The organism is Vibrio sp. MA40-2, from assembly GCF_047302445.1.
Lineage (GTDB): Bacteria > Pseudomonadota > Gammaproteobacteria > Enterobacterales > Vibrionaceae > Vibrio.
The window spans coordinates 461,371-519,041 of record NZ_CP178627.1 but is presented as its reverse complement, the minus strand read 5'-3'; the positions used below and the strand labels follow the sequence as shown (position 1 = coordinate 519,041).

Below are 57,671 nucleotides of genomic sequence, written 5' to 3'. Positions count from 1 at the left end.
ACAAGGACACACGCAAATAAATTGTTGTGTAGCCAAAAATGTGTATACCGAAGAGGCGTTTGATACCTCAGTAAATGCGGATTTCAAAGGTAACTTTGATCTGGAAAAACTAGAACAGGCGATCTTAGAGGTGGGAGCGCAGAATGTTCCTTATATTGTGAGTACAATTACTTGTAACTCCTCAGGTGGTCAACCGGTGTCGATTGCAAATTTAAAGGCGGTTTATGCCATTGCACAAAAATACGATATTCCAGTGATCATGGATTCAGCTCGCTATGCAGAAAACGCGTTTTTCATCCAACAGCGTGAAGAAGGTTATCAGGATTGGACCATTGAACAGATCACAAAAGAGGCGTACAAATACGCTGATGGTCTTGCAATGTCAGCCAAAAAAGATGCCATGGTTCAAATGGGTGGGTTATTGTGTTTTAAAGATCAATCTATGATGGATGTTTTCACCGAATGTCGTACTTTATGCGTTATTCAAGAAGGCTTTCCAACCTATGGTGGACTTGAAGGCGGTGCGATGGAACGTCTAGCGGTTGGTTTATATGATGGCATGCGCCAAGACTGGCTTGCCTATAGGATTGGTCAAGTCCAATATTTGGTCGATGGATTGGAATCAATCGGCATCGTTTGTCAGCAAGCTGGCGGCCATGCGGCCTTTGTTGATGCGGGCAAACTGCTGCCTCATATTCCACCAGAACAATTCCCAGCTCATGCATTAGCATGCGAATTGTATAAAGTGGCAGGCATTCGCGCAGTGGAAATAGGTTCGTTGTTGTTAGGGCGTGACCCGTCTACAGGCAAGCAACATCCGTGTCCTGCAGAACTATTACGCTTAACTATTCCACGAGCCACTTATACTCAAACACACATGGATTTTATTATCGAAGCGTTTGAAAAAGTAAAACAGAGTGCACCGAAGGTGAAAGGGCTAGAGTTCACCTATGAGCCACCAGTGTTGCGTCATTTCACGGCTCAATTGAAAGAAGTGTAGTAGTTGTGGTTATTGATTAAAGATTATTGCTTAAAGATAAACTTGATCAATAACTGCTATTGGCACTGTGTAGTGGTAATAATATTGGTTAACAATCATACAAAAATAGCGAGTGATAAACCGGTTTATTAATTAAGCCTTTTTCGCTCGTTTTTTTTGTATCTTTTTGTAATTAATATGGTTATTTTAATCAATCTTGAATATCAATTAGCGAAAAGGATATCGCAATGAATTGGGCTTTGTTAAGCGTTTTTATCCCCACATTTTTCTTTGTTTCAATTACTCCCGGCATGTGCATGACTTTAGCTTTGGGCTTAGGAATGAGCATAGGGTATAAGCGTACCTTATGGATGATGGCTGGAGAAGTGGTAGGGGTGGCATTGGTTGCTATTGCTGCTGTGTTAGGTATTGCTGCGGTGATGTTAAATTATCCATGGTTGTTTGTGGCGTTTAAAGCAATCGGTGCGGCTTATTTATTTTATCTTGGTATTCAAATGTGGCTGTCAAAAGGCAAGCTAGCCTTGAGTAGCGAAACTACGGATATTCCCGTAGGCAAGAATTGGGATTTAGTTGCACAAGGTTTTGTTACCGCGATTGCTAACCCAAAAGGGTGGGCGTTCATGGTTTCTCTATTACCTCCTTTTATTGATAATAGTAAGCCGTTAACTCTGCAACTGGCCTTGCTGGTATCCATTATTATGGTTTCAGAATTTGTCTGTATGACACTTTATGCCACTGGTGGTAAAGGGCTGAAACGCGTGCTAGGCCATTCGAAAAATGTTCGATTTATGAATAGAGTCTCTGGTACATTAATGATGGGCGTTGGTGTTTGGTTGTTTATGACATAACTGGTTACAGGTCTACTAGCGAAGACTAACTTGCTTAATCGATGTTAATATAACCCATTAGTGCCTCTATTTAGTGAGCTTAGTCTGGTTGATTGAATAAACCGCATGCAAAAAATAGTGATTTTTTAGCTGCGGTTAAGTTAGCCATCATGTGAGTATTAGTTAGGTTATAAATAACCTAACTAAATCATTTCTAGTCTGCTATTACTTTAAGCTTGGCGGCTACTAAGCAAGAATGCTTTTGTTGATTTTTACGACCAGTTTGTTGATTTTTTTCGGGCTATCGATACACACCATCGGTCTGTGTGCTTGCTTAGGATAGAAAACCACAAAGTCACCGGCTTTTAAATCTACGAATTTTTCATCGATAACATTATCCACAAAGGCAACGTCATTGGTTGCTAACTGATCGTCAGTAGTCGTTTCAAAACCTTTGAAGCTGTAACCAAATCTCTCTTCACCTTGCAATAGTATTTGAATGTCGATGAAGTCGTGGTGGATCTCAGAACGTCTCATGTCTAATGTTTCTGTTGTTACTTCTAAAGGAAGAACAAAAACATCATCTTGAAGGAAGAATTTTTCCGTTGGTAAGTCGTTATTTTTCACTTTTTCAGCAACGATATTGAGGATGTTTTGCAGTTCAGGATGAAGCTGTGACGATATATTAAGGTTATCTAAATTACCAATATGCATGTTTTTCTCTCATTGATTATAAGCAAAGATACTAATTTGTTGCTTGAGCATATCAGGAATTTCCACCAGTACAAAAGAACTTGAGCCGTGTTTTCCTTTGAATTGGCTAATAATTTATCTTGATCAAAAAACTGTCTAGACAGTTTCGGTAAAAAGTAATACAATGTATATACAAAATATATATGGGAGATATAATAATGAAACCAATAATGATTAATAACCAATCTCTAGGTGTTATCGGGCGTATTTGCTTGTTTTCATTAACCGTTGTTATTTCGGTTTTAGCACTAGTATAGAATCGCACAACTGATCAGATACAACCCCATTGGCGCTTGTCGTTGATGGGGTTTTCTGTATCTATTTAATAGTGAACAATAAAAACATTAATAGTGAACAATAAAAATACATACCACACCTGACATCGCTATTTAATATTATCTACAACACGCTCATACCTAAGTAAATCAAGCTTTATTTGATATGCCACAATAATTTTTTCTTGTAGCACAGTAAAATACCGCTTCTAAAATTGCAAAGTAGGTAAATCGTGGATAAAAGTCAATTTGAGTTGTTAGCACCAGGTGGAGATTTAGAGTCAATAAAAGCAGCGATTGTTGCGGGTGCTGATGCAATTTATTGCGGATTAGATAGATTTAATGCCCGTAATCGAGCTGAGAATTTAAGTTTAGATAACCTTAATCAAGTGATAGAGGTTGCTCATAAGCATGACTGTAAGATTTTTCTGACTTTGAATATCATTATCCTAGAAAATGAAATCCCCGCCATTACTCGATTACTGAAAGAACTTGTCGATACCAAAGTGGATGGTGTTATCGTGCAAGACATCGGTTTGGCTTACATTCTTAAGCACTATTTTCCCCAATTAGATGTGCATGCTTCCACACAGTTAAACACTCATAATGAAGGGCAAATCCTCTTCATGCATCAATTGGGTGTCAGCCGAGTGAATTTATCTCGAGAGTTAAACATAAAAGAGATCAAGCGCTTAACACAGTTTGGCTTAAAGCATAATGTGTTAATGGAAGTGTTTGTGCATGGTTCATACTGCATTGGCTTTTCTGGCCTTTGCTATATGAGTTCGGCTCGCAATGGCGCTTCTGGCAACCGTGGTCGTTGTAGTCAGCCTTGTCGAGACCAATACCAAACCACCGAAGTAGGTAGCGATTACCCGCTGAATATGAAAGATAATTCCGCTTTCGGTGATTTACAGCAACTCGCCGACGCCGGTGTGTATTCGTTAAAAGTAGAAGGACGGATCAAGAAAGCGCACTACGTTTATACCGTGGTCGATAATTGGCGCAAACAAATTGATGCGTATTGTGATGGCAAAGATCTTCTTACCGATACCTCGGAACTTTATACGGTTTTTAATCGAGATTTTTCAGATGGTTATTTGCAGTCAGATATCAGCCGAAATATGTATATTAATCATCCTAGAGATAACGCTTCTAGGCACTTTGTAAAAATTTACGGAGTGACAGCGGAACAAGATATAAAGAAAGTACAGCAAGATCTATTTGATAAAAAAACGGCCATAATGCAAAAGGTAGAAGAAAAAACCAAAAACCTATTGCCCAATTCAGAACCAGTAAAAGCTCTGAGCTTGAAGGCTGGTGGCGTTAATACTATTCCTAAATTAACACCGCATACTGTAATTGAAGATAACCAGAGATTGTCGGTATTAATTGCCAACGAGGCTGATATTGCCCAAGTACAAGCCAATAATGTGGATGTCTATTTTGAATTACCTAATGCGTTGTCTAGTTCATTAACAACGTTGATTGAATTATTCCAACAAAATAGCAACTTGATCCCATGGTTTCCATCTGTGTTGATTGATAAAGATTATGATGCGGCACAAGAGTTTTTACATCAAGTGGCACCGGCACTTGTGGTGACTAATAATATGGGGGTCGGACACATAGCGGCAGAAAAAGGCATTGCATGGATCGCCGGGCCACAAACGAATATTACTAACTCCTATGCGCTAAAATGTTTGAAAGAAGAATTTAATTGTAGTGGGGCGTTTATCTCTAATGAGATTACAAGAATTCAAATGAGGCGTTTAGTGCGTCCTGATAACTTTCAAATTTTGCACAGTATTTATCATCCCAATGGCTTGCTAACCAGTCGTCAGTGTTTGTTCCAACAAACCAGTGGCTGTAAGAAAATGAAAATAAATAGAGGATGTTTACCTCGATGCGAAAAGTACACGTCGATTATTAATCTTAATCAGTCTGCGTACGTAATTGATAAACAAAAAGGTAATTTCAATACTATTTATGGCAACCAACATGTTTTTAACCCTAATGTTGTAAATGAATTGCCGGAGTTATTTACGGGTTTTATGATTGATCTAAGAGACATTAAGACTCATACAAGCGTTAAAGTCGACAAACCAGAACTCGTTACTATGTTTAACCAGTTTATCCACCGTCAAGAAAACAGTGTGCAGCCACTACAGCAAAATATTGTGGGGACGGTTAATAACCAATATGTAAAAGGGTTATAGCGTTTCCATTACCGATTACTGACTAAATAAGATAGTCAGTAATCGAATCGTTGCAATTAGATGGTCCATTTTACACCGTGGTTAAAGACCAAGGAAAAAGCTAGGATCTGGTGAATTTGCCAGGTAGACAGCTTGGTCTTTTGCGCTTGTTGCACCCGGAAAATCACCTTGCCATTCAAACATATCTTTTATTAGTTGAATATGTAGGTGTGGTGACCATCCACCATTAACGCTAGCGTCACCAACATAAGCGAACGGTTGTCCTTTAGTGATAACCTGACCAACTTTAAGATTGTCGAGTGAGTCTTTGGACAGATGGCCGTACAAACAGAAACAGGTTTGGTTGTTAATTTCATGTTGTAGAATAATGGTTGGCCCGTAATCAAATGGTAAGTCGTTAAAATTGAAACTATGCACTATGCCTTCTATCGGGGCATGAATCGCCGTTCCTTCTTTTACCCATAAGTCTAATCCTAAGTGAATACAACGAATCTCTTGTTCAGGTAATTGTGAAAAATGAGCGGCGTTTCTATAGGTTGCGCGTTTTTCAGCATATCCCCCAATGGCAACATGGTGTTGCTCGGTGAAGTGAGATTGTACGAATTGACTTAAATAATCCGGATCAGCGGTACGGTCATAATCTAAGTCAGGGTTCGTTTCTGCAAGGTCGATGTTAATCCACTGATTCTTGGGATAATAATTTCCAAAAATATGAGAAAAATCAGACATGTCAACTCCATGTTATGCTCTGGCATCCTGCCATATTATTCAGTTTTCTTACTATAAATTAAGTTTAGCGAAACTTATATTAACAGCGATTGTACTTGGCTAATCGTATTGTTGGCGTTTTGATAATCAATTTTAAGTTCAGTAACTGTATCGTTTTTTTCTAAAAATAGAGAAGGGAAACCGCTGTTGCCTAAAGAACGCGTAAAGCTAATTTCGTTAAGCAAATTTTGATTAGTTTGTTCTGATACAAGATCCGCCGAAAATTTGTCAGAATCTAAACCAATTTGTTGCGCAAGTTGTATAAGAATTTCATTATCACTTGGATTTTTGGCATTCAAATAGTAAGCATGCTGAATTGCCTTGAGCATTGGGCGTTCTGCATCTTGTAAACGTGCTGCTAAAACCGCTCGGCATGACGGGTAAGTCGAGCGACGAGGGGTGTTTTTTTGCCAAAAATCGTAATTAAATTCTGTACCTAGGTAATTTTCAATTTTTTTCCAATAAGACGCGATTTGTTGCTGCATTTCTATCGGCATCGGCACATCAGAGTCAGGTGCTAAACCACCGACTAGATACACTATCTCGACTTCTGACGTTAAGGCTTGTTCGATTTGATTCCAAGTAGGTTTATAACCCCAACACCAAGAACACATAGGATCGTAGACATAATAAAGTTTTGTTTTTGAAGACATTAGAAATTCCTTTTCTTGAACGATAGGTCAAAGTAGCAAACTTTATTAATAAAGTAACCTGCAAGTTGATTTGTTTTGTTATTTTTTGCTCATTTCTATGGTTGCGGAAACGGCAGAATAAGTAGAGACCAAATAAGGAACGCAAAAAGTCAGCAAAATTTTGATTAATCGTTCGTTATCTATATTGCCATTCATTAAAGCATCGCCATGATTAATTATCATTAAGCTAGCGCCAACGACAAGTGCGACTTTGAATGATCTCATCGCTACTTTTTTTGACAGTGCAATTTCTAGCATCTGTTTGCTTTTTGACATCTGAGTGGAAGCCTTTTAAATTTAAGGTTAAGCATTAGTTGTATAAATGATAACGGAAAATCACGATTGTTTCTTTACTGTGTTAATAATTATTTGCTCTATCAATAACTCTTTGTTGTACTAACTATTCTTTGTTGACCGATAAAAAACAGCCTGACTTTATGTCAGGCTGTTCAATTAGTTTTTTATTTGAGTTGGTTGGCTAATGACAGACTAGAACTGTTTTATCTGGCTCAATAGTTGTACATCTTTAGATGATTTACGATAAAAAACAGCTGGTTGCCCTATAGGTGCATCAACCTCTATCCAACCACCTGTGTAGATTTTATCTGTCCATACGTGCACCCATTCGTCTTGAGGAAGATAGACTTTTTTAATCGTTTCACCTTGATTATAAACCGGAGCAACCAACAAATCTCGACCAAATAAGTATTGGTATTTTATTTCATAAGCTTGCGTGTCCTGTTCATAGTGCATAAATAGCGGTCTTTGAATGGGCATGCCTTGTTGCGCATTTTCTTTAGATGCCGCTTTTATATACGGTTTTAGATGTTTAAATATTTTTGTCATACGGGCTAAGTGAGCTAAGGTTTCACCGTCGGAATCAAATTGATGATTATCATCTGGTCGATTCCCTTCATGGCTACGCATTATTGGTGTAAATGCGGCCATTTCAGCCCATCGTTGAAATAATTCTTTAGAACGTTTGCAGCCATGCAAGGTTGTGTAGCCACCAATGTCGCTGTGATGAATACCGTTGCCCATTAAACCTGAAGAAAGAGCAGCAGGAATAACCGAAGCCAGACCATCATCTAAACACCAATCGACTAACTGATCGCCACCCCATAAAGTATGGCACTTACCTTGAATACCGGTTCCGCCTGCACGCATGAAGAATAATATGTCATCTGTTTTTCCTGATTCTTCAATTGCATCGTGTTGCACTTTAGCCCAGCGATAAGGCCATTTGTTATGTTCGATTTCCGCACTTACACCGTTGCTTAGTGCACAATCGGTTGGTAAGTATTCGCCAAAGTCGCCCATCCAACCATCGAGGCCAAAATCTATTAAGTTAGTTTTTATAACGTTTTTATACCACTCACACGCGGCTTGGTTGGTAAAGTCTACAACGCCACAATAGAACTCGCCAAAATCAACCGTATAATTTGAACCGTCTTGTTTGGTGGCTAAGTAACCTTTTGCTAACGCTTCATTGTAAAGAGGGAAGTCTTCTAGCACATAAGGGTTGATGTAACCTAAAAAACGAACGCCTTGCTGTTTAAGTTGATGAATTTTACTGTCTAAGTCAGGATAGAGTTGTTCATTCCATTGCCAGTTCCATTGCAAGCGCTTACCAAACGAAGTCATTTTTATACCTTGCCAATCTTGACACCAAACTCCTGATACTTCCACACCCGCCGCTTTAGCTGCTTCTATTTTTGCAACGGTAATATCGGTGCCGCCTTGGATGCCTAAAATAACCCCGTTGAGTACCCAATCTGGTATTTCAGGTTGTCGACCAAATACGTCGGTAATATTCTGCATAAGAGCAGGATAAGACTCTTCTGCATCAAAAAGGAGGTACTCTGGGATCTCCCAACACTGTAATTCGTGAAATTCTTCATGCGAGAAATCGAAATCAGCATACGCTGTTGTTTCTAAGTGGCAAAAAGATTTTTGATCGGACACAAACGTTGGTTGAGGATAGTTGGTGTTGTAATAGTCACCACCGGCTTTATCTTTGGTGTCGGCAAGCCAAGTAACGTAGCTGTTTTTATTACGACCTACACCCGGTTCTGACGACCAGAGAGGGAAATTCTTGCCTCGTAGATTGAAGTAAGTTAGTTGTTCACCGCAGCCATAGACCTTTTCTTCTTTAGTGGCGGCAACGCGTAACCAAAAGCGGTTGTACTTAGTATCTATAATTTCAAACTCCGCTTTAAGCCGAGACTCTGGGGTTTCAGAGAGCAACATTTTAATGACTGGTTGGTTGTCAAAATAGAAGGTTACAACCGACTTATCGGCCATTTCCTCTACGGTATATTGGCGAAGAGGCAATCGCTCGCATACGTAATCAGTAATATCAAAGTTACCCCGATACATATCAAAGTTGGCCTGGCCAGTGCCTAAAAATAAACAAGGATTCTCAGCAGAATGGGTTAATAAAGTTCGATTCTTATGCGTAACAACGAGCGCATTTGGGTTGTAGGATACGTTCATTTTGTGGCTCCAAAAGAGTAATAGGGGAAACAATTTAATTTCTGGTCTAATTGGACATTATTTGTATTTTTAGATGTCGGTTGTAAATAATTAGATGTTGGCGGTAAACAAAAGTAACTAAAAATCGGCCAAGTAGTCAGTGGTCTTTACCGATTCACCCCTCGCAGATATCGAGGGGTGATGAACACCATAACGCGGTTATTTGAACTGAACGCTGTATTCAGCTGCGATTTTTTCATTACATGTTTTAATTTCACTTTGGAAGCGCTCTAACCAGACTTGGCCTTCAGCGCCGGCAGTGTTTTTGAAGTAATCGCGTACTGGTGCGGCGGCTTGTTGGAACGCAAGTTTTTCGCTGTCTGTTGGGCTATAAACCGTACCACCGGCTTTTTTGAACTCTTCATAAGCCGTATATTCACGGTGTTTTGGATAAGAACGTAAATATTGGTTTTGTGCATCGATACCATCGATGATGACCTTTTTCAAATCATCAGGGAAAGACTTGAACTTCATGTCATTGAACACCCACGCGCCGCCCATATACGCATGACCATCAAGAATGATGTAGTCTAGGCTTTCTTGGAAACGGTTTTGTACAATATCTACGATACCGTTTTTAGTGCCATCTACCACGCCAGTTGATAGCGCTGTATACACTTCAGGCCAAGCGATAGGCGTTGGCGCCGCGCCTAGCTCTTTAACCAATTCTTGCTGGATTTTTGCTGGAACGGTACGTAGTTTTAAACCTTTGAGATCGTCAGGCGATTTGACCTGTTTTTTGGTAGTAGCAATATTACGCCAACCACCCGAGTTAGATACCATCATTAACCTTGAATTAGGTGCTTTTTTGAGAATGTTGCCACGTATATCGCTCAAAAACTCTTCGTCATCGTAAACGCACTCTGCGACACGGTCGTTAGGTAACATGTAAGGCAAATCAAATGCACCGATTGGCTGCCAATAGTTTGCTAACTCAGCAATAGTGGTTTGGAAGTAATCAAACATACCGGCTTGGATACCCGCAAGACATTCTTTTGCGTTGCTGCATAACTGGCCTGATGGATAAATATCGACAGAGATAGCACCGTTTGAACGTGATTCTACATAGTTTTTGAAAACCAGAAGTGATTGGTGATTGTAGCTGTCTAGGTTCGATACATGAGGTACCGTCAATTTATAATCAGCGGCTGCCACGGCACCTGAGGTTAACATTGCGGTAGTAATGAGTCCAAGTAGTGTCTTTTTCATTTTTTTATCCTTTAAATATCATTATATTATTTTAAAGTTGTAGGTTTATTTCACGTTTAAATTTGCAGTTTATAGCTGCGAGTTACATAACTCCTAGTAGCTGTGGTAAGCCGATAACTAATTGTGGGAAGAATGAAATTAAGAAGATGATTAAAAATTCAATCGCTAAGAATGGAATAATCGCCTTCGAAATATGTTGCAATGGTACGCCTGACACGCCGGATGCAACGAACAGCACTAAACCCATAGGCGGCGTAGCCAAGCCGATAGAAAGGTTACATACCATGACAACACCGAAGTGAACTGGGTCAATTCCTGCTGCAATCATGATTGGAGCAATGATTGGAGCAAAGATTAATATTGCCGGACCTGCATCCAGGAACATACCGACAATAAATAGGAATATGTTGATGATAAAGAACAGTAAATAAGGGTTATCTGTTATGCCGTTAAAGAAATCGGCAACGCTGTTCGATATGCCAGAAAAACTAATAGCAGAAGCAAATCCACTGGCTGCGGCGACGATAATTAATATAGCTGATGCATTAACAGCGACTTTGGCAAACAAAGCGTAAGTTGCTTTTACTGTGCTTACTTTAAGAATATAAACAGACAGTATAATGGCATACAGTACCGCAACTGCTGCGGCTTCTGTTGGGGTAAAGATACCACCATAAATACCACCGAGTATGATCACTGGAGTCATCAGTGGCAATATAGCCATCTTCATGCTTTTGCGGCGCTCTTCTTTTGATGCACGTTCGAACGGTTGTATTTCTGGGTAGTGACGAATTTGGAAGCGATTAACTAACATTAAGCCCAAACAAAAAATCAGTCCTGGAACAATACCGGAAATGAACATAGCCGCGACCGAGGTATTCATTACAAAGGCGTAAATTAGCATGATGCCTGATGGTGGAATGATCGTACCAAGTACCGTAGCCGCAGCAGTTAATGCGGCCGCATAAGCTGGTTCGTATTTATACTTTTTCATTTCAGGGATCAGCATATTGCCGATCGCAGAAGTGGCTGCGACAGAAGAGCCTGTTAATGCACCAAACATGGTTGCCGCAATAATCACAACGTGGCCTAACCCTCCACGCATGTGTTGAACGCGAGTTTGAGCAAAGGAGATAATTCGCGGTGTAATACCACCACTGGACATACACTCACCGGCTAACATAAAAAATGGTAAAGCAAGTAACAGAAAGTTATCTAATCCGGAGTAAAGTCTTTGATAAAGCATGTTGATAAACAACACTTGATCATCTTGTATAAAGGTAATAATTGGTGAAAGTCCTAACGCAAATAGAACCGGCACACCAATAAGTAAAAATGTCATGAAATAAAATAGAAAAATAGGCGAGATCATAATATAGCGTCCTATTCTGTTACTTTGGCTAACGGTTCAAGGTCAGCAAAGTGAATGAGGTTGTGGAAAGAGGCGGCTAATTTTTCTAAAGCGGTTAAGCAGGAGAGCGCCAACATAACAGGAGGAATGATATAAATGGTGTACATAGGAATAGGCAAACTATCTGCCATAACACCGCCTGTTTTATAAAAGGCGTAACCATAATAAATCCAGATTGCGAACAGAATGAGTGCAGCAATGTGTGCAACAATCATAAATACATGGTAAACGCGCTTGTCTTTCAATTTGTCTGTAATAAATGTCATTGCAATATTTTGATCGCGCAAATATACAATAGGGAGACAAAGGTAGGTCATGTAGATCATCAAAAAGCGAGATGATTCATCGGTCCAGCTCAAAGGAATGTTAAATATATAACGACAACCAACTTGCAATAGTACGATTGCTGTCATTATTAATAATAAAATACCTGAAAATTGAGCAGTAAATGTTGCTATGGGCGCGTTGATTTTATTCAATGCGTTTTCAATACCCTTAAACATATAATCACCATTCGAAACTATCGTTAGCACATTGGTTTTGTTGTTAACTCAATGTTTTCGCATTAACTTAAATGTGTCTGCTGATATTCTTTATAGTCAGTTCACGCTGTCATAGTTAGTTCACGCGGTAAGCACTTCCTGTACTGTTTATGACCAATCCAATTTTCTTTTTTGTTCATTTTATCGAGCAAAATAATAGCATTTGAAGCTTATTAAGCCGTGATGCCTTTCTCAAACGAACAATTTTTGTCATTATTTGTCTATTGCGTGTCACATTTTAACCGTTTTGGGGGCGGCAGGCCCCCGGTAAGAATGGCTACTATGCTTTGCCATTTGAGCCGAATAATCTGATTTTGTGTTTAACCACTTTCATCATTGATGAAATACCAGAATTATTGACATCCGCTAAGATGAAGTCGTCAGGGTTAGAAGCCCAATGAGCCTGGACTCCACGAATAAAACCTTGGCGTAATTCAGTATCGACATTAATTTTAGCGACACCGCGTTTAACCGCTTCGAGTACTTGGTCATCAGGTACGCCGGAGCCGCCATGCAACACAATCGGTTTTTTTACAGCTTGTTTTATTTCGGATAGTCGTTCGAATTTAAGTTCTGGTGTTGTTTTATAGACACCATGAGCGGTACCGATAGAAACGGCTAAATAATCCACTCCTGTTCTATCTGAAAAGTCGAGTGCTTCCGCAACCGTTGTAATCATGGCATCTTTTTCGTCAACGGTGATGTCGTCTTCTGTTCCACCTATCTTGCCTATTTCACCTTCTGAGCCAAGACCAAGCGCATTAGCGACTTCTACTACGGCTTTGGTTATGCGTATATTGTCTTCAAACGGAAGTGCCGAGCCATCAAACATTAGGGACTGGAAATCTCGAGTTGCTGCTTCCATACACTGTTCGAATTTACGGCTGTGATCGAGATGAATACAGATTGGTACAGTAATATTGTGATGCTGAATAAGCGAGTCTACTGCGTCTCGTAGTGGTTTCATCCCCATCTCATTTATAGCTTTTTGGCCTATCTGAATCATGATAGGAGACTGCTCTTCCTGTGCAGCAAGAAGGACTGCTTTGATTGTTTCTAAGTTGTGTGCAGTGAAAGCACCAATTGCGTAGCCATTATCCCACGCCTGTTGAATCATTGTTTTTCCAGATAAGTAAGGCATTACCAGTTGTCCTTTTTATTTGTTCGTTAATGTAGAAATTATCAGCTATTCGAGTTCATTTATGTTAAGTAAAACTCATTTTATGACATAAATGTACATTAGTGGACAAAAATGAGCGTTTGGGCACATTCTTAAATAAATAAGAAAAGAGAGAATAGTTGAAGGAAGAAATGAAGGTAAAATTTAACGAATAGCATAAAAAAACACGAAAAAAGATGGCACTTAGTGGCCATCTTGTTAATTTATATGTTCGACTTATTTATATAGACGTTATGGATTTATATCAATAAGTCGGCCGATATCAGCGATTAACATAACTTCATATTTGGTCATTATTTTACATTTTTGTCTAATAACCCTTCCGCTAACGCTGGTGCTAATCCTGGTGCTAATGGCAATCTAGGAATTAATAGGCAATGCATGAGATGATAAATATCTTGTTTTCCGTCCCATACTTTTGCCGATACTTGGTTATTAGGATCAAGTTCTTGCCACCAAGAACAGCCTTCGTAATCCATTAGGTACGTGCGACAATAATTCCACCAAGTTTGATAATACTGTTGATATTTTTCATCTTTGGTAACAGTATACAGTGCGTAAGCGGTACCAATAGCTTCTACAGGTGTCCATCTAATACGTTCTCTAACCACTGGCTTTCCATCCCAATCGACGGAATAAACAAAGCCTGGCGCGCCATCCACAGACCAAGCGTCTCGAACGGTTGCATCAAATAGTCCTTTGGCATCTTCCAACAGCCATTCAGGTGCTTCTGCACCGATTTCAAGTAACGTTGCTCTTAGGTGACAAATCAAACGTCCCCACTCAATCCAGTGCCCCGGAGTACCTCCATAGGCTCTAAAGTGGCTAGCAGGCGTTTCTTTATTATAATCAGGTAGTGGATTCCAGTTTGAATCGAAATGTTCATTGACTCGATAGTTAAGACTTTTGGCTGTTTTGTGAATCATAAATTCAGTAATATGCAGCGCTCGATCTAGCCATTTTTGGTCTTTTGTTACGTCGTATACAATCAAAAACGCTTCAACAGCGTGCATGCTTGCATTACCACCGCGATAGTCTTCGGTTTCAGAGAACTTTTCATCCCACGATTCCAAACACATCTGTTCTTCTTCACTCCAAAAATATTGTTCAACTACTTTTATCGCTTCATCCAATAATGCTTGAGCTCTAGGGTGACCGGTTGTCACAGCGCTGGCTGCGCCTAGCAACACAAAACAGTGTTGGTAGCCTTGTTTTGAAGGATCAGAAACACCGTCGCCTTGGTTATCTATTGTTGCATACCAACCGCCGTATTTTTTGTCTTTTAGTGGACCTTCTAACGCTGCAATACCATGTTCCACTAGATCATATGCGCCGGGACGTCCCATTAAGGCAGCAAGAGAGTAACAATGTAGCATTCTGGCTGTGATCCACAAACGAGTTCCCATTTCTTCGCGTATATTGCCGTTGTTGCCTATCCAGCCGAATCCATTAGGCACAATGGCATTTCTGCCAAATTCAAAAATGCGGTCTGTTTCTGTTTCCAACCAAGAATTATGCGATCGGGTGTTAATCCATTTCATACAATATTTCCTCTCTTTAAAACAAATAATTCGATAGAGTTCATAGCAACTAAATTTGTTGATTATTAATCGATAAGTTACTAATCGGTAAGTTGTTAATATATATGACTTTATTTTTATGTCGTAACATGCTTGTAGCCATTACAAATGAATGTTTTTGAGTACCAATACACAGCCAATAACAAAAAGTAAGCTATGGACGATATGGTGGTAATTAATTTTGTATTTTTGCAGTAGGTGATAGCCCACCATTCCACCCGTCATACCAACTAAAAATGCTGGCATAGCCCAAGAGACATAGTGTTTTACTTCTGCGGTAATCAGTCCCTCGTATTGAAAACTGACGATAGCGCCGATCATTTGCAGCATGAAAAAGAATGCTAAGGTAGATTTGGCTTGGTCGGCGGTCCATGGTTGCATTGAAGTGTAAGCAATGACAGGTGGTCCCGCTTCTCCAACACTTGCTCCTAATACACCAGACGCAAATCCAGCGCCAAGCGTTACAGGAACCGAGGTTTTATTAAATAAGGGCTTGGATGAGCGCATTGAGTGCAGACTAGAGATGATCAACACTACACCCATGCTAACTAAAATGTAGGAAGAGGGCAGGCTAGCAAGTAATTTTGCGCCGATAAAAGAGGCAGGTACAGAGCCTGCAACTAAAATTAATCCTGCACGGTATTGAACATGATGCCGCATTTTCCAAACGATAGGCCATGTCACTATCCAACCGAAAATTCCAGCAATTGGTACGGCCATTTTAGCGTCGATGGTCATAGACAGCAGAGGCACCGATACTAAAGCAAGCCCAAAGCCAGTTAGCCCTTGGGTAAAACCACCAAGTAAAATGATGCATGAGATGATGATAATTGTACTGTCCATTAGATTCCTTAAAAAATCGGCCAAAGAGGTTTAAACATTGAACACGGTTTGTCGTTAGGGACGCATTTTTTCCCGATTGAATATCAGTTTATTAGTGCTAGGCTATTTGACACTAAAACGATGAATGGTCTTCTGTTCATAAACGTCTCCAGGATCTAGACGCGTGCTAGGAAAGTGAGCATGGTTCGGGCTATCTGGGAAGTGCTGTGTTTCTAGACATAAACCAGCAAATGCTTGGTATCGGTATCCATTGCGGGCAATCCAAGGCTTATTAGATAATTTGCAACCGTTGTAGAACTGAACGCCAGGTTGAGTGGTCAATACTGTCATTAACCGACCGCTATCTGGTTCGTAAAGATCAGCCGCGATAGAGTAGCCGTTGTGCTTATTTCTTTGGTGTAAGACGTAGTTGTGATCAATACAGCCATGTGGCATTAGGGACATATTTTCCTCAATACTGGTCGTGGAAGTGAAATCTAGTCCAGTATTTTGCACGGATAATAACTCGCCTGTCGGGATCGATTTTTCATCCACAGGGGTGTAGAAATCGGCATATATTTTCAATTTATGTTTATCGACGCTACCTGAATCGTGACCCGCTAGATTATAATAACTATGATTAACTAGGTTTATAACGGTGGGTTGATCTGTCACCGCCCGGAAGTTGTAGTGAACTTGATTGTGTCGGTCTAATCCAATGGTATGCACAACATTAAGTGTGCCTCCGTAACCAGACTCTCCATGAGGCGATACGCGACTGAAATGAATGAGTATTTGTTGCTCATTTTGTTCAATAGCATAATCCCAAACATATTTATCAAACCCTTTAGTTCCACCGTGCAAATGTTGCTGGGTGGAGGGTTCGTTGGTCTCTAATTGGAATTCTTTTCCATCTAGAGAATATCGACCATCTCGAATTCTGTTGGCATATCGGCCAGCAATAGCGCCAAAAAATGGATGGCCTTGTAGGTAATTGTCTAACGTTTTGTAGCCCAGAACGATATCTGCTATCTGGTTATTTCTATCCGGAGCTTGGATAGAGGTAACAATACAACCAAAGTTTGTTACTGATATTTTCATGCCATTGCTGTTGGAAAGAGTAAAAAGCTTAACGGGTGTATCTTGGCCTGGTACTTTTCCCCATTGGGTTTCGGTAAATTGCATGGCACTGCCTTTTATATCAATGATTAACTAGATAGTTGGTTTAACTATCGTTCTTATATGGGCTAATTCGTTCTTTAAGTTGTCAGCTACTACTTAGGTTCTCTGGTACTATTTTATTTTTGGTTTAAGCCCTGATGTGACGCGTAATTGCTCTAAGATTGCCGACCAATCTTGTTGGCCGCGCCCAGCTGCTCGAGCGATGTTGTACAGTTCACGTGAGGCCGCGCCGCATGGAACAGGCACATTTACTTGGTTAGCAAGATCGAGCGCAATACCAATGTCTTTATGAGCAAGATCGACCATGAAAGCGGGTGACAAATCACCAGAAAGCACTTTGCCTGGCCAAGTGGTGGTAAAGTGGCCTTTTCCAGCAGGTGTACCGCTCATCACCGACATTGCTGTGTCGAAATCAAGCCCAATCGCCTCTGCTAAAGTAATGGCTTCCGCAGATAAAGCGTTCAAAGCAATGCTCATATAATTATTAATAATTTTCACTCGAATGCCTTTGCCTGCACCGCCAGCATCTACGGTTTCATTACCCATGCAATCAAAAAGAGGTTGAGCTTTAGCAATTTGTTGTTTGCTTCCGCCTGCCAGAATCAGCAGTTCACCTTTAATCGCGTGATCGGATGTGCGTCCTACAGGCGCTTCCATCATTTCGAAACCCAGCTCTTCCATATCACTAATCAGCTTGTCGGTTTCAAAAGGATGAATGGTCGACATATCAATCAATAGCGCATCTTTGCTCATACTGGATGTAATACTATTTTCACCGAACACAACATTTCGAACCAATGCCCCGTTTGGCAACATGGTGACGATAAATTCGCTATTAAGAGCAGCATCTGCTGGAGAAGTTGCCGCTGTCGCCCCAACGCTTACTGCTGCTTGTACCGCTTGTTCGTTTATATCGAAGACCTTTAAACTGTGACCACCTTTAATTAGATTAGCCACCATTGGGCTACCCATTTGACCTAGACCGATAAAGCCGATAGTTGACATGTTTGTTTCCTCAAACTGTGTAATACGATTTTGGCTAAATATAACCTTTTTTACGAAAACTACCGTAATGAATGTCACATTTTGTTGTTTTATGTTCGTTTGTTGTTGTTTTGTGATTGTAATCCCATAAGACGTTGGCAAAATCTTATAATGTTGCTCAATACAAACCATAGTTGTGACGTTATATAATGTTTAATTTAAAAGAGAACGAAATAATGCCGATAGCGTGTCTTGGAATTACTGTGCTCGACAGGATTCAACGAGTAAACGAACTGCCTACAAAAGGTGGAAAATTTGTTGCTAATGAATACTTTGAAGTTGGAGGAGGGCCAGCGGCTACCGCTGCAGTAGCCGTTGCAAAACTAGGTAAAGAAGTGGACTTTATTGGTCGTGTCGGTGGCGATTCTGTTGCGGATACAATGTTAAAAGAATTAACCAGTTATGGGGTGAATATTGGTAATGTAATTCGAATTGAAAACGCTTCTTCGGCATTTTCTGCCGTGTTGGTTGATGATTCGGGTGAACGTATGATCATTAATTACCAAGATAAGCTATTGAACCGTGATATCGAGCCATTAAAAAGTGTTGATTTTTCCACATATTCTACGCTTTTATGTGATGTTCGATGGCCTGAAGGAGCAAAATATGCGCTACAGCAAGCGAAATTACATCATGTTCCTTCTGTGCTTGATGCCGATTTATCACCTGATCCAATTGATGAACTAGTGCAACTAGCTGATCATGTAGTCTTTTCTGAGCCAGGGCTAGAAAAATACACGAATAACAGCGATCCAATTGAAGGGTTGAAAATTGCTCAAAAAAGGACAGAATCCAAGGTTTATGTTACAGTCGGTTCAAAAGGTTGTTATTGGTTAGAAGAAGGTGACCTAAAACACCAAGCAGGTAAAAAAGTGCATGTTGTCGATACAACTGGCGCAGGTGATGTTTTTCATGGTGCGTTTGCTGTCGCCGTCTGTGAACAGATGGCAGCGAGGGAATCAATTATTTTTTCCAATACCGTTGCTGCTGTTAAATGTACAAAATTAGGTGGGCGAGAAGGTATCCCAAATAGAGATACGGTTAACGCCGAAATTAAAAATTAACGACAAGGTTTACCATGACTAATCCGAGACAAGACAAACTTCTACAATTGGTTATTGATAAAGGTTACTGTACGGTTGACGATTTAGCTGAATTTTTACAGGTTTCCACCCAAACAATCAGACGCGATATTAAAAGACTAAGTGATGCTCGATTGATTGTTCGCCACCATGGAGGAGCCAGCTCTCCTTCTAGTACGGTTAACCTAGACTATGAAATACGTAAAGTATCTGAAACTGACGAGAAGAATGCCATTGCAGCTAAAATCGCAGCAATGATTCCAGACAACTCGACAGTATTTTTAACTATTGGAACGACTACTGAGATAATCGCTACTCACTTAGTTAAAAAAAATAATCTGCAAATTATTACCAATTCATTACGTGTAGCCAATGTACTGCATAGTAATAATAGTTTTGATGTTTTAATTCCTAGTGGAAAAATTCGTGCGAGCAATGGAGGCATTGTCGGTACAAAAGCACTCGATTTTGTAAAGAACTTTAGATTTGATTATCTCATTACTAGTGCGGGCTCTATCGATGAAGACGGAACTCTTTTAGAATATGACCTTAATGAAACGGCCATTGCGCAATCTGTTATGCAGTCGGCAAGAAATGTGTTTGTTGCGATCGATTCAACCAAATATACGCCGAAAGGATCGATTGAATTGGGTCATATAAGTGAAGCAACGGTCTTTTTTACCGACGATTTGCCGCCGCAGCATATTCAAGAAGTGCTCAACCATACGGACGTTAAACTTGAAGTTTGTCGTTAGAATGACTTCTTTGAGTGGCTATTTTGATCTAGAACAATTATGAATCACAATCAACATGAAATTTACACTTAACTAACGGTTGGCGAACTAAACCTCCTTGCTTTGTGTGGTAATATGACGATAATAACTATTTGTCATACAAGATTATAATATATCAAATCACTACGCATCTAAGAGGTTATACATGCAAAACAATAAACAAACTCAAACACAGCAATCTAATCACATTAATGAAAAATATAGCGTGTTGTTTTTCCTCGAAGGCATAACTTTACTATGCTTTGTTTTTATCGTTCTTTCTTTTACTATTCCTTACAGTGCAATAGCAATGAAAATGATAGTGAGTTCAATTGTTGTTGGTAGCTGCAGTTCTGTCGGTATTCTTGTTTTTGCTAATGCAAGAATTGGTGTCGAAAGAGGGTTATTTAACCAGCCTGTTTTAAAGCGTCAATTTAAGCATCAGTCTTAAATCATTAGGTTTAAAATCGGCGGCAGCAAAGCGAGTTTATTAGCCTTGGTGAGAGCAGTCAAAGTCTGGCTTTGACAACTGACCTTATTTATTGGCTTAATATATTGAGCAAGTTAGGATTGACTGCTTGCTTTAAAGTTTTGGGCAAATTTGGATTAGATAATACAATAACCTCTCTCTTATGCAGCTGTAACGAAGCAAGGCAGTCGCCGAAATAATGGTTAAATATCTGATCTAATTTCCCATTACTAGTTAATTGATCCAAGCCATTTTGTATTCTTTCTGCCAGAAGTGGATGGTTAGGATTAACATAAAATACTAATGGCAACGGGTAATAAAGTACTATATTTTGTTCCATACTTAGGTTAGTGAACTGCTTGCTGATACCTTGATAAATAGCACTAACTTCATTGGCTCCTAAAGACACATAATCACAGTCGCCGTTATGTAAATAAGTAAATATCTGCTGTAAATTACCTTGTTCCAATACTTTAAATCCATTGTATCTAAACAGCTCTGCATCAACCCAGGTTTGAGGGATTCCTGCTTTCAATTGCTTAATTGTATCAGTGAGAGACTGGTTGGAATTTGTGTTGAAGTCTTTCCTAGTGATGAGGATTCGGTAACCTAACAAACCCTTAGCGATAGGTTGGTTGACAGCAATAAAGGGTTTGTTTACGAATTTTTCGTTGCCAGCGACAGTGACCAAAACATCGGTACCGTGGTTAAAAACATTCCCTTCATCCTCTGCTAATGGATAATCCGTTTTATCATTGATTAGCGGTAATTCGGTTACGTTATCCTGGGTCTGTTTGAGTATTGCGAGCAGTATTTCGTACTCATACTTTTGGCGGATCTCTGACTTATTTCCGTTCCAAAACTGTATATTTTTCATGGTATTAACTTCCTAATTACATAGAATAACTAAGGTTTATAACAAAAATTTTCTTACTAATTAAGCCGCTAATTACTTTAACACAAACATAAAGAAAGCGCTTTCTTTATGTTTGTGTTGTTTGCTCATTATGCAAATATTACTGAGATTAGCAGGGTTAAGGTCGGGTTTGGCTTACTTGTTGCTCCTATGCCTCTCTATTGATTTTTGGCTACAAGCTAGATAAGAATTGGCTAAGTACTAATAAGTTAGGTCAATGATTAGGTAATAATTTTAGTTAATCGATAGGTAATAACTTGATGTAATGAATAGGGTGATCTGTAAGATAGAAACTACACAAAGAGTGGATATATATCACAAAATAATTGTTTTAAACGATATCATTATAAATCGAATTAAATTGGTTTTATTTGTAATAAAATCAGCTGGTTATATATTTTGACTTTGTTGGTTGTTTTATCTTATCTATTAGTAACATATTGTTTTTTATATAATAATATACTTTAACACTACACCTTTTTGTTTTGTGATCTCAGTAGAGTTTCAAACGTTTGTCAGTTGTTGCTGCAATATATCTGAGTTATCTTTTCTCCAAAGAAAGCGCTTTCTTTTTGATTGATTATATAAATAACTACAGGCTAGTTTAAGTCTTTAAAATAAAAAGAAAGCGCTTTCTTTAAAGTGAAGCAGAATACTTTCAATAGCTTGTATCTTAAGTGATTTGATTTTTACTAATACATTCACCTTGATAAGGGGTCACGCTAGCTTGTGACTTGTAGGTTAAAAGATTCTTATGTCGTTTTTAGTTCGCCGTTTTGGCTTTTATTTTACTGCATTTTTAATTGCAATCTCATTCAACTTTATGCTGCCGCGGCTTATGCCTGGCGATCCGGTTGAAGCGATGTTTGCTGCTGCACAGGGCCGGATGGATCCTGCGCAAATGGATGCAGTTCGAGAAATGTATGGGTTCCTTGATGGGAATGTTTTTGAACAATATTTAACCTATATGAAAAGCGTTTTTACGCTTGATCTAGGACCATCAGTACTTATGTTTCCTGTCAGTGTTTCTGATGTTATCGCTATGGCATTACCTTGGACCATGTTTTTGGCACTCGGTTCATTGATTGTTGCGCTTATTATTGGTGTGGGGATAGGGACTTATGCTTCGTATAACCGTACCGGTTTTTTTGGTCAAGTTGTGCCGCCAGTATTGGCCTTTATTAGTAACTTTCCTTATGTCGTTACCGCGTTACTGTTGTTTTATATATTTGGGTTGAAGTTAGATTTACTGCCGTTAGCTTATACCTACGATCCGTCGCTTAGTCCGGGCTTTACTTTAGAATTTATTACTAGTGTAGCAAAACACGCAATTTTACCTGTTGGTTCGATGGTTATCGTTGGTATATCAACTTGGGTATTTAACATGCGTAATGCCATGATCAACGTACTGGGTGAAGATTATGTAACGATGGCTGAAGCTAAAGGGTTGAGTAACTATCGGGTTATGTCTCGCTACGCAGGAAGAAATGCAATTTTGCCTGTTGCAACGGCGATTGCCATGGCTATCGGATTTTCCTTTGCTGGGTCAATAATGACCGAGGTGGTATTCAACTATCAAGGGTTGGGCAATATCCTGCTCAAAGGGATTGTTGCGCGCGATTACCCTCTGATTCAAGCAATTTTGCTTATCTTAGTTACCGCTGTATTAACCGCTAACTTCATTGCTGATCTGTTATACGTTTGGCTAGACCCACGAATTTCAAACTAGGCCGCATCATGGACAAATTAATATCTAATCAACCAAATCAAAACCCGAGCGATAGTGACCTTAAACAAGCAAGGTTTACCTATAAAAAAGTAAAAAGTGTCTTGCATAAAATATACGCTTTTTTCTATGGGAATCCACCAGCAATCATCGGAGGTTTGTTGTTAGCAGTGATTCTCTCTGGTGCGATCTTAGCTCCAGTGTTTGCTACTCATAACCCAGAAAAACGGGTTGCTAGACCACATGTTGCACCGAATGCAGAATATATTATGGGATCGACCCGTAGTGGACGTGATGTTTACAGCCAAGTTTTGTATGGAGCTAGAAAATCGTTAAGTGTTGCTATTTCGGCTGGAATTATTGCCATGACTTTCGCCGTAATTATTGGTGTGTCCTCGGGCTACTTTGGCGGAAAAATTGATGAACGATTGAATTTTTTAACTAATGTGTTTTTGGTGTTTCCTCAATTGCCTTTATTGATTGTGCTCGCTGCATTTCTTGGCCAAGTTGGCTCAATGGTTATCACTTTATTGCTTGGGGTTACATCCTGGCCATGGGGGGCAAGGGTTATTCGAGCACAAACCATGGCGATTCGAAATAAAGAGTTCATCATTTCAGCTGAAGTGATGGGCGAATCTAAAATTCGGATCATTCTTGTTGAAATATTACCGAACCTTATCTCCATTGTTTTTGGTGGTTTTTTAGGCACGGTTATTTATGCCATGGGGGCGGAAGCTGGCTTGGGTATCTTAGGGTTAGGCGATGCAACCGAAGTGAGTTGGGGGTCGATGTTATATTGGGCACAAACCTCGTCCGCTTTGTATACCGGCGCATGGTGGGAAATGATTGTTCCTGCAATGGCTCTGGCATTAACTGGGGGAGCATTGGCGTTGATTAATATGTCTATTGACCAAGTCAGTAACCCAAAACTTAAGACTGGTCCACATATTAAAATTTGGCACAAGCTGAAAAAAGAAGCCGATATTCGTAGGGGTTTAAGATGAGTAACTTATTAGAAATTAATAATCTTTGTGTCGACTATGTCTCTCCAAACGGCATTGCTAGAGCGGTTAATAATGTCAGTGTTGCTATTGCACCCGGAGAAACCTTGGGTATTGCAGGAGAATCTGGCTGTGGAAAAAGTACCTTAGCATTTGCTATTTCAAGGCTACACAAGGCTCCTGCGCTGATTTCACATGGAGAGATTTTATATAAGGGCAAAGATGTCCTAAAAATGAATAATAAACAATTAAGAGATTTTCGCTGGAATGATGTGTCGATAGTATTTCAAAGTGCAATGAATTCGTTAAACCCAGTTATTACTATTGGTGAACAATTAACCGACGTGATTCTAGCTCATAAACCAGTGAGTAAAAAGCAAGCATACCAAAAAGCGACCGAACTACTGGAAGTGGTCGGTATTCACGCTGACCGGTTCTCTAGCTTTCCACATCAACTGAGTGGGGGAATGAGACAGCGAGTAGTTATCGCCATTGCTTTGGCTCTTGAACCTAAGTTGATCATCATGGATGAGCCTACAACTGCGCTGGATGTGGTCGTTGAGCGGGAGATTTTAAATGAGTTGTACGATCTTAAGACTAAATTTGGTTTCTCAATATTGTTTATTAGTCATGACTTAAGTTTGATGGGAGAAATAGCCGACAGAATTGGTGTTATGTATGCAGGAAACTTGATTGAGTTAGGAGACGCTAAGACAGTATTTAGTTTGCCTCAGCACCCTTATACTCAAGGATTAATTTCATCATTTCCAACCATTCATGGACCGAAAGAACGTTTATATGGTATTCCCGGCAATCCGGTTAACTTGTTAAGTATACCTCAAGGCTGCAATTTTCAAGATCGTTGTTCACACTGCTTTGCCGATTGTAAAGCAACGGAACCAACACTATCTAGGCTAGATGCGGACCACCACGTGTCATGTCATCTTGTGTAGGAGATAAATTATGCAACAGACAAAAGAAAAACAAGTGATTCTGTCGGTGAATCATCTGATCAAAGATTTCCCAGTTGGCCAGTCTGCTAAAAGCAATCTAATGCGTGCAGTGAATGACGTTAGCTTTGAACTGCGCAAAGGTGAAGCACTCGCTATTGTTGGTGAATCTGGTTCTGGTAAAAGTACTGGAGCCCGTATACTGACTCGTATTTATGACAAAACTGGTGGCGATGTCACTTTTAAAGGTCAGCCATTACAAGACTATATTGATAAAAATGGTGAGTTAGAGTACGCACGTCAAGTACAGATGATTTTTCAAGACCCATTTGGATCGTTAAATCCGGTACACAGCATATATCATCACATCGCACGACCTCTGCTGATTCACAAACGTACAAATAAGCGAAACGTGGCGAATTTAGTCTATGAATTGTTAGAGTTGGTTGGCTTGTCACCAGTGAAAGAGACGGCAGAAAAGTACCCACATGAATTGAGTGGTGGTCAAAGGCAACGCGTTGCAATTGCGAGAGCAATAGCGGTTGATCCGGAAGTTATTTTGGCTGATGAGCCTATTTCAATGCTCGATGTGTCGGTTCGATTAGGTATTCTAAATTTGATGTCTGATTTGAAAGACAAGCACGGCATCTCGTTTATGTATATTACCCATGATATTGCAACCGCGCGATATTTTGCTGAGAAAACCGCCGTTATGTACGTTGGGCATATGGTTGAGTGGGGCGATAGTGACAGTGTTACCCAAAATCCACAACATCCGTATTCTCAGCTACTTTTATCAGCGGTTCCCGAGGTAGGTAAATCGGGTCGTAGAGAATTAACAGTTAAAAAGGGTGAAATTCCGCTCTGGAAACCAAGCAGTGTTGGTTGTCCATTCTCTACGCGATGCTTGAAAGCGACGGAAAAATGCACGCAATCTATGCCCGCTGCGACTCAAATTGGCAAAGAACACTTTGCTCGCTGTCATCACCTATAATTTATTAAATTAAGTGCACAAGTGCGCTCCGTACTATTGGTATTATTATGCAACATTCATTAAATATAGAGTCACAAAAAGTTAATGGCGAATTCGTTGATCTTGCCGGCGAACGATTTTATAAAATTGAAAATGTCGATCAAATGGCACCATTTTTTATCAGTGTCGTGTCAGCAAGTAATCATTGGCTGTTTATTTCTTCTACGGGTTGTTTATCCGCGGGTAGAGTTCGACCAGAAAATGCTCTTTTTCCTTATCGGTCTGTAGATCATATCCATGAAAGCGCCGAGAATACAGGCGCTAAAACAGTGATACGCTTGAGTAGCGATCGCGGCGTGGTTAATTGGGAACCGTTTAACCAACAGCATGATGGTTTGTATCATACGCAACGAAATTTATATAAGAATAGTGTGGGTGATAAAATCACCTTTGAAGAAATTAATCATAGCTTACAGCTGAAATTCCAATACAGCTGGAATACCACTGACAAATTTGGTTTCGTTCGTAAATCTGAGTTAATCAACTTAGCGTCGCAACCTCGTCAAGTTGAAGTGCTTGATGGTATTCAAAATATATTACCTCCTGGTGCGCCGTTACCAGCATTGCAAACCCGAAGTGCATTGGTTGATGCTTATAAATGGAACGAGTTGGTGCCTGGGTCATCACTGGCATTGTTTAGTATGTACGCGATGCTAAGCGATAAAGCAGAACCAGCTGAATCATTGCGAGCCACAACCGTGTTTAATGTCGATAATGATGAAGTTGATGTTTTACTTTCTAGTCAACAGCTGAACGCTTTTCGTAAAGGTCGGGCTATCAGTCCAGAGCAACTGACTAAAGGTCTTCGCGGTGCGTACTTTATCCATAAGAATATTACCCTAGATTCGTTACAAACTAATTCATGGAAAATCGTGGCTGATATTGATAAAACTCACGCTGATATTACTAGTCTTAGCTCATTACTCTGTGATAAAAGTGAACTAAATTCCGATATCGAACGAAGTATTGTAGATAATAACAGTGAACTTATGAGCTTAATGTCGGGCGCAGATGCATGGCAATTAACCTCTGAGGAGAACACCAGCGTTCACCACTATGCCAATGTATTGTTTAACAATATGCGGGGTGGTGTTTTTGACAGCAATTATGATTTAGATACTGTCGATGTGGTGAAAACCATGCGAGCCTCTAACGTGGAGGTTGTAGAGCGACATCAGTCCTTTTTTGACTCACTACCTGCGGTAATTTCGCATGATGATTTACTTGACCAGTCGCAACAAGTAGGCGATGCGCAATTAACACGTCTGTGTTACGAATATCTGCCGTTGACTTTTGGCCGTCGCCATGGGGATCCTAGCCGACCTTGGAATCATTATGAAATTAAAGTAAAAGATGAGAATGGCGCGCGATTATTATCTTATCAGGGTAACTGGCGGGATATTTTTCAAAACTGGGAAGCCTCTGCATTAAGTTATCCTGGTTTTATCTGTTCTTTTATTGCCAAATTTGTCAACGCATCAACAGCGGATGGTTACAATCCTTACCGCATTACCAAAGATGGTGTGGATTGGGAGTTGCTTGATCCTGAAGACCCATGGAGCAATATTGGTTATTGGGGGGACCATCAGATTATTTATTTGCTTAAGTTCTTGGAATTAGCAGATAAATATAGCCCTGACGACCTAGTTAATTTACTAGATAAAGAGTTGTACAGTTATGCGAATGTTCCTTATGAATTGTGCACCGTTGATGAACTGTTTGCCAACCCAAAAGATACTGTCGTTTTTAATAGTGACAAGCAGCGACTGATTGAACATAGAGTAAGTGAATTAGGCAGTGATGGTCGCTTAATTCTGCATGATGGTAAAAATGTTTATCTGGTTAATTTATTAGAAAAAATAATGGTCCCTTTATTGGCTAAACTGAGTAACCTGGTTTTAGATGGCGGTATTTGGCTTAATACACAGCGACCAGAATGGAATGATGCGAATAACGCAATCGTCGGTAATGGTTTATCTATGGTCACTTTGTACTACATGCGTCGTTATGTCCGTTTTGTACAAAGGTTGCTTGCTCAAGCATCAGGTTCATCGGCATTATCGACTATTGCATTATCAAAAGAAGTGTCAGTATGGATGCTTGCAACCAGTAAGGTTTTATCTGAAGCTGCGTTAGAAATTGTCCAAAAAACGGTAACACGCCAAACTCGTAAAGCTATTTTAACCAAATTAGAAAAAGCGGCAGAAGAGTATCGTCAAAAAGTTTACCGTATGAATGGTTTTTCTGGCAAAACCAATGTTGAAGTCGCCGACATTGCAAAAATGATGGATATCTGTTTGACGGTTCTTGACGATACAATTGCTAATAACAAGCGCACAGATGGTTTGTATAACGCTTATAACATTATTAACTACACCAGTGAGCAGGTAGAAGTTTCAGAGTTGTATCCGATGCTTGAAGGGCAGGTAGCGATACTCAGTTCTGGTGTGCTTACACCAAAGCAGGCGGTGGAATTACTCGATAACCTGTTTAATAGCGAAATGTATCGTAAAGATCAACACAGCTTTATGCTTTATCCAGACCGAGACTTGACTCATTTCATTGATAAGAACCGTATTCCCTTTGACTTAGTCAAAGAGAACGCGTGGTTATCACAAATGATTGAACAAGGAGATAAACGAATCGTTAATGTGGATAGTAATGGTGATGTGCATTTCAACGCAAACTTTGAAAACAGCGGCATACTGAAGGATACAGCAGAATCGATTATTGATGAATACAAGCAAATAACAGAAGATACGGTTCAAGAGGTATTGGCTATTTATGAACAAGTCTTTAATCATCGAGCATTTACAGGCCGTTCTGGCACTATGTTTGGTTATGAAGGGTTAGGCAGTATTTATTGGCATATGGTGTCGAAACTACTGTTGGCGGTCCAAGAAAACTATCAAGCGTCTTTTGCGTTAAATTCAACCAGTATTGAAACGCAACAATTGGCGGATTATTACTATCGCGTTCGACATGGAATTGGGTTTAATAAATCACCTGTGCAATATGGTGCGTTTCCTACCGATCCTTATTCTCATACTCCAAAGCATTCTGGAGCCCAGCAACCCGGAATGACAGGGCAAGTCAAAGAAGAAATTATTAGTCGATTTGGTGAATTAGGCTTAAATGTAGCGAATGGTATTATTTCAATTAAACCTGATTTGCTGAAAAAGTCCGAATTTTTACAACAAACCGAATCATTTAAGTATGAAAATGTATTTGGTGATTCGGTTGTAAAAGTGGTGGAGGCTGGTTGTCTTGCTTTTACCTATTGTCAGGTTCCTTTTATTTATCAATTAATTACTGGTAACGAAATGCAAATACAAGTGGTGCTTAAACAGGGAGATGATATGCATATTCAAAGTTCTGAGTTATCGGCTGAATTGAGTGAAAAAATCTTTAGCCGGTGCGGTGAAGTGGAAAAAGTACTGGTTTTTGTTCCACAGAAAAATTGTATGCAATAAAAACCCATTAACTACGATTTCATCAAATAGAACGATAGCGAATGCAGTTTGGTGTTCGCTTCGTCAAATAAAAACAGTCGCTTATGGCGACTGTTTTGTCTATTGAACTGACCAGATTAACTTGATTAGCTTACATCTTTTACCGATTGACGTTCAACTAAGGTAGGTTGCAGTTTGTTATCTATACTTATGGCCGATTTACCTGAAAGTTGATTAAGCACCCGCGTGGCACCTTGAATAGCCATTTCTCGTAAAGGAAAATCAATGGTGGTTAAACTTGGATTCATGTACTGGCTATAGTTACTGTTATCGAAACCGATGATAGATAAGTCTTCGCCTACTCTTATGCCTTTTTCTGCACATATTCCGTACGCGGTCATTGCAATGTTATCATTGAGACAGAATATGGCGGTCATTTCGGTATCTCTATCTAAAAGACGCCGAACGGCTATATCATTGCCTTCGTGATCAAAGCGACCTTCAACAACTAAGTTACTATCATAGTCGATGTTATGTTTGGCTAATGCATTTCTGTAACCTTGTAAGCGATCTCTACTGTCGATTTTACTGAGTTGACCAGTAATACACCCAATTTTACGATGACCCTTTGCAATTAAATATTCGGCAGCAATGGTCCCGCCATGTTCATTATCTATGTAGATGCATTTATCTGATATTTCGGGGATAAAACGGTTGAGCAGTACGGTAGCAGGAATTTGTTTTACAATATTCAATATATCGTTGTCGGCTAACATATCTGAGGTTAACACCAACCCGTCGACTTTTTTTGATCTTAAAAAAGCGATGGATTCTTGTTCTTGTTCATAAAGTTCGTTGCCACTGGAAATAATAACGTGATAATTATCTTTGCGTGCCATGGCTTCAACGTTGTGCATCATTGGCCCATAGAAAGGCCCGTCTAGCGACCCGACTAACATCCCTATGCTATAAGATTTATTTGAGGCAAGTGCTTGAGCAAAGGCATTCGGTTGGTAGCCTAACGCTTCAATAGCTTCAAATACTTTAGCTCTGTTTTTGTCTTTTACGGATTTGTGCCCGTTGAGTGCTCTAGAAACTGTTGATTGAGAGACTTGAGCATACTCCGCCACTTCTTTTATCGTTATCAATGCTTATATGTCCTTTATGATCAGTCCTTCCTGATGTGAATATGTTACTTTTGACCAATATATGCTTTACTAAATGAATAGTAACGTAATTTTAGCTTATTATCTTCTCTGAGTGAGGCCACTGTCACCATCGTGTTATTTATATAAACAAATATCAGTTTGTTTTGTGCCTATCGAATAGTATCCAGTAGATACCCTTAGCCTATTTATTTAAACTTGATCGTGAGCAATGCAAATTAAAAAGAAAGCGCTTGCATTTGTAATTGTGAAGTAAGTAGAAGTATTGGTCAATAGTTAGGGCGAGTTACTTAAAGTATTAAGCGCGTTAACGTAGATAAGATGATATTTAAATAATGGAAAAAGATATTTTTTCATACTACTTACTCGATCTTTTTGGGTTTGATTTATAATTATTAATTTTTATATCTTGTTGTATTTTATAGCTAAATCCTCTTAATCTTTTTTGCGTGGAGTTCGCGTGTAAAGTGCCATAACTGATGCGTATTGTTATGGGGAACGTAGAGCTGATTTATATATGTGATCGTAGTAGAGTTTCCTTATATTGCTCATTGTCCCACCAATATGTTTGAGCTACGCTTCTAACAAAAGAAAGCGCTTTCTTTTGTTAGAAGCAAAAAATAGCAATAGAAATGAAAAAAATAGTAATAAAAAGTGAAAAGGCGACAAAAAGCTTAAGCGTAAATCACTCAGACTTAATGCGTCGCTGATCACCTGTTTGTAATTAGATAATCGAACGATATAAGGACTCTTAGATGCAAGGTAAAACGATTGTAGCTTCACTCTTGGTTGCGGCAATGTTCGCCCCTACAACTCAAGCTGAACAAATAAAACAAGGGGGAACGCTTACCGTTCCAATTATTAATACCGGTTTTGTAGACAACTTTAACCCTTACACGTCAGGAGACTTGCTGCACGGGATTATGTTTGAGCCTTTATTGGTTTTTAATAACATGACAGGTGACACTAACTATCGTTTAGCTGAGTCAGCAAGCTATTCTGATGATTTAAAGACTATTACCTTAACGTTGCGTCAAGGGTTAAAGTGGTCTGATGGTGCAGCATTAACCGCTGAAGATGTTCTATTTAGCTTTATGTTAACTAAAAAAGCCCCTGCATTTGATCAAAAAGGGGTCTGGACAGCAAATAATCTGAGAGAAATAAAAACGCTAGATGACACGACCATTGTATTTGAACTGAATGAGGCTGACTCAACGTTTATTTGGAATTTAGCTTCTTACCATATTGTGCCTAAGCACATTTGGAAAGATGTAGAAGATTTGACTACATTTACTAACCCGAACCCGGTAGGCAGCGGCCCAATGACTACGGTTAAGTACCTTAAACCGCAACAGATGGAATTATGTCGCAACCCGAACTATTATCTAGAAGGCCGGCCTTATCTCGATTGCGTCACTTATCGCTCTTACAATGACAACTCGCAAATTCAACCTGCACTTATTAAAGGCGAAATTGATTGGGGTTCAAATTTTATTGCTGATGTGGAAGCAACTTTCGTCGCTGCCGATCCAGAACATCATCATTTTTGGTATCCTGCTAATGATGCAATCCATCTCTATGTAAACACAAAAGAAACACCTTTTGATGATATTCGAGTTCGTCAAGCGCTTTCAATGGCGTTAGATAGGGAAGCGATTGTTGATATTGCCGCGTATGGATACCCTACCGTGAACTTTAATGCTGGTGGTATTGCGGAAGTGTATAGCACATACATTAGTAAAGAGGTCACTGAAAAATACGCTAATCTCACTAAGTATAACCCCGAAAAAGCCAATGCGCTTCTGGATCAAGTTGGACTAGTTGATAAAGATGGTGATGGCTTCCGTGACGGCAAAGATGGTAAAAATATAGCGTTTGATATTGAAGTGGTTAATGGTTGGACTGACTGGATTCAAGTTGCGCAAATGGTGACCGAATATTATGAAGAAGTGGGTATTAAAGCCAAGGTAAAAACAGTCGATTGGGCAGTGTATGATAGCAATCTAAAACAAAGCAATTACAAAATGTCGATTAACTGGTCATTAGTTGCGACTAATCCAATTTTGGCTTATCAAGAGTATTTTTCATCGGCTCGCATTGGCAAAACCTGGCATGCTGGTCACGGTGTACACTCTGCAGCCATCGATAAACTTATTGAAAGTTTTGGGAAAACTGGCGATAAAGCAGAGCAGCAAGCAATACTTGATCAATTACAAGAATATGCCGCGCAGAATTTACCATTTATTCCTTTGTTTTCTAATGCGACCTGGTTCCAGTACAACAATAAGAAAATTGTTGGTTGGCCGAGTGAAGCAAACCCTTATGTACAACCAGTTTGGTACGACGGTGGGAAACGTGTGATTATTTTAAATAATTTACACCTTAGGTAACCCGTCCAGTAGGTGCGGCCGATTTTAAATCCAGTGTGTTTGATGTTAAATCAACGATATTGGGCTTTAAACTAAAGGTGCTGCACCGTACATAAAGCCCATTACTAGATAGTTTTTACTATTCAGTGATGGTCAAAATATGCAGCAATAATGGGGAGCGAAATCGTTCCCCATTGATGCCTTAAGTCTCCATCGATATTGTAGCTCACTATCGATATTTTAAGTCATCTCCCTGTTGCGAATTGGATAATAGCACTCTATTAGGTCAGTAAATGAACTGTTGTGTAAGGAACTAAAGGCTATTTTATTACAGCCATAATTAAATAGCCTTTGGTCCCTAGTGAATCTCAAAAGGAAGTATATGAAATATAGAAAACTTAGCCTGATTATTGCTGCTTCTCTTGCCACCTTAGTTTCTGGATGCTCCAGCAGTGGTTTGGTTTTTGATTATGGAGCAGAAGGGGCCGTCGAGATACAAAATCGAGATCCCAGCGAGCAAAAACAAGCGTTAGCGATGGCCGAAAACTGTTGTCATTCCTTGGCAGAAATTAATTATAAATCTGTTGATAAAGGGATAGCTGAAAAAAACAAACCGTACGATTTTTCAATCAGTTCTGCCAACCAAGCTTTTTTATTTGATAGTGGTAAGTCCTATGTATTAGGTGTTGAGTTACCAAAAGCTGAAGGTGATATTAAGCTTACCGTATCATCTGCGATAATTTCGAGTGTTTTTGTTCCTTCCATATTGGTTTTGGATGCAGATTACCATCCTGTTCGTATGTTTGCTCAAGAAAGTATTGTGTATGATAAAGCCAGCTTGTTTAACGCTGACCGGTATTATGGCGAAGTTACTATTCAAGAACAAGATAATGCACGTTATCTAGTTGTTTTTACGACAGATAGTGCAATGGCAAGTGAGACAGAGCTGGCTCCGATAGATCACCAAGCGTTGGAATCTGGAAACGCTAACGCTGCAAAGCGTATTTATATGCAAGACTTAGTTCCACACAGCGCTACTGGTGTTGTACGACTGGTGCTTGATTATACAGCCGATACTCGTCTATCAAATAGTGCGGCAATTACCCATATATCTAACGGAAGTAAAACTGTTGTTTCACCAAACTTACCAGGTACGGAAGTTGGCAGCGAGTCAATGATTGTCGATATCCAGTGGACGAAAGAAGGTCAACTAAGTGAACAAACAGAAACTCAATTTATTGACTCTATTCAGCAAGCGGTTAAACAAGGTGATTTGAATAAAGCGATGAGTATGGTTGAAAAAGCCGAATCTCTTGGTTCAAAAAATGCAAGAAAAGCCTTTATTTCAGCGTTACAAAACAAATTATAGTAGTGAATTGACCTAAACTGAACCGTTCTATAATCCACTACATTTATTAAACGATTGCTCTTATAAAAAATGCTCTTATAAATAAGTGCTCTGATAAATAATTAGTTCGGTAAATACAGAATTAGCTAATTAAACATAATAAAAAACCTCTTTAATCATCAGTTCGAATCGTTAAGGAGGTTTTAATTATTTTATTTAACTATTTTAAAAAGCGAATGTTTTTTACTTTAAGATGAATATTCTTTCCGTTAACCGGTTCAAAAACCACTGGATTAACTACCTGTGTGATATCGAAATCTGCAGAGGAAGCGATAAAATCAGCAACATTTAAATGAAATGTTTTCCACTTGCCTGTTTGTGGTAGTTCTGACGGAGGTATAGTAATAGGTGCAACGTTCGGCCAGCCACTGTCCATTTTAACCACTAACCCTTGAGCATTGAATTGAGAGATTTGCAAATCAAATACCAATTCACCTTGTGCAAAATTGCTCATATTGAGAGGGCCACTTAGTGCTTCTATATACGCGTTACCGGCAGCAACAATTTGTATCTCTAAACCCTCATCGGTCACAGAACGGCTGTCATTGTCGCTGCTATCCCAACCGTTCAAATTAAAGCTGTTTCCTAGTGCTGCTCCTTGCGTGATGCTTAGTGTGGCGCCGTTCAGATCCAACGTTTCAATGTTAATTGATGGGGCTGAAACACCTGGATTGTGAATGGCATTTTTACTTACGTTACTGGCACAACCTTTCCCAGTTTTCGGATCTTGTTCGCATTGATACACCCGCACATAATCGACTAACATATCCGCACTATCCAGCGTTGGATCAATGCCTTTATGGTTAACATTAGCAGCCCAGCCTCCACCAATGGCTAGATTGAGCAGTAGATGAAAATTTTGATTAAAGGGGGCATCATCTGGGCCCGTTTTAATTTGGCCATTTTGGTCGTTGTATTGGGTCCACCAACCTGATTGTGTTTGGGTGGCGTAATGAACGTCATCCACATACCAACGAATCTCACCTTGTTGCCATTCAATAGCATATGTATGGAAATCATCCGCTGGATTAATATTTTGATCACCAAAATCATAAGCGACACCTGACGAGACATTTTTAGGCCAGTTCTTTCCATAATGAAGAGTAGCGTGCACACGATTTTCTGGTTTGCTTATTCCTTCAGCACTTATCGCTTGAGTGCCTTCGGACGTGACCATTTGTTGTGCTTCTACAATATTAACTGCATCACTGTCGGTATACGTTGTATGCAGGTTAACGGCTTCCATTATATCGATCTCGCCAGAGGCAGCCCAACCTCCATAAACAAAGTCTGTAGGCAACATCCAAATAGCAGGCCAGGTCCCTTGTCCTTGCGGTAGTTTTGCTCGTATTTCGAAACGACCGTATTTCCAATCTCCTTGGTTTTTAGTTCTTAGCCTCGCAGAAGAGTAGGGCAGTGTTGTTTTTGTTTCATCGTATCCGTCCCAGTCTTCTGGTACAGATGAGCCAGTGGATGGTTGTTTTAAGGCCCGAATAGTAAGTAAGCCGTTCGATACAAAAGAATTAGTATTGTTGGCAGTGTAGCACTGTTGTTCGTTGTTACCTCCACCCCAACAGTTGACTTCGTGGTTCCATTTGCTCATGTCGATGTCAGTACCATCAAATTCATCGTTCCAGATAAGCGCCCAACCGTGTTTGTTTTTCTCAACTTTAGTTTGAATATCACCATTGTCTGGTACAGGCTCAGTTTGTTCAGGTAAGTTTGATGCTGAGTTGCATCCGGCCATCAATAAAGGCAGTGTTATAAGGCTTAGTAGTGCTTTTGGTGTCGTTGTTTTGAGTTTCATATTATACCTATTGTCCGTTCTGCAGAGGTGATCTAATCAAGAATTAATGTCTGAATTGAGCGAGGTGGCATAGTGATATAGGTCCCTTTATGATTGTGGCTTAACGCATAGACAACCTCACGGTCAAGCTTATTCATGACCACGGCGACAATCTCCCCTGTTGGGTTGATAAATGCGGTGGCTTCTAACTCATCACTGGTGGTGGCAATGGCAATCCGCAGGGCATCTTTTTTGATAAATTTGGAAAAATGACCAAAATAGTAATAAGACGGATTTATTATGACTTGGTCATTAATGGTATCTGCAATGATTGGGGCACTGCATAGATTTTGCACATGATTTGGTCCTCCAGTTTGGTCTAGATAAAGGTTCCAATCACACCACAGGCTTGTATTGTGATTAAGGTCATTAATGATTGAATGAGCATAACGTTCACCTACGTTCCAATCACCAATGTGAGGTCCGCATTCTTGACAACCTTCGGTAAACCATATTTTTTTCTCTGGATACACATCATTAATAAGTTTCAAATTGTCGTAGTTATCGCCCATATACCAGTGAATACCGATACCGTAGACGTACTGACTGGCCTGTTTATCATCAAACATAACTTGGGCTCGATGATAAGCTTCTGCCCGATTATGATCCCAACAAACAAGTTTAATATCCTTTAAACCTTGCTTTACCAAGGTAGGCCCGAGATGATCGCGAATAAAATCGCGTTCTTCTTCAGCCGAGTAAATGCAAGAATCCCATACTTGGGTTGCAGCTGGTTCGTTTTGAACTGTGATGGCAGAAATAGTAATGTCTTCTTCTTTCATTAATTGTATATATTTACAATAATATAGCGCCCACGCATCGCGGTATTGCGGCTTTAATTTTCCACCGTTATTCATCTCACCATTAGTTTTCATCCAGGCGGGTGGGCTCCATGGAGAAGAAAATAGTGTGATATCTTGTTCTGATATTGCTTGTGCCTGTTTGATCATCGGTATAATTTGCTGTTTATCTCGCTGCAAATTGAAGTCGGTCAGCTGTGGATCCTCTGTTTCACAACACGCCCAGTTGCCGAGCGAAAAATCACAGCTATTAATATGTGTTCTGCCGATGTTATAGCCGATACCTTTGACGGGATGAAAATAGGCTTCTAGCATTTTTTTTTGGCTTTTTTTACTCATGCGATTTAAAACATAGGCTGATGACTCAGTAAATGCGCCACCAAATCCTTCCCAGCGCTGAAATGTTTTACTACTGTCTATATAAATAGCAAACAGCTCGCCTGCATCAGTATAGGTTGTTGTATCTTCTTCCATATAATGACTACGTAAGGCATCAGATGGAATAATTGAAAGTTTAAAATCGGTGTCTTTAGCGGTTTGGTATAATTTCATTTTGTTTTCCGAATGATAGAATTGTTTGGTTAATAATTGGTGAGATAGGCAGTGCATGATTTGGTTTTTGAGGCTGGTAAATACAAAATATGGAAGAATAGACCAAGCCGATTCCTCCATATTCAATTAGCTAACCGCGATGATTACCACCAAACATCAGTTTGAACACCAATCACTACGTCACCATTACCACCATCTGCTTCAGGAAGGTATGTGGCAAGGAATCGTACTTCTGGGGCAGGACCAGAACCTGTGCCCATAACGAAGGTTGGTGCTATTGTGGCTTTTGTTTCGTACCAACTACCACCATTCCAGTTTTTATAAGCATAACCAAACTCAGTTTGAATGTAGAAATTATCACTTACAGGGAAAGTAGGACGAACCATGGCAGAAACCCAATAATCGTAAATATTTTCTTCTTCATGATCGTTATATTGTGCTTGAATTGATGGGAAAATATTAATCCCGTTGTCAAGAAAATAGCCACCCCATAGAAGCATACGAGCAGACGTATCTTTTGAATAGTTATTGGCAATCAGGTCTTCACCTGATGCACCACCCTTAGTCACACTACCAGGACGATAGGCGTTATATACCGTTAAATTACCACCTAGTAATTGTTGCGCACCAAGACCAACACCTGCTTGACCGATAACTTTAGAAAATCCATTACCTTCTATGCCGAAAAAGCTGTCCATAGAGTAGGTTGCAGATAAATCGAAGCCATTTTCAGCATAATCATTAGTGTCAGTTGCGTTACCCCCCATATATTTTCCAGCGGCATCGACTTTCACGTTTCCATATTCGGCTCCAACATGAAGTGTATGCATTAATCTAGAGTCGGAATCTGAGTCAGTACCCGTTAAGTCACTGGCCATATAAGCCACAGATAGTTTGCTATCACCTACTTCATAGTTTTGTAGTCCAACTCCTGTTCCTGAGTAGTCAACATAGAAAAAGTCGGTCATAAATATATAGTTTTCATTTTTAAGATAGTCTCTTTTACCACCCCATAAGGTACCGGTTTCGGTGATGCCTTGATATTCCACGAACGCAGCAGGGAAGTTAGTCGCGCTATAATCATCTTCTTCTTCTGCTACATCAACGGTGACTTTGACCGAATCTCCATTATCAAGCACCCATTTTTTTGCCAGGTTAGCGCCAAAATCATTATCTGCTTCAACACCTAGACGTCCGACCATTTCTTTAGTCGCGCCTGCCCAACCTGAACGCTGAGAATCATCATCTTCAGCGGAAACAAGGACACCAGCACGAAAAGATCCGTGAAACTCTAAGCTCTCATCTGCGGCTGCATTTACATAAGCCGAAGTTGATATTCCTGATGTCGCGATGATCAAAGAAAGCGCTATCTTGGAAAGTTTCATAATTACCCCATAATCATTTTAAATACATAGTATAAAAGTGGTAGACCACTGCCTTTAGAGAAAGCGCTTTCTTTTTATGGCGTAAATATAAACAAAACTTCATCTAAAATGCGTACATTCTATTTTCTTTACAGACGAAATTGCCAAATAAGTCAAAGTACCGTTCTCTATGGAGCGAGTATAAGAACCTATATTGAATAAAAAAGTGACACACATCACTTGAGAAAGCGCTTTCTTATGCAGGGGTCACATTTTTTAAAAGATGTGCAACAAAAATACGGACAGATGGAACTTCATGAAATTTTAAGATTAGCAGAAATCTTGCTTGTAAAATCTTGCATATAAAATAAAGGTTATCTAAATTAAACCGAATCCCGTTGGTTAAACAAGAGACAAATAATGGAAGCGTTTGAAACATTACTTAAAATTGCACAGCGCAAAGCTGAGTTTGATAAAACCAGTAGTTGGTCAAATGGCGCGCAGACTTATATCGATGAAATTAAAAATGAAATTGATGAAGTGGTCGAAGAATTACCTCAAGGAAGAGTGTGTTATTTAGAAGATGAATTAGGTGATGTTTTGTGGGATTACCTAAATATGCTGGTCGCTTTAGAGCAAGAAAAAGGGATAAATGTTGCTTCTGTTTTGCAACGTGCTTGTAATAAATATGAGCAACGAGTATCTGGAATCGAAGCCGGTAAACAATGGCAAGAGATTAAAGCGCTGCAAAATGTCGTGCTAGCAGAAGAACAGGCAAAGCGAATCAACAAATAAAAATAAAGAAAGGGCTTATTTGAAATGTAAATAAGCCCTTATTATTAAGCTACACTGGTTTGAGTTTTAAGTTTGTTTTTACCTAATACCCAGATATCGTAGTCACGAAGTACGTATAACGCAAAACAAGCTGCTAGCATCGGCCAAGCGGCAAAAAACAATAGATTGTTGAACGGGTCTAAATAGTTACCAAAAGCCGATAGAGTAGAGCCTGTGTGCAGCACCAATACAGCCAAATAGGTGACTTTTTTCCATAGCCCTAATGTGAATGCACCGATAAATAACACTTGCATGATACCTAATCCAACCGCGACACTAGTTGGTAAACTAATATTATAGAATGCAGAAAAAACTCTAGCTGTGTGTTCAGGTACCATGACTTTATCTAACGCCCACGCCATAAATACCACCGCGATGCCGACTCGCAAAGCGAGCAAACAAACGCCTAATTGTTTTTCTAATGTTACTTGGTCCTTTTGAAGCATACCGATTTCCTTGATCATAAGTGAAATTAAAAAGACCGTGTTAGATCACATTTTCTTTCATACAGAACCAAATTTTTTAATTTAATATCACTTAATGCTCAGAACGGTACAGTTTGACATGTGACTATTCTGCTACTGTATATGTGCTATGCCAGAGGACGTGTGCTGTGTACCTATCAAAATGAATTCCATTCCAACTTAGGATTTTTATGAATAAAAATAATCAAATTTTTGATAAAAACGATTTTATCAATCAAGATCTAAGTAATCATTATTTTGAAAAATGTACTTTTGTTCGCTGTGATTTTTCAAAAACAGATTTGAGAGATACGCAATTCGTTGATTGTATCTTTATTAAACAAGGTGACCTTGAAGGGTGTAATTTTAGTTTCTGTGACCTTAGAGAGGCTTCTTTTAAAGGTTGTCAGTTATCAATGGCAAATTTTAAAGGCGCAAATTGTTTTGGTATCGAATTTAGAGATTGCGACCTTAAAGGTGCAAATTTCGTCCGAGCGAGCTTTGCAAATCAAGTAAATCATAAGGTCTTTTTTTGTTCTGCATATATTACGGGTTGTAATCTTTCGTATGCTAATTTAGAGAAACAAAGTTTGGAAAAATGCGAATTATTCGAGAATCGATGGATTGGTACCAATTTGCAAGGAGCGTCTTTGAAGGAGTCAGACTTAAGTCGCGGAACATTTTCTAATGATTGTTGGGGACAGTTTTTAATGCAAGGCTGCAATTTAAGCCATACGGAACTAGAAGGTCTAGATCCACGCAAGGTTGATCTAAGTGGTGTAAAAATATGTGAGTGGCAACAAGAGCAGTTGTTGAATACATTAGGTATTGTGGTTTTTCCTGACTAGAAGGACAACGTTGCAATAGGTGGAATAAAAATATGAGCGTCCTTGCTCTACCTTGTATTACGCACTATTTTGTATCACACATTATTTTTGTATTACACATTATTTTTTGTAGCGCACGACTTATTCTACTTACTTATTATTGGTCAGTGGTTTTTTATGCGTAACAATCAAACCTGTCGTTAACGTGGCGGCAATCGCCACACAAATCCAAGTTCCGTAGAAATCTAACGGATTGTTCATTGCTACTAATATGGTTGTCATCCAAAATCCGACAGTAATTCCTGTTAGGTGACCTCGTAAATTTTTTTTAAAGTTATCTAGCATTTAATGCTTATCCTAATGAAACATTTAATAATGAATATTATTACACGGTTAAAAACAATAATGGTCAAGATTTTCATTACAGTTTAGTCGGTTATATCATCTTTAGGCATAACAACAAGGAGACCTACTATGGTGCAAGTTTGTATAGGTTGCCGTTGTCGGTACTGAAAAACAGTTCACCGCTAGGAGACGTTTCAATGTCTCGAATGCGTTCCCCAAGATTGACTAGAATCCGCTCTTCTTTTACTGCATTGTTCTGAGCGTCCAAGGTTACAACATTAATATGCATTGCCTTTAACGCACTAGACAATAATTTGCCATTGAGTTTAGGAAACTGTGTACCACGATAGAGAAGTAGGCTGCTTGGTGCGATTGACGGTATGTACACCTTAGTTGGTGAGGTTATACCTTGTTTTTCGGTTGATTCACCCACGCTAATTGGTCCCCAATACTCTTTACCATGAGAGGTTATTGGCCAGCCGTAATTGTTTGCTTTATTAATTAGGTTAATTTCATCACCCCCTCTGGGTCCATGTTCAATTGACCAGAGGTTTTGAGTCTTAGAATCAAAATATAGGCCTTGTGGATTACGGTGACCATAGCTCCATATTTGTTCTAGAGCATCTTTTATTCCGATAAAAGGGTTGTCAGATGGCGTGCTGCCATCTGGATTTAAACGTACAATACTGCCCGCGTGAGAGGTGAGGTCTTGTCCGTTATCTCGTTCGCCACGATCACCAATGGAAAAATAAACGTGGCTATCATCAAAGGCAATTCTACTGCCGAAATGGCGATTTGTCTCGGTAGTGGAAATCGACACGAATATCGTTTTCCAATCGGAGATAGTACCAGCAGAGTAACGTGCGGTAGCTAGTGCAGTGGCTCCTTTCTCGTCAATGTTTTTACTATAAGTAACGTAAATCTGGTCTTGTTTAAAAGGCGAACGAGCAATATCAAGCAGTCCACCTTGACCTTTAGCCCATACTTCCGGCAGATTCGCGATAACGGTTTGCTTTCCAGTAAGTAGGTTAACGTGTTTAATTGTGCCACTTTTTTCCGTAACCAACATCGAATCTTGATCAATGTACGCTAAGCCCCAAGGGATATTCATCCCTTCCGCAATCTTTACTGCTTCATAAGCTTGAACGCTATTAACGGAAAAAATAATCAGTATTACTATCTTTATTGCATTGAGTCGTTTCTTCATTGCATCACCAAAGTTAATAAATTGACCACGATATTTTTAGTCGTGTGAATAATAGTTAATTCTAGACGTTAACTTGGTGAACGAAGGTATTATTTGAGTAAAACAATATTCGCACTTAATGTCTCATATCTGGCAGGTTATTAACCACATGTGGACGTTTCTTCACTAAAAACCACAGCAGACTGCCAATAGCACCAATAACAAACTGAATAGTACCAAGATTCTCAATTAAAGATTCAGGACGTAAGGAAACTAACAGCATGCCAATTGAGCCGCACATCATTCCAGAAAACTGAATAATAGCGACGGCTGAACCCGTATCTTTATCTTGTTGGTTTAACATCAAATTGGTACCAGGCACTCGATTAGTTATTACCGTCAATGTTGCGGGTGCAGCGATAAACGCGAATACCCAAGGGGACAAATCACCTATCGTGTAGGTCAATATTCCGCATACCGTGAGTAAAGCAAAGCAAGCCGATATTATGCTTGGAATGGCGATCGTCTGTGATATTTTTATATAGATTCTAGGGCCAAATGAAGCAAACAGGGCATTAAAAGCAAAAGCATAACTGAATTGTTGTTCGGTTAATCCAAAACCATCAATATAAATGTACGACCCTGCAGCTAAAAAGGCCATCATTGCCATTGGTGCAATAGAAAAAATAGCTAATAGAGATAAAAAACGTGGGTTTTTCAATACCACACCTAAACGCCCCCAAGAACGTAACATTGACCCGGTATATCTATCTTCTAATGTCTCTTGGTAACAAAAAGCGAATATCGACGACAACGCACCAAAAACAGCCAGAGCAATAAACATCATATGCCACGACGCGATTTTAAGTAAAAAGGCACCGATTACTGGGGCGACCATAGGGGCGACTATCACCAGTGACATTATAGTTGCCATGATTCTTTCTCTTTCTCTGCCATCATATAAATCTTTTACAATGGCGGTGGCGACAACGGTAACTGCACTGCCTCCAAAAGCTTGTACCACTCTAGCGGCAATTAACCACTCAATACTACTGGTTAATGAGCACAAAACACTTGAGATAACATAAATTGCGATTCCAATTAGCATTATCGGTTTTCTGCCATATTTCTCGCTTAATGGTCCCCAAAATAATAAGCCAAATGCGTAGGTTCCAAAATAAACACTCAAGGTTAGATTTACCATGGTTTGGTTGGTATTCAGCAGTTCGACCATTTGCGGCAGCGCAGGTAAATAGAGATCAGTTGTCAGTGGTGGAAAAGCGCTGATCAATACTAAAAAAATCAGGGTTCCATTTTTGCCCAAAATGGGTTGTTCTTTTTTCAAGTTGTTACTCCAAAATAAAGTTGGATTATTCCGAATGAGACATTTTTAGAATGACATTGTTTTTTAGAATGACACTGCTTTTCAGAATGTTGTTAATTTATATTGGTTGATGTATCGCCAATAAGGTGTGTTATATCTTCAGAATAATTGTGTAAATGATTCACCTCATAGAAAGCCAAAACGCTTCATTTGAGGTTATTGTTGACTCTTTGTAATAACGAGCGGAGCATTTCAGATTCCTGTTGATTAAAATCGATTAACATATCATGGATAAAGGCCGCTTCAACTTCATCCAGTCGCTTAAGCAGAGTGAGGCCTTTCTCCGTCAACGCTAAAAGCACCGAACGTTTATCCTCAGGGTTTTCTTGTTTAGTAATCAGATCTTGCTTCAATAGTCTGGCAATAATTCGAGCGATCTGCGCTTTATCCCTGTTCATCGATTGTGCAAGAACTTGTTGTGAAACTGCGCCTAAACGTAAAATACTACTCATTGCTTTATGCTCAATAGGCGAGAATTCGACTTTTTGACGGGTTACTTCAGCGACCATTTTACAACGCGTTTTCATGTGAATTTCGCGTAATGCATGATGGATTTGGCGGTAAGTTGATGTTGACACAGAAATCTCTCGAATAATTATTATCGTTAGTTAGTGCGTGAATGCTGTTATTAGTTGACTGAGTCAACGATATTAGGGTTATTAGTTGATCATGTCAACTAATAAAGTGCCACTCATGCAGAAAATAAAACTATTTCATTCCAAGGCGTTTCATCAGTCGATGCAGATTGCCTGAATCGACTTTTAACAACCGTGCGGCGGCTGCCCAGTTGTTACCAGCTTGGCTATAAGCATGATTTATCAGGCTTATTTGAAACTCATTGGTCGCACTTTTTAAATCGGTTGCTTGCAATGGCAGATTGATTGAAAGGGACACATTAGTCGAAGATAGTGAATTAATTGCAGGGTTCAGATCTGAATTTTCAGTAGAGGTTGACGTACTTGATGACGTGTGTTTTTCGAGATTAAAGTGATTTGGTAGTAGGACAATAATGTCCGATTTTGTTTCGGATCTAGCTAATACCGCCGCTCGATTAATCGCGTGTTCTAGCTCTCTTACGTTGCCTTGCCAACTGTGATTTTGTAGCAATACACTGGTTAATGGGTCGATCTTTATATTGGTCATCCCAAGTTTATGTTGGCAACGTTCGGCAAAAAAACCAGACAGTAAGATTATATCCTTGTTTCGCTCCCGCAAGGGAGGCACGAAAATAGGGAATACGCTTAAACGATGGTATAAATCTGAACGAAAACGTCCGGCTTTTACCTCTTCATGCATAATACGGTTGGTTGCGGCAACGATACGCACATTGACCTTAATGTTGTTGTCATCCCCAACGCGTTGAATATCGCCATATTGAAGTACCCTAAGAAGTTTTGCTTGTAATGCCAGAGAGAGTTCGCCGATTTCATCGAGAAATAGTGTGCCGTTATCAGCAAGTTCAAATTTCCCTTTTCGGTTGCTTATCGCCCCTGTGAATGCGCCTTTTACATGACCAAACAGTTCACTTTCTGCTACAGATTCTGGTAATGCAGCGCAGTTCAAATAGACTAAATTCTTGTTTGCTCGGCTTGAACCTGCGTGAATAGCCGCAGCGACTAGCTCTTTACCGACTCCCGTTTCTCCCATGATCAAGACCGAAAGATCGGTATCGGCAACCGCTGAAATATGGGATTTAAGTTGTAGCATAACGTCTGAATCGCCAATGATTTCGCTTGGAACAATACTTTTATTATTGGTAGAACTAACAGGTGGTTCAAATCCGACTTGGTTTTCAAGTTGTTCCATTAATAGGGCAGTATTTAAGCTACTCGCGGCTAAGGCGCTTATTACTCTAAGATCTTGATTTTGGAATGAATCAAATTGCTTTGGATCAAACGCATCGATAGTGATTGCACCAATCAATCTGTCGTTAACAAATAGTGGTAATCCTATGCATGAGTGGACTCGCAAATCGTGCTTATGTTCGGGTATTAATCCGTCGTACGGATCGGGTAAGTCACTATCGGAAGGAAAGCGCACTATATCCCCGGCTCGTGCAATGGCTTCTAATCTTGGGTGTTGTTGAATATCAAATCGTCTCCCAAGAACATCATCATAAAGACCATTGATAGCCAGAGGTACAAATTGTTGATCTTGAAAGTAAAGTAGAGCAGATGCGTCACATTTAACCACTTCCCTAATACTGGATAATAGTCTGGCAAACCTATCTTGATCAGAAATACCTGAGGTTAAATCTAAGGCAATTTGAGCCCATTCTCTATTTAGATTACTCATCATGTTTACTTTACTCTGGCCTACTTGCTAAGGTCACAAGTTTACTGTCTTTAAGACAAGAGTAAAGGTTTGTTATTTTGACAGTGTTAAGTCAACCACGTTTGGCTGCTTAACACTTTTACATTTTAACTTTGCCTAACGTTTACTTAGTAAAACCTTTTAACTAGTAAAAACGTTATTCTGTCAAAAATGTTAGAAGAACGGAGGTTAAGCAATTAACGGCTTGTTCTAGTTCTGGCAGCGTTGAGTTAGTAAAGTTTAACCTTAATGCTGCTTTTGATTGGTCTGGATTAGGATAAAATACAGGGCTTGGTACTACCGCAACCCCTTTGGACAATAAAGCTGTAGCCAATTCAAAAGTATCGCACTGCGGTAACGATAACCAAATAAACATCCCACCATCAACGGATTGCAATTGACAGTCAGTCGGTAATTTTGCGTTTAATTCAGAATATAACTTCTGATATCGAGTTTTGTATAACGCGCGAATATTGTCGATGTGTTGATCAAAACGATGGTCATTGAGTAACCCCAGTAATAACGCTTGCATTGGAACACTTGAATGTAGATCTGCGCCTTGTTTGACCTTGATTAGAGGTTGTAAATAACGGCTTTTACCGGTAACAGAACCAAGTCTTAATCCTGGTGAAGCAATTTTAGAAAAAGAACGAAGTACAATAGAGTGATCAGGGCAGAAGTCAGAGACCATGGCGATGGCATCGCCACTAAATCGTAGCTCCCGATAAGGCGCATCTTCAATTAGGGCAACATTATATTGAATGCATAGTTCTGCAACACGTTGGCGTGTTTGTAACGACCAACATACTCCGGTTGGGTTATGAAAATCAGGTACCGCATAAAACATTTTAGGTGATTGCTTGGCAAAGCACTGCTCTAGTTGTTTTAAGTCTGGGCCGAATTCTGTTTGTGCGACGGTAACAATATTTGCTTGGACTAAGCCAAATACTTGCATGGCACCAAGGTAACTTGGTGCTTCCATTACTACCACGTCATTGGGATCGATATAAGCTCGGGCAATTAAATCTAAGCCTTGCTGCGAGCCAGTACACATCATGACACTGTGACTATCAGGCAATTGAAATCGTTCGGTTAAGTGGTCAAGCAGTGGTTGATAACCGGCTGTGTTGCCATATTGAAACACTTCAGGCATATCAGATAATGCTTCAAGTGTTGGCTTCATTAAATCAATTGGAAATGTGGTTTCGTCAGGTAACCCACCAGCTAAAGAAATCACGTTTTTATCACTGGCGGCACTGAGTATTTCACGAATATATGAGGATTTAATTTGTTGCAGTGATTGGGCGATTTCCATATTTTTGTCCGTTATTGTTTTGGCGAAGCTAGAGAGTGAAACTAGCAATAAAGTGAGTGGATAAATGGTACAGGGAGTTGTGCTTTGTTGCATGTCCGTTTATGCTTATCAACATGTCCATTTATGCTTTTTGTTCTTTATTGGATGATAGGTTTTCAGATGTATGTTTTTGTTCGCTTACATTTTCGTGGTGGGCTTTCTATTTATTAATTTTTCTTTGGATATACGTTGGCGTTATGAATAAACAACACTTGTCACGAATAAACGATGTCCTGTTTTATATTCATCAAGATATTACCCGAGAACTGCCTGCCAAACAGTTAGCGGATGTTGCTGCGTATTCTGAACAGCACTTTCATCGTTTATTTAAGCAAATAGTTGGTGAATCCATTCATCAATATATTCGCCGAACGCGAATGGAATATGCCGCCAATCTTTTGATGTTCGATTCTAAGTCTTCCGTATTACAAGTCGCGAATAATTGTGGATTCAGTTCCGTGTCATCATTTACACGTGCTTTCAAAGCGACATTCACCTTGTCACCAGGAGAGTGGAGAAAGCACGATTATCACACTGCAGATAAATCGTATTTAGCCGATGATGAAATCGCAGCAGGTTATGCGCGGGTTTCTCAAGCTGGCATACCTAAACCGACTATTGTTGAGGTTGAAGAACGAGATGTGGCCTATGTTCGTCATCAAGGCTATAACCGTTCAATTAAAAGAGCGTGGTCGGTGTTACAAGCATGGGCGGAATCGGAAGGTCGAAATTTTTCAACCCAATATGGTTTACATCATTCAAATCCAGCGTTAGTTCCGTTGGAAAAGTGTCGCTATGTTGCCTGTATAGAAATCGATAAACGGTTAAATTACCGAGGAATCGTCAATCAACTTACGATTCCTGGTGGGTTACATGCAGTATTCCGGCTGCATGGCGTTTACGGGGAATTGTTACCACAAATTAGTCATATTCTAGAGCAATGGTTACCTGAGTCGGGTTTTAAATTAGCCTCTACTCCGGCGTATGTGCGTTATATTAACAATCATTTTTTAACGGCTGATGAACAGTTTGAACTAGATTTTTACTTGCCGATTCGCTTTTACTAATAAAAGTAGAAAGCTTCTAATTTTATTCATACTCTCTGCACAATTATAGTCGATTCTTTTCAAACATTAGAAGTAATGATTAATGTTCTAATTTGGAGCACCGTATGAAAAATAGTCGAGTTATGATTCTGTTATTAGCCTTAGGCTACCTGTTGATGTTATCTGGTTGTGTACACCCAATTTTTCCACATCATTAAAGTCAATTCCGTTGCGCTGATTGACTAAAGTAAAAGCTAAATGAGATTAAAGGACCTATCAGTGGTCCACGATTGATAACAAGCTAAATATAGCGCAAAAGCGCAGTAAGGAGAAAACAACCAACAGTCCAGAATACGCGTTAACGACATGAATTTATCCATGCAGAATAGAGAGCATTCTGGACTGTTAGGTTGTCGTTATCTTAAAAGTCTATCCTTTGCTCGGTTTGGCCATCGAAATATACCGCTCTGGATAAATCAAAGTTAAGCGATGCCAGTTCGCCTACTTTACCGTCGAACTCGGGTGAAAGTCGGCATGCGACTTCTTGGCCATTCACTTTTACCATTGCTATGGTATCGGGTCCGGTTGGTTCTAACACTTCAATTTGTAGATTAAGGCGAGTAGAGGCACTGGTATCTTCACTGTCTGTATCGGTAATATGTTCAGGGCGTAAACCAATAACGACCTTATGTCCGTCTTGGCTGCGCATAGAGCTAGGCAGTTTAATATGATGTTCACTATTGGCACTGCCAATCACTTTAATTATCGGGTTTTGTTGGTCATCTAGGTCAATCATGGTGTGAATAAAGTTCATTGATGGTGACCCCATAAAACCGGCTACAAACATATTACTTGGTTTATTGTATATCTCTTTTGGTGTACCAAGTTGCTGTAACACTCCATCTTTCATTACTGCAATACGATCAGCCAGTGTCATGGCTTCTATTTGATCGTGGGTAACGTATACAATGGTGGTATTTAATTGTTGATGTAAGCGCTTAATTTGATGGCGCATTTCTACTCTTAACTTTGCATCGAGATTTGATAATGGTTCGTCAAATAAGTAAAGCTTCGGTCGGCGAGCTAGTGCTCGTCCCATTGCTACCCGTTGTCTTTGGCCTCCAGAAAGTTGCGATGGCTTACGATCGAGTAGTTGGTCCATTTGCAGCATTTCAGCCACGCGTTTTACTTCCGCATCGATTTCATCTTGAGGCATTTTTTTGATTTTTAGACCAAAAGCAATATTACCTCTTACCGTCATGTTTGGATAAAGCGCATAAGATTGGAATACCATGGCAATATCGCGATCTTTTGGTTCTACGTTTGAAACATCGATGCCATCAATCAGAATGTGTCCTGAGTTTATCTCTTCTAAGCCTGCGATGGTGTTCATTAGTGTAGATTTCCCGCAGCCAGAAGGGCCAACTAAAATAAGAAATTCACCAGAATCGATACTGATATCTATACCCTTTAGGGTTTCTACGTCCGCGTTGCGGTAAGTTTTGCGGATCTGTTTTAAATCGAGAGTCGCCATTATTATTATCCTTTTACTGATCCAGCGGTTAAACCACGAACGAAATATTTACCAGCCAATACATAGACAACTAAGGTTGGTAGCGCCGCGATAATAGCGCCTGCCATATCGACGTTATATTCTTTGATGCCAGTACTGGTATTGACTAAATTATTTAAAGCAACGGTTATTGGTTGAGTTTCGGAGCCCGAATACACCACGCCAAATAAGAAGTCATTCCAAATAGAGGTGAACTGCCAAATGACGGTAACCATGATGATAGGTGTTGATAGCGGTAGCATGATTTTAAAGAAGATTGTAAAAAAGCCTGCACCATCTAGTTTTGCTGCTTTGACTAGCTCATCAGGGATGCCAACGTAAAAGTTTCTAAAAAACAGAGTGGTAAACGCTAAACCATAGATAACGTGCACAATAACAAGACCAGTATTGGTGTTGGCTAAACCAAGTTTGCCAAGGGTAGTCGCCATAGGGAGCAGCACAACTTGAAAAGGAATAAAGCAACCAAATAACATGGCGCTAAAGAAAAAATTCGATCCTCTAAATTGCCATTTACTGATTATATAACCGTTAAATGCACCTAATAACGTTGAAATAGCAACTGCAGGGATAACCATTTGGAATGAATTCCAAAAATAACCCTGAACACCTTCACATTTCACACCAGTACAAGCCGTACTCCACGCTTTTATCCACGCATCGAATACCCATTCGTTAGGCAGCGACAGTAAGTTGCCTGCTTTAATATCAGGTAATGTTTTAAGTGATGTAGTTAACATCACAAACAGAGGCATTAAATAGAGAATGCAAAAGAAAATCAGAACCGAATAAATAAAAACTCGACCTAAGGTAAATTTATTGCTCATGATTTCTTCTCCCTTAATTCAGAATAGAGATAAGGAACCAATATCGCTAAGATCCCACCTAACATCATCATTGCACTCGCTGCACCCAAACCAATTTGTCCTCGTGTAAACGAATGCGCGTACATAAATAAAGCCGGCAAATCAGATGAATAACCTGGGCCTCCAGCCGTTAATGCTGTGACTAAATCAAAGCTCTTGATGGCAATATGTGAGGTGATGATCACGGCACTAAAGAATACCGGTCTTAAGCATGGCATTATGATGCGAAAGTAAATAGTAGGAAGACTTGCTCCATCGATTTGAGCCGCTTTGATTATAGAATTGTCAATGCCTCTTAACCCTGCAAGGAACATCGCCATAACAAAACCGGAAGATTGCCACACCGCAGCAATAACAAGGGTATACACCACCATTTCAGAATCGACTATCCAGTCGAAGGTAAAGTTTGTGTATCCCCAGTCATGCATCATTTTTTCTATCCCTAAACCGGGATTGAGGATCCACTTCCAAGCGGTACCCGTTACGATAAAAGAGAGCGCCATAGGATATAAATAAATGGTCCTAATTGCGCCTTCTTGACGAATGTTTTGGTCAAGAAAAATGGCTAAAGCAACACCGAGCAAAATCGCGATTAGGATGAACATCACGCCGAATATGCCTAGATTGATAATTGAAGTGGTCCAACGGTCGTTGTCCATCAGCTTTTCGTATTGAGCAAAACCGACAAATTTATAGGTTGGCAAAAAACGCGAGTTTGTCATCGACAAAAACGCAGTCCAAAATATATAGCCGTAGATACACACAATGACAACTAACATACTTGGTGCCAGTACGATCTTAGGCAGCCAGTTTTGCAATCGATCGCTAAAACTACGTTTAGCAACAGGAGGGGAGTTAGGCGATGTCAAAATATACTCCAAAATTATTGTTTACTCGATCCAAGTCAACAAGGTTGTTACTGGTAAATTATGTACCCGTTATTGTTGAAGATGTTTCTGTGTTGACGAATGGTTCGAATATAATTATTAGCACTAAAGAGGATATTAACTATCTAACACCCTCTACATTTAGTGAGTTTAATGGGCAGATAACTGCCCATTAACTTAGCTTACATAGCGGATTTAACGGCTTTGGCCAGTTTTTCAGCCGCTTCTTTAGGGTCTGCATTTTCGTCATTAAAGAAGTTGGTCACTACGTCGTAAATAGCACCTTGAGCATAACTAGTGGTAGACATACCATGAGCCATACTTGGTACTAGATCACCGCTTTGCGCTGTTGCTTTAAAGTCTTTCATTGACTCGACTGCACAAGCATCAAAGCTAGACATATCTGCATCTAAACGAACTGGAATCGAGCCTTTATTCAAATTAAACACTTGTTGGAATTCTGGTGTAAGAATAGTGGCAGCTAATGCTTTTTGCGCTTTTTGTTGCTCAGGATCGGATAACTGGAAGAAGGCAAAGCTATCTACGTTATGAGTAAATTGACCTGCGGTACCTGGTGCAGGTACACAGTAATAATCTTTGCCTGCCATTTTACCGGCTGCGGTGAATTCACCTTTAGCCCAATCACCCATTATTTGCATTGCAGCTTCGCCGTTTATGACCATTGAAGTGGCAACGTTCCAGTCACGTCCTGGTGAGTTTTTGTCGATATAATTGTGCATTTTTTGGAATAAACGGAAGGTTTCTGCCATTTGTTCTCCACTTAATACATCCATATCTAAATCGACGAATGCTTTGCGGTAACCATCACTTCCAAGCACACTCAAAGCAACGGCTTCGAATATAGTGGCGTCTTGCCATGCTTGTCCGCCATGAGCGAGAGGAATGTAACCTTCAGCTTTTAACTTGTCACCAACCATGAAGAATTCATCTAAAGTAGTTGGAACTTTTACGCCTGCTTTTTGGAATACATCTTTATTGGCCCACAACCAGTTGACTCGATGCACATTGACTGGCACTGCTACATATTCACCATCAAATTTCATAATATCTGAAACCATTGGTGGCACTATCGCGTCCCAATTGTTTTCACTGGCAACATCGTCAAGTGTGGTTAAAAAACCTAGCCCGCCCCATTCTTGGATGTCGTGACCTTTGATTTGTGCTGCAGCTGGTGGATTACCAGACACTGCGCGAGTTTTAAGTACCGTCATTGCACTGGTACCTGAACCGCCTGCTACAGCAAAATCTTTCCAAGTATGGCCTTGTTCTTCAAGCATGTCTTTTAGTGCCGATACAGATTTTGCTTCGCCGCCTGATGTCCACCAGTGAAGTACTTCAACTTCACCAGCGTTAGCAAATTGTGCCGCAGAGAGTAGGGATAGAGTAAGTAGGGTTTTTTTTATGTTCATCGTTCTCATCCATGGTTGAATTTATGATTATTATTTGCTGATTGGATAGTGAGTTATCCTTTCGATAATTAGATTAATAAGAAAAAACCGAACATATTGAAACAAAGAGTAACTTGAATGTAACAATATGGTTACATTAGTGCGAGAGGTTGCGTGGTATAACGATTTGCGCCGATAAACCGCCATTAGGTGAGTTTTCTAATATGAGATCTCCGCCGTGTGCATGCAAAATATTGCGACAAATTCCTAGTCCTAAACCATGGCCGTCACGATCTTTAGCTAAACGACAATAGGGTTCAAATACTGCTTCTAATTTGTTTTCAGGAATGCCTGGACCTTCATCTGTGATGTTAAGATGGAGACCTTTAGAGCTTTCATTTGGCGTAACCACTACTCGATGACCATACTTAACGCCGTTTTCTATTAGGTTGGTTAACAGTCGTTTGATTGCTAGTGGTTTTCCGACAATTGGTTTAATTGCGGTTTTTTCGATATACACTCGGTTGGATTGTAGATTGTAAGACTCAGCAATAGACAGCAGCATTTCTTTTATATCTATTAATCCATTGTTTTCATGGATATCTGTATCTTTAACCGTTTGTAATGCCCCTTTCACCATCATTTCTAATTCATCAAGATCCTGGCTGAATTTTTCTCGTTCTACATCATCATCGAGCAGTTCGGTTCGTAGCCGTAGCCTAGTAATCGGAGTTTTTAAATCATGGGATATCGCTGAAAAAAGCGTTTCGCGATCATTTACGTAACGACGAATACGTTGTTGCATGCGATTGAATGCTCGCGTTGCGGTAACCAGTTCATTGGCGCCTTCTTCGGCTAATTCTGCCTGTTCTATATCCATGCTCATTTCGTTGGCCGCTCGAGCTAAATTGTTTAACGGTCTAACTTGTCTGCGGATCAAGGGATAAACTAACAGCATTAGAGAGGTTGTTGATAAAATAAGAAACAGAAGCTGTTCGGATCCAATAATTGTATCGTCTAAACTTACGTAAGGAGAAGGGAGCAAAGCCGCGATATAAATCCATTCATCACTCGCTAGTTGAATTTGAACGACTAATATTGGCGGATCAATCGGTTCTAATGTTAAGGTGTAATGTGCCCATGAACGGGGTAAATCTTGTAAATAAATATTGTTTTTGAGGATGCGAAGATTCTCTGGTTTAGAAAATTGCACCACGATTTGGTTGACATTATTAAGCTTTGCCGCCAAAACTTTTTCGACCGATGACACCGCCACTTTCTCTAAGTAGTTATCGGGTATAGTGTCGACAATGAGCCGTTGTTTGTTAAATGAAACGAAAAATCGCGTTCCTCCCATATCTCTCAGTTGATCTAAAATGATATGTCGATACTCAACTGGTAGAGATTGGAAAAAGTTGATGGTTGACGCGAACATGGTTGCCATACTTGCTGAGGTTGAACTTATGCCGTCGATTTCTCTTTGCTTAGATTGAGAATACCAAATCGAGGTTGCTAGTCCTTGAGCAAACACAACAGCGACCAACGTGAGCCACAATGTTCGAGAGACTAGTGAACGAGGGAAAAAAAGCTGCTTCATTTTATAAGTAAAGTCATTTTCATAGTTACTCAATTTTTATAACTAATATTTTTATAACTAATTCAATTTTCATCACTAACTCAATTTTCATTACTAACTCAATGCTCATAAGTGACGCCGGCGGTAAAAATATAACCGTTGCCGCGCATGGTTTTAATGTATTGATGTTGTTTACCATTATCACCAAGTCTTGACCGCAACCGACTCAGTTGTACATCTATACCTCGTTCAAACGGTAGCGCTTCGCGGCCTCTTGTAGCGCAAGAGATCGTATCTCTATCTAATATTTGGTTAGGCCGAGAAAGAAACAGCATTAACAGAGCAAAATCACTGCCTGACAGTTCAAACTGTTCATTTGTTTCTTGGTTAATTAGTGCATGGGCTAGAATGTCTAAATGCCAAACACCAAAGTTAATCGCTTTTGGTGGTTTTTCTCCGGCCTCCTCTATATTAGTGCGTCTTAACACCGCTTTTATTCGTGCGATAAGTTGCCTGGGATTAAAGGGTTTGGCGATGTAATCATCTGCTCCAATTTCTAAACCAATGATCTGGTCGGTTTCATCGGATACCGCGGTAAGCATGATAATGGGGACGTTGGAGTTTTTTCTAATCTGTTGACACAGAACAAAACCGTCATCACCTGGAAGCATTACGTCTAATAAAATTAATGCTGGATAACCATGAGATGTTAAGTGTGCGTGCATCGCTTCACCGTCTTCAGCAACGGATACTTGATAACCTGATTTAGTAAGATATCTATCGAGTAAGTCTCTTATTTCGTAATCATCATCAACGACTAAAATATGCGCTTGTTGTTTCATTTACCCTCCTTTGTTCACACATAGAAGATGATCGGTATTCATCTAAAATCGTTACAGAGCTTAATCAGTATGGTTGACTTTAATTCTAGCGAGGTTAACGGACAAGGTAATGAATTAACGGTGAAAGTATGAGCTGGGTTGATTGTTTATTTGCAGAGTATGATCTGCTTCAAGGTGATCTGGCTATACAGAGTAGCGATAATATCAGCAACAATCCTCTTCAATAGTCGATTTAGATAATTATTGAAGAGGATTAAACCCTGATATTAAAAACGTAGTTAGAGCAACCGCTTAGTTGACCGAAAACTTAGTTGAACGCTCTCGCAATTCTACCTTTAGTGGTTACTTGATATTTTCCAGCGTAGGCTGGGATAAACACGGATTGCCCTTTATCAAACGTTACCGATTCGCCTGTGAGGTGAGTTAAGGTTACAGGAGAATCCAATGCCAGTAGGATTTCAGCACTATTAGTTCTCAGTGTATGCAATTCGATATTTTCGTAAACTGCGAACTTAAAGTCATCGACAGGAACAGGGTAAAATAGTCCACCATCTTGATCTACAGGGGAGGCAAGTAATGTACTGGCTGGTTTTTGTTTGAAAATTGTGCATTTTACCAGTTCGTCTACATCAATAAATTTAGGAGTTAACCCGGCTCGTAATACGTTATCCGAATTGGCCATGATTTCTAAGCCTGTACCTTTGAGATAGGCGTGGGGTGTACAAGCATCTAGATACATTGCTTCACGTGGTTGAAGTGTAATGACGTTTAACATTAATGGCGCAAACAAGCCAATATCGCCAGGATACAACTCAGATAGTTCTACAATTAGAGCGAACAAATCATCGCTTGAATGTTGTTGTGCAAAAGTAAGCAGATCGGACAACGCGGATTGTTTTGTGTCACCCTGTAACGATAGCATCGCGGAAAAGAAGCGCTCTAAACCTTCTTCATCGACGGAAGATTTGAATGTATCGACGATACTTTGGATAGACGAGAGATTGATTTTATCAAACAGCGCAATGATCTCAGAAAATTCTCTAAATCCATTCATCGCTTGATAGGGCGTAAGCGCATAGACTAATTCGGGTTTATGATTGGGATCTTTATAGTTTCTATTCGCTGCGTTTCTTGGAATACCGGCTTGCTCTTCTTTTTCAAAACCGATTTCTGCTTGTTCTTTACTTGGATGAACTTGAATGGATAAGGCACTTTCGGCGGCGAGCACTTTAAATAAGTACGGTAACTCACCAAATTGTGTGTCGGTTCCAATGGTTAAAATACCGGATTTATCTAAGTTAATGAAATCGGAAAGCAGTTGCACTTCATTATTCTCAGTGATTTTTGAACATCCATTTGGATGGGCCCCCATCCAGATTTCAGCTTGAGGACCATTATTGGGATTATCTATGCCAAATAGTTGATTAATTGAAGTTCGGCTTCCCCATGCGTAGTCTTGGATGACATTTTGCATTGGGAAAAAACACTGTGTGATGGCTTGTGTCATTACGTTCCCTTTTGAATAATTAGATAAAAGTTTTGTGGTGTGAATTGGAACTAGTTTACGCTAAATTTTACAAAATGTGTAAGCGTAATACCAAATTAATACATTTTACATATTTGTATTAATTTTGGCTGGTTATAGCAAAAAGTCCCTCAATTAATATTAATGAGGGACTGTAAATAAACGAACTAGAATAACTAACTATTAACTGGTTATGTTATGCCATAGCCGTTGCTGTCTTTCCTTGACGTACTTTTTTAAGAGCAATACAAACGAGTGCAGTAACGATAGAACCGGCTGCCATACATAACAAAGCAA

The 57,671-nt window shown here is 39.7% G+C and carries 49 protein-coding genes (2 of these 49 only partly in view); 16 read left to right on the top strand and 33 right to left on the bottom strand.

Features of this window, described 5'->3' with window-relative positions; translation table 11 throughout:
* Both tnaA and ACLKML_RS02160 read left to right on the top strand, forming a co-directional pair.
* A protein-coding gene (tnaA, locus tag ACLKML_RS02165) for a tryptophanase (protein WP_317715624.1) crosses the window boundary here: on the top strand, nt 1–1,000 show its 3' portion. It extends 416 nt beyond the left edge of the window; only the last 1,000 of its 1,416 coding nucleotides appear in the window; the start codon falls outside the window, past its left edge; its stop codon occupies nt 998–1,000.
* 227 nt (nt 1,001–1,227) lie between these two features.
* Nucleotides 1,228–1,848, top strand: coding sequence for a LysE family translocator (locus ACLKML_RS02160; protein WP_317715625.1), 621 nt, complete (start codon nt 1,228–1,230; stop codon nt 1,846–1,848).
* A gap of 225 nt (nt 1,849–2,073) precedes the next feature.
* On the opposite strand, the gene ACLKML_RS02155 is transcribed toward ACLKML_RS02160, so the two are convergent.
* Nucleotides 2,074–2,541, bottom strand: a complete 468-nt coding sequence (locus ACLKML_RS02155) for a YhcH/YjgK/YiaL family protein (protein WP_413283444.1) — start codon at nt 2,539–2,541, stop codon at nt 2,074–2,076.
* A gap of 547 nt (nt 2,542–3,088) precedes the next feature.
* Here ACLKML_RS02155 and ACLKML_RS02150 point away from each other — a divergent pair.
* A complete protein-coding gene (locus ACLKML_RS02150; protein ID WP_413283443.1) occupies nt 3,089–5,074 on the top strand; it encodes a U32 family peptidase in 1,986 nt (661 codons plus the stop codon).
* An 81-nt stretch (nt 5,075–5,155) separates the two neighbouring features.
* Here ACLKML_RS02150 and ACLKML_RS02145 read toward each other — a convergent pair whose 3' ends face one another.
* From ACLKML_RS02145 to yihU, 12 genes are all read right to left on the bottom strand, one after another.
* On the bottom strand, nt 5,156–5,803 hold the full coding sequence (locus ACLKML_RS02145) for a peptidoglycan DD-metalloendopeptidase family protein (protein WP_413283442.1): 648 nt from the start codon (nt 5,801–5,803) through the stop codon (nt 5,156–5,158).
* Between the two features lie 74 nt (nt 5,804–5,877).
* A complete protein-coding gene (locus tag ACLKML_RS02140; RefSeq protein ID WP_413283441.1) occupies nt 5,878–6,495 on the bottom strand; it encodes a DsbA family protein in 618 nt (205 codons plus the stop codon).
* A gap of 78 nt (nt 6,496–6,573) precedes the next feature.
* The gene (gene nrtS, locus ACLKML_RS02135) at nt 6,574–6,810 is read right to left on the bottom strand and encodes a nitrate/nitrite transporter NrtS (RefSeq protein WP_317715630.1); all 237 of its coding nucleotides are present in this window, start codon (nt 6,808–6,810) and stop codon (nt 6,574–6,576) included.
* Between the two features lie 213 nt (nt 6,811–7,023).
* The gene (locus ACLKML_RS02130; RefSeq protein ID WP_413283440.1) at nt 7,024–9,030 is read right to left on the bottom strand and encodes an alpha-glucosidase; all 2,007 of its coding nucleotides are present in this window, start codon (nt 9,028–9,030) and stop codon (nt 7,024–7,026) included.
* Between the two features lie 198 nt (nt 9,031–9,228).
* Nucleotides 9,229–10,278, bottom strand: coding sequence for a TRAP transporter substrate-binding protein DctP (dctP, locus tag ACLKML_RS02125; protein WP_317715632.1), 1,050 nt, complete (start codon nt 10,276–10,278; stop codon nt 9,229–9,231).
* An 82-nt stretch (nt 10,279–10,360) separates the two neighbouring features.
* The gene (locus ACLKML_RS02120) at nt 10,361–11,650 is read right to left on the bottom strand and encodes a TRAP transporter large permease (protein WP_317715633.1); all 1,290 of its coding nucleotides are present in this window, start codon (nt 11,648–11,650) and stop codon (nt 10,361–10,363) included.
* Nucleotides 11,651–11,661: 11 nt separating this feature from the next.
* Nucleotides 11,662–12,192: a TRAP transporter small permease gene (locus ACLKML_RS02115; RefSeq protein WP_317715634.1), complete on the bottom strand. Its 531-nt coding sequence runs from the start codon at nt 12,190–12,192 to the stop codon at nt 11,662–11,664.
* Nucleotides 12,193–12,511: 319 nt separating this feature from the next.
* On the bottom strand, nt 12,512–13,372 hold the full coding sequence (locus ACLKML_RS02110) for a class II fructose-bisphosphate aldolase (RefSeq protein ID WP_317715635.1): 861 nt from the start codon (nt 13,370–13,372) through the stop codon (nt 12,512–12,514).
* A 332-nt stretch (nt 13,373–13,704) separates the two neighbouring features.
* Entirely contained in the window at nt 13,705–14,952 is a 1,248-nt protein-coding gene (locus ACLKML_RS02105) for an AGE family epimerase/isomerase (protein WP_413283439.1), read from the bottom strand.
* A 141-nt stretch (nt 14,953–15,093) separates the two neighbouring features.
* Nucleotides 15,094–15,834, bottom strand: coding sequence for a sulfite exporter TauE/SafE family protein (locus ACLKML_RS02100; RefSeq protein ID WP_317715637.1), 741 nt, complete (start codon nt 15,832–15,834; stop codon nt 15,094–15,096).
* Nucleotides 15,835–15,936: 102 nt separating this feature from the next.
* The gene (locus ACLKML_RS02095) at nt 15,937–16,998 is read right to left on the bottom strand and encodes an aldose epimerase family protein (RefSeq protein ID WP_413283438.1); all 1,062 of its coding nucleotides are present in this window, start codon (nt 16,996–16,998) and stop codon (nt 15,937–15,939) included.
* Nucleotides 16,999–17,106: 108 nt separating this feature from the next.
* Nucleotides 17,107–18,000: a sulfolactaldehyde 3-reductase gene (gene yihU, locus ACLKML_RS02090; RefSeq protein WP_413283437.1), complete on the bottom strand. Its 894-nt coding sequence runs from the start codon at nt 17,998–18,000 to the stop codon at nt 17,107–17,109.
* 188 nt (nt 18,001–18,188) lie between these two features.
* Between yihU and ACLKML_RS02085 the strand changes: the two genes are divergently transcribed.
* From ACLKML_RS02085 to ACLKML_RS02075, 3 genes are all read left to right on the top strand, one after another.
* Nucleotides 18,189–19,103, top strand: coding sequence for a PfkB family carbohydrate kinase (locus ACLKML_RS02085; protein ID WP_413283436.1), 915 nt, complete (start codon nt 18,189–18,191; stop codon nt 19,101–19,103).
* Nucleotides 19,104–19,117: 14 nt separating this feature from the next.
* Nucleotides 19,118–19,876, top strand: a complete 759-nt coding sequence (locus ACLKML_RS02080) for a DeoR/GlpR family DNA-binding transcription regulator (RefSeq protein WP_317715641.1) — start codon at nt 19,118–19,120, stop codon at nt 19,874–19,876.
* Nucleotides 19,877–20,060: 184 nt separating this feature from the next.
* The gene (locus ACLKML_RS02075) at nt 20,061–20,345 is read left to right on the top strand and encodes a hypothetical protein (RefSeq protein WP_413283435.1); all 285 of its coding nucleotides are present in this window, start codon (nt 20,061–20,063) and stop codon (nt 20,343–20,345) included.
* An 88-nt stretch (nt 20,346–20,433) separates the two neighbouring features.
* On the opposite strand, the gene ACLKML_RS02070 is transcribed toward ACLKML_RS02075, so the two are convergent.
* On the bottom strand, nt 20,434–21,240 hold the full coding sequence (locus ACLKML_RS02070; RefSeq protein ID WP_413283434.1) for an ABC transporter substrate-binding protein: 807 nt from the start codon (nt 21,238–21,240) through the stop codon (nt 20,434–20,436).
* 793 nt (nt 21,241–22,033) lie between these two features.
* Here ACLKML_RS02070 and ACLKML_RS02065 point away from each other — a divergent pair.
* Genes ACLKML_RS02065 through ACLKML_RS02045 form a run of 5 tightly spaced genes read left to right on the top strand, consistent with a single transcriptional unit; the run spans nt 22,034 to nt 29,462 of the window.
* Complete coding sequence (locus ACLKML_RS02065) at nt 22,034–23,008, top strand: ABC transporter permease (RefSeq protein ID WP_413283433.1); 975 nt, start codon at nt 22,034–22,036, stop codon at nt 23,006–23,008.
* A gap of 8 nt (nt 23,009–23,016) precedes the next feature.
* Nucleotides 23,017–24,009 carry an ABC transporter permease gene (locus tag ACLKML_RS02060; protein WP_413283432.1) on the top strand — a complete coding sequence of 331 codons (993 nt, stop codon included), beginning with the start codon at nt 23,017–23,019 and terminating at the stop codon, nt 24,007–24,009.
* The gene (locus ACLKML_RS02055; protein WP_413283431.1) at nt 24,006–24,959 is read left to right on the top strand and encodes an ABC transporter ATP-binding protein; all 954 of its coding nucleotides are present in this window, start codon (nt 24,006–24,008) and stop codon (nt 24,957–24,959) included. Before ACLKML_RS02060 ends, ACLKML_RS02055 begins: the two co-directional genes overlap by 4 nt.
* A 10-nt stretch (nt 24,960–24,969) precedes the next feature.
* Nucleotides 24,970–25,950 carry an ABC transporter ATP-binding protein gene (locus ACLKML_RS02050; RefSeq protein ID WP_413283430.1) on the top strand — a complete coding sequence of 327 codons (981 nt, stop codon included), beginning with the start codon at nt 24,970–24,972 and terminating at the stop codon, nt 25,948–25,950.
* A 47-nt stretch (nt 25,951–25,997) separates the two neighbouring features.
* Entirely contained in the window at nt 25,998–29,462 is a 3,465-nt protein-coding gene (locus ACLKML_RS02045) for a hypothetical protein (protein ID WP_413283429.1), read from the top strand.
* A 125-nt stretch (nt 29,463–29,587) separates the two neighbouring features.
* On the opposite strand, the gene ACLKML_RS02040 is transcribed toward ACLKML_RS02045, so the two are convergent.
* Nucleotides 29,588–30,589: a LacI family DNA-binding transcriptional regulator gene (locus ACLKML_RS02040; RefSeq protein WP_413283428.1), complete on the bottom strand. Its 1,002-nt coding sequence runs from the start codon at nt 30,587–30,589 to the stop codon at nt 29,588–29,590.
* A 773-nt stretch (nt 30,590–31,362) separates the two neighbouring features.
* Between ACLKML_RS02040 and ACLKML_RS02035 the strand changes: the two genes are divergently transcribed.
* On the top strand, nt 31,363–32,997 hold the full coding sequence (locus tag ACLKML_RS02035) for an ABC transporter substrate-binding protein (RefSeq protein WP_413283427.1): 1,635 nt from the start codon (nt 31,363–31,365) through the stop codon (nt 32,995–32,997).
* Between the two features lie 361 nt (nt 32,998–33,358).
* On the top strand, nt 33,359–34,345 hold the full coding sequence (locus ACLKML_RS02030; RefSeq protein WP_413283426.1) for a MalM family protein: 987 nt from the start codon (nt 33,359–33,361) through the stop codon (nt 34,343–34,345).
* 199 nt (nt 34,346–34,544) lie between these two features.
* Here ACLKML_RS02030 and ACLKML_RS02025 read toward each other — a convergent pair whose 3' ends face one another.
* From ACLKML_RS02025 to ACLKML_RS02015, 3 genes are all read right to left on the bottom strand, one after another.
* Nucleotides 34,545–36,191: a family 16 glycosylhydrolase gene (locus ACLKML_RS02025; protein WP_413283425.1), complete on the bottom strand. Its 1,647-nt coding sequence runs from the start codon at nt 36,189–36,191 to the stop codon at nt 34,545–34,547.
* 32 nt (nt 36,192–36,223) lie between these two features.
* The gene (locus tag ACLKML_RS02020; RefSeq protein ID WP_413283424.1) at nt 36,224–37,582 is read right to left on the bottom strand and encodes a glycoside hydrolase family 30 protein; all 1,359 of its coding nucleotides are present in this window, start codon (nt 37,580–37,582) and stop codon (nt 36,224–36,226) included.
* Between the two features lie 143 nt (nt 37,583–37,725).
* On the bottom strand, nt 37,726–38,967 hold the full coding sequence (locus ACLKML_RS02015) for a carbohydrate porin (RefSeq protein ID WP_413283423.1): 1,242 nt from the start codon (nt 38,965–38,967) through the stop codon (nt 37,726–37,728).
* Between the two features lie 399 nt (nt 38,968–39,366).
* Between ACLKML_RS02015 and ACLKML_RS02010 the strand changes: the two genes are divergently transcribed.
* Complete coding sequence (locus tag ACLKML_RS02010; protein WP_413283422.1) at nt 39,367–39,741, top strand: MazG nucleotide pyrophosphohydrolase domain-containing protein; 375 nt, start codon at nt 39,367–39,369, stop codon at nt 39,739–39,741.
* A 44-nt stretch (nt 39,742–39,785) separates the two neighbouring features.
* Here the strand turns inward: ACLKML_RS02010 and ACLKML_RS02005 are convergent, their stop codons facing one another.
* The gene (locus ACLKML_RS02005; RefSeq protein ID WP_413283421.1) at nt 39,786–40,226 is read right to left on the bottom strand and encodes a hypothetical protein; all 441 of its coding nucleotides are present in this window, start codon (nt 40,224–40,226) and stop codon (nt 39,786–39,788) included.
* 209 nt (nt 40,227–40,435) lie between these two features.
* Here ACLKML_RS02005 and ACLKML_RS02000 point away from each other — a divergent pair, with 209 nt between their 5' ends.
* A complete protein-coding gene (locus ACLKML_RS02000) occupies nt 40,436–41,092 on the top strand; it encodes a Qnr family pentapeptide repeat protein (RefSeq protein WP_413283420.1) in 657 nt (218 codons plus the stop codon).
* A 129-nt stretch (nt 41,093–41,221) separates the two neighbouring features.
* Here the strand turns inward: ACLKML_RS02000 and ACLKML_RS01995 are convergent, their stop codons facing one another.
* The 6 genes from ACLKML_RS01995 to ACLKML_RS01970 all read right to left on the bottom strand — a co-directional run bounded on the left by ACLKML_RS01995 (nt 41,222) and on the right by ACLKML_RS01970 (nt 47,614).
* On the bottom strand, nt 41,222–41,416 hold the full coding sequence (locus ACLKML_RS01995) for a hypothetical protein (protein ID WP_413283419.1): 195 nt from the start codon (nt 41,414–41,416) through the stop codon (nt 41,222–41,224).
* 127 nt (nt 41,417–41,543) lie between these two features.
* Nucleotides 41,544–42,623: a PQQ-dependent sugar dehydrogenase gene (locus ACLKML_RS01990; RefSeq protein ID WP_413283418.1), complete on the bottom strand. Its 1,080-nt coding sequence runs from the start codon at nt 42,621–42,623 to the stop codon at nt 41,544–41,546.
* A 115-nt stretch (nt 42,624–42,738) separates the two neighbouring features.
* Nucleotides 42,739–43,947, bottom strand: a complete 1,209-nt coding sequence (locus ACLKML_RS01985; protein ID WP_413283417.1) for a multidrug effflux MFS transporter — start codon at nt 43,945–43,947, stop codon at nt 42,739–42,741.
* Nucleotides 43,948–44,132: 185 nt separating this feature from the next.
* Entirely contained in the window at nt 44,133–44,564 is a 432-nt protein-coding gene (locus ACLKML_RS01980; RefSeq protein ID WP_317715651.1) for a MarR family winged helix-turn-helix transcriptional regulator, read from the bottom strand.
* Nucleotides 44,565–44,694: 130 nt separating this feature from the next.
* Nucleotides 44,695–46,281 carry a nitric oxide reductase transcriptional regulator NorR gene (norR, locus tag ACLKML_RS01975; protein ID WP_413283716.1) on the bottom strand — a complete coding sequence of 529 codons (1,587 nt, stop codon included), beginning with the start codon at nt 46,279–46,281 and terminating at the stop codon, nt 44,695–44,697.
* 175 nt (nt 46,282–46,456) lie between these two features.
* On the bottom strand, nt 46,457–47,614 hold the full coding sequence (locus ACLKML_RS01970; protein ID WP_413283416.1) for a PLP-dependent aminotransferase family protein: 1,158 nt from the start codon (nt 47,612–47,614) through the stop codon (nt 46,457–46,459).
* 236 nt (nt 47,615–47,850) lie between these two features.
* Between ACLKML_RS01970 and ACLKML_RS01965 the strand changes: the two genes are divergently transcribed.
* Nucleotides 47,851–48,720 (top strand): AraC family transcriptional regulator, encoded by an 870-nt coding sequence (locus ACLKML_RS01965; RefSeq protein ID WP_413283415.1) that lies wholly within the window; start codon nt 47,851–47,853, stop codon nt 48,718–48,720.
* A 400-nt stretch (nt 48,721–49,120) separates the two neighbouring features.
* On the opposite strand, the gene ACLKML_RS01960 is transcribed toward ACLKML_RS01965, so the two are convergent.
* The 8 genes from ACLKML_RS01960 to ACLKML_RS01925 form a co-directional block, all read right to left on the bottom strand.
* Nucleotides 49,121–50,233 (bottom strand): ABC transporter ATP-binding protein, encoded by a 1,113-nt coding sequence (locus ACLKML_RS01960; protein ID WP_413283414.1) that lies wholly within the window; start codon nt 50,231–50,233, stop codon nt 49,121–49,123.
* 5 nt (nt 50,234–50,238) lie between these two features.
* Nucleotides 50,239–51,096 (bottom strand): carbohydrate ABC transporter permease, encoded by an 858-nt coding sequence (locus ACLKML_RS01955; protein WP_413283413.1) that lies wholly within the window; start codon nt 51,094–51,096, stop codon nt 50,239–50,241.
* Nucleotides 51,093–52,016: a carbohydrate ABC transporter permease gene (locus ACLKML_RS01950; protein WP_413283412.1), complete on the bottom strand. Its 924-nt coding sequence runs from the start codon at nt 52,014–52,016 to the stop codon at nt 51,093–51,095. Before ACLKML_RS01950 ends, ACLKML_RS01955 begins: the two co-directional genes overlap by 4 nt.
* A 188-nt stretch (nt 52,017–52,204) precedes the next feature.
* Nucleotides 52,205–53,452, bottom strand: coding sequence for an ABC transporter substrate-binding protein (locus ACLKML_RS01945; RefSeq protein WP_413283411.1), 1,248 nt, complete (start codon nt 53,450–53,452; stop codon nt 52,205–52,207).
* A gap of 136 nt (nt 53,453–53,588) precedes the next feature.
* Nucleotides 53,589–55,028, bottom strand: a complete 1,440-nt coding sequence (locus tag ACLKML_RS01940; RefSeq protein ID WP_413283410.1) for an ATP-binding protein — start codon at nt 55,026–55,028, stop codon at nt 53,589–53,591.
* Nucleotides 55,029–55,126: 98 nt separating this feature from the next.
* On the bottom strand, nt 55,127–55,849 hold the full coding sequence (locus tag ACLKML_RS01935) for a response regulator (protein WP_413283409.1): 723 nt from the start codon (nt 55,847–55,849) through the stop codon (nt 55,127–55,129).
* Between the two features lie 307 nt (nt 55,850–56,156).
* The gene (manA, locus tag ACLKML_RS01930) at nt 56,157–57,356 is read right to left on the bottom strand and encodes a mannose-6-phosphate isomerase, class I (RefSeq protein ID WP_413283408.1); all 1,200 of its coding nucleotides are present in this window, start codon (nt 57,354–57,356) and stop codon (nt 56,157–56,159) included.
* 214 nt (nt 57,357–57,570) lie between these two features.
* A protein-coding gene (locus tag ACLKML_RS01925; protein ID WP_413283407.1) for a fructose-specific PTS transporter subunit EIIC crosses the window boundary here: on the bottom strand, nt 57,571–57,671 show its 3' end. Its footprint extends 1,798 nt past the window's final position; the window shows 101 of its 1,899 coding nt (coding positions 1,799–1,899); the start codon falls outside the window, past its right edge; it ends in the stop codon at nt 57,571–57,573.

Coding starts and splice junctions, on each gene's coding strand:
- ACLKML_RS02160 (WP_317715625.1), top strand. CDS start 1,228: ATGAATTGGGCTTTGTTAAGCGTTTTTATCCCCACATTTTTCTTTGTT.
- yihU (WP_413283437.1), bottom strand. CDS start 18,000: ATGTCAACTATCGGCTTTATCGGTCTAGGTCAAATGGGTAGCCCAATG.
- ACLKML_RS02065 (WP_413283433.1), top strand. CDS start 22,034: ATGTCGTTTTTAGTTCGCCGTTTTGGCTTTTATTTTACTGCATTTTTA.
- norR (WP_413283716.1), bottom strand. CDS start 46,281: ATGAGTAATCTAAATAGAGAATGGGCTCAAATTGCCTTAGATTTAACC.
- ACLKML_RS02055 (WP_413283431.1), top strand. CDS start 24,006: ATGAGTAACTTATTAGAAATTAATAATCTTTGTGTCGACTATGTCTCT.
- ACLKML_RS02110 (WP_317715635.1), bottom strand. CDS start 13,372: ATGCCTTACTTATCTGGAAAAACAATGATTCAACAGGCGTGGGATAAT.
- ACLKML_RS01965 (WP_413283415.1), top strand. CDS start 47,851: ATGAATAAACAACACTTGTCACGAATAAACGATGTCCTGTTTTATATT.
- ACLKML_RS02015 (WP_413283423.1), bottom strand. CDS start 38,967: ATGAAACTTTCCAAGATAGCGCTTTCTTTGATCATCGCGACATCAGGA.
- ACLKML_RS02140 (WP_413283441.1), bottom strand. CDS start 6,495: ATGTCTTCAAAAACAAAACTTTATTATGTCTACGATCCTATGTGTTCT.
- ACLKML_RS01935 (WP_413283409.1), bottom strand. CDS start 55,849: ATGAAACAACAAGCGCATATTTTAGTCGTTGATGATGATTACGAAATA.
- manA (WP_413283408.1), bottom strand. CDS start 57,356: ATGACACAAGCCATCACACAGTGTTTTTTCCCAATGCAAAATGTCATC.
- ACLKML_RS02075 (WP_413283435.1), top strand. CDS start 20,061: ATGCAAAACAATAAACAAACTCAAACACAGCAATCTAATCACATTAAT.
- ACLKML_RS02030 (WP_413283426.1), top strand. CDS start 33,359: ATGAAATATAGAAAACTTAGCCTGATTATTGCTGCTTCTCTTGCCACC.
- ACLKML_RS02025 (WP_413283425.1), bottom strand. CDS start 36,191: ATGAAACTCAAAACAACGACACCAAAAGCACTACTAAGCCTTATAACA.
- ACLKML_RS02010 (WP_413283422.1), top strand. CDS start 39,367: ATGGAAGCGTTTGAAACATTACTTAAAATTGCACAGCGCAAAGCTGAG.
- ACLKML_RS01945 (WP_413283411.1), bottom strand. CDS start 53,452: ATGAACATAAAAAAAACCCTACTTACTCTATCCCTACTCTCTGCGGCA.
- ACLKML_RS02020 (WP_413283424.1), bottom strand. CDS start 37,582: ATGAAATTATACCAAACCGCTAAAGACACCGATTTTAAACTTTCAATT.
- ACLKML_RS02045 (WP_413283429.1), top strand. CDS start 25,998: ATGCAACATTCATTAAATATAGAGTCACAAAAAGTTAATGGCGAATTC.
- nrtS (WP_317715630.1), bottom strand. CDS start 6,810: ATGTCAAAAAGCAAACAGATGCTAGAAATTGCACTGTCAAAAAAAGTA.
- ACLKML_RS02080 (WP_317715641.1), top strand. CDS start 19,118: ATGACTAATCCGAGACAAGACAAACTTCTACAATTGGTTATTGATAAA.
- ACLKML_RS02130 (WP_413283440.1), bottom strand. CDS start 9,030: ATGAACGTATCCTACAACCCAAATGCGCTCGTTGTTACGCATAAGAAT.
- ACLKML_RS01955 (WP_413283413.1), bottom strand. CDS start 51,096: ATGAGCAATAAATTTACCTTAGGTCGAGTTTTTATTTATTCGGTTCTG.
- ACLKML_RS02060 (WP_413283432.1), top strand. CDS start 23,017: ATGGACAAATTAATATCTAATCAACCAAATCAAAACCCGAGCGATAGT.
- ACLKML_RS01990 (WP_413283418.1), bottom strand. CDS start 42,623: ATGAAGAAACGACTCAATGCAATAAAGATAGTAATACTGATTATTTTT.
- ACLKML_RS02100 (WP_317715637.1), bottom strand. CDS start 15,834: ATGGACAGTACAATTATCATCATCTCATGCATCATTTTACTTGGTGGT.
- dctP (WP_317715632.1), bottom strand. CDS start 10,278: ATGAAAAAGACACTACTTGGACTCATTACTACCGCAATGTTAACCTCA.
- ACLKML_RS02095 (WP_413283438.1), bottom strand. CDS start 16,998: ATGCAATTTACCGAAACCCAATGGGGAAAAGTACCAGGCCAAGATACA.
- ACLKML_RS02120 (WP_317715633.1), bottom strand. CDS start 11,650: ATGATCTCGCCTATTTTTCTATTTTATTTCATGACATTTTTACTTATT.
- ACLKML_RS02005 (WP_413283421.1), bottom strand. CDS start 40,226: ATGCTTCAAAAGGACCAAGTAACATTAGAAAAACAATTAGGCGTTTGT.
- ACLKML_RS02145 (WP_413283442.1), bottom strand. CDS start 5,803: ATGTCTGATTTTTCTCATATTTTTGGAAATTATTATCCCAAGAATCAG.
- ACLKML_RS02035 (WP_413283427.1), top strand. CDS start 31,363: ATGCAAGGTAAAACGATTGTAGCTTCACTCTTGGTTGCGGCAATGTTC.
- ACLKML_RS02085 (WP_413283436.1), top strand. CDS start 18,189: ATGTTTAATTTAAAAGAGAACGAAATAATGCCGATAGCGTGTCTTGGA.
- ACLKML_RS02105 (WP_413283439.1), bottom strand. CDS start 14,952: ATGAAATGGATTAACACCCGATCGCATAATTCTTGGTTGGAAACAGAA.
- ACLKML_RS02155 (WP_413283444.1), bottom strand. CDS start 2,541: ATGCATATTGGTAATTTAGATAACCTTAATATATCGTCACAGCTTCAT.
- ACLKML_RS01970 (WP_413283416.1), bottom strand. CDS start 47,614: ATGGAAATCGCCCAATCACTGCAACAAATTAAATCCTCATATATTCGT.
- ACLKML_RS02115 (WP_317715634.1), bottom strand. CDS start 12,192: ATGTTTAAGGGTATTGAAAACGCATTGAATAAAATCAACGCGCCCATA.
- ACLKML_RS02070 (WP_413283434.1), bottom strand. CDS start 21,240: ATGAAAAATATACAGTTTTGGAACGGAAATAAGTCAGAGATCCGCCAA.
- ACLKML_RS01940 (WP_413283410.1), bottom strand. CDS start 55,028: ATGAAGCAGCTTTTTTTCCCTCGTTCACTAGTCTCTCGAACATTGTGG.
- ACLKML_RS02000 (WP_413283420.1), top strand. CDS start 40,436: ATGAATAAAAATAATCAAATTTTTGATAAAAACGATTTTATCAATCAA.
- ACLKML_RS02050 (WP_413283430.1), top strand. CDS start 24,970: ATGCAACAGACAAAAGAAAAACAAGTGATTCTGTCGGTGAATCATCTG.
- ACLKML_RS01995 (WP_413283419.1), bottom strand. CDS start 41,416: ATGCTAGATAACTTTAAAAAAAATTTACGAGGTCACCTAACAGGAATT.
- ACLKML_RS01960 (WP_413283414.1), bottom strand. CDS start 50,233: ATGGCGACTCTCGATTTAAAACAGATCCGCAAAACTTACCGCAACGCG.